The 54,560-nt window shown below is 62.7% G+C and carries 58 protein-coding genes (2 of these 58 running past the window's edge); 35 read left to right on the top strand and 23 right to left on the bottom strand.

Annotated features, from left to right (window positions below; translation table 11 throughout):
• The 6 genes from AC1DWQ_RS18475 to AC1DWQ_RS18450 all read right to left on the bottom strand — a co-directional run.
• Positions 1–1,169, bottom strand: the 5' portion of a protein-coding gene (locus AC1DWQ_RS18475) for a TRAP transporter large permease (protein ID WP_477670929.1). Its footprint begins 130 nt before the window's first position; the window shows 1,169 of its 1,299 coding nt (coding positions 1–1,169); its start codon is at positions 1,167–1,169; its stop codon lies beyond the left edge, outside the window.
• Positions 1,166–1,645, bottom strand: a complete 480-nt coding sequence (locus AC1DWQ_RS18470) for a TRAP transporter small permease (protein ID WP_477670928.1) — start codon at positions 1,643–1,645, stop codon at positions 1,166–1,168. Before AC1DWQ_RS18470 ends, AC1DWQ_RS18475 begins: the two co-directional genes overlap by 4 nt.
• Positions 1,646–1,671: 26 nt before the next feature.
• Positions 1,672–2,688, bottom strand: coding sequence for a sialic acid TRAP transporter substrate-binding protein SiaP (locus AC1DWQ_RS18465; RefSeq protein ID WP_477670927.1), 1,017 nt, complete (start codon positions 2,686–2,688; stop codon positions 1,672–1,674).
• A 78-nt stretch (positions 2,689–2,766) separates the two neighbouring features.
• Positions 2,767–3,699 (bottom strand): dihydrodipicolinate synthase family protein, encoded by a 933-nt coding sequence (locus AC1DWQ_RS18460; RefSeq protein ID WP_477670926.1) that lies wholly within the window; start codon positions 3,697–3,699, stop codon positions 2,767–2,769.
• Positions 3,696–4,409, bottom strand: a complete 714-nt coding sequence (locus AC1DWQ_RS18455; protein WP_477670925.1) for a GntR family transcriptional regulator — start codon at positions 4,407–4,409, stop codon at positions 3,696–3,698. Before AC1DWQ_RS18455 ends, AC1DWQ_RS18460 begins: the two co-directional genes overlap by 4 nt.
• Positions 4,410–4,411: 2 nt before the next feature.
• Positions 4,412–4,858, bottom strand: coding sequence for an RbsD/FucU family protein (locus AC1DWQ_RS18450; protein WP_477670924.1), 447 nt, complete (start codon positions 4,856–4,858; stop codon positions 4,412–4,414).
• A 155-nt stretch (positions 4,859–5,013) separates the two neighbouring features.
• On the opposite strand from AC1DWQ_RS18450, the gene AC1DWQ_RS18445 reads away from it, so the two are divergent.
• The 3 genes from AC1DWQ_RS18445 to AC1DWQ_RS18435 are packed head-to-tail and all read left to right on the top strand — an operon-like array spanning position 5,014 to position 7,429.
• Positions 5,014–6,012 carry an aldo/keto reductase gene (locus AC1DWQ_RS18445; protein ID WP_477670923.1) on the top strand — a complete coding sequence of 333 codons (999 nt, stop codon included), beginning with the start codon at positions 5,014–5,016 and terminating at the stop codon, positions 6,010–6,012.
• Positions 6,009–6,845, top strand: coding sequence for an amidohydrolase family protein (locus AC1DWQ_RS18440; protein ID WP_477670922.1), 837 nt, complete (start codon positions 6,009–6,011; stop codon positions 6,843–6,845). Before AC1DWQ_RS18445 ends, AC1DWQ_RS18440 begins: the two co-directional genes overlap by 4 nt.
• A gap of 56 nt (positions 6,846–6,901) precedes the next feature.
• Complete coding sequence (locus AC1DWQ_RS18435; protein WP_477671219.1) at positions 6,902–7,429, top strand: GNAT family N-acetyltransferase; 528 nt, start codon at positions 6,902–6,904, stop codon at positions 7,427–7,429.
• Between the two features lie 5 nt (positions 7,430–7,434).
• On the opposite strand, the gene AC1DWQ_RS18430 is transcribed toward AC1DWQ_RS18435, so the two are convergent.
• The 5 genes from AC1DWQ_RS18430 to AC1DWQ_RS18410 all read right to left on the bottom strand — a co-directional run bounded on the left by AC1DWQ_RS18430 (position 7,435) and on the right by AC1DWQ_RS18410 (position 10,917).
• The gene (locus AC1DWQ_RS18430) at positions 7,435–8,688 is read right to left on the bottom strand and encodes an MFS transporter (protein ID WP_477671218.1); all 1,254 of its coding nucleotides are present in this window, start codon (positions 8,686–8,688) and stop codon (positions 7,435–7,437) included.
• 52 nt (positions 8,689–8,740) lie between these two features.
• Entirely contained in the window at positions 8,741–9,454 is a 714-nt protein-coding gene (locus tag AC1DWQ_RS18425; RefSeq protein WP_477670921.1) for an aquaporin, read from the bottom strand.
• On the bottom strand, positions 9,451–9,951 hold the full coding sequence (locus AC1DWQ_RS18420; protein WP_477670920.1) for an arsenate reductase ArsC: 501 nt from the start codon (positions 9,949–9,951) through the stop codon (positions 9,451–9,453). The genes AC1DWQ_RS18425 and AC1DWQ_RS18420 overlap by 4 nt, the downstream gene beginning before the upstream one ends.
• A 26-nt stretch (positions 9,952–9,977) precedes the next feature.
• Positions 9,978–10,478: an ArsI/CadI family heavy metal resistance metalloenzyme gene (locus tag AC1DWQ_RS18415; RefSeq protein WP_477670919.1), complete on the bottom strand. Its 501-nt coding sequence runs from the start codon at positions 10,476–10,478 to the stop codon at positions 9,978–9,980.
• 76 nt (positions 10,479–10,554) lie between these two features.
• Positions 10,555–10,917, bottom strand: a complete 363-nt coding sequence (locus tag AC1DWQ_RS18410) for an ArsR/SmtB family transcription factor (RefSeq protein WP_477670918.1) — start codon at positions 10,915–10,917, stop codon at positions 10,555–10,557.
• Positions 10,918–10,978: 61 nt separating this feature from the next.
• Between AC1DWQ_RS18410 and arsC the strand changes: the two genes are divergently transcribed.
• From arsC to AC1DWQ_RS18395, 3 genes are all read left to right on the top strand, one after another.
• Positions 10,979–11,413 (top strand): arsenate reductase (glutaredoxin), encoded by a 435-nt coding sequence (gene arsC / locus AC1DWQ_RS18405; RefSeq protein ID WP_477670917.1) that lies wholly within the window; start codon positions 10,979–10,981, stop codon positions 11,411–11,413.
• Between the two features lie 338 nt (positions 11,414–11,751).
• Positions 11,752–12,117: an RNA recognition motif domain-containing protein gene (locus AC1DWQ_RS18400; protein ID WP_477670916.1), complete on the top strand. Its 366-nt coding sequence runs from the start codon at positions 11,752–11,754 to the stop codon at positions 12,115–12,117.
• Between the two features lie 207 nt (positions 12,118–12,324).
• Positions 12,325–12,555 (top strand): hypothetical protein, encoded by a 231-nt coding sequence (locus tag AC1DWQ_RS18395; RefSeq protein ID WP_457278690.1) that lies wholly within the window; start codon positions 12,325–12,327, stop codon positions 12,553–12,555.
• An 89-nt stretch (positions 12,556–12,644) separates the two neighbouring features.
• Here AC1DWQ_RS18395 and AC1DWQ_RS18390 read toward each other — a convergent pair whose 3' ends face one another.
• Positions 12,645–13,523 carry a LysR family transcriptional regulator gene (locus AC1DWQ_RS18390; RefSeq protein WP_477670915.1) on the bottom strand — a complete coding sequence of 293 codons (879 nt, stop codon included), beginning with the start codon at positions 13,521–13,523 and terminating at the stop codon, positions 12,645–12,647.
• 114 nt (positions 13,524–13,637) lie between these two features.
• On the opposite strand from AC1DWQ_RS18390, the gene AC1DWQ_RS18385 reads away from it, so the two are divergent.
• The 10 genes from AC1DWQ_RS18385 (at position 13,638) to AC1DWQ_RS18340 (ending at position 20,964) form a co-directional block, all read left to right on the top strand.
• Positions 13,638–14,087 (top strand): VOC family protein, encoded by a 450-nt coding sequence (locus tag AC1DWQ_RS18385; protein ID WP_477670914.1) that lies wholly within the window; start codon positions 13,638–13,640, stop codon positions 14,085–14,087.
• Positions 14,088–14,094: 7 nt separating this feature from the next.
• Positions 14,095–15,009, top strand: coding sequence for an amino acid ABC transporter substrate-binding protein (locus AC1DWQ_RS18380; protein ID WP_477670913.1), 915 nt, complete (start codon positions 14,095–14,097; stop codon positions 15,007–15,009).
• Positions 15,010–15,097: 88 nt separating this feature from the next.
• A complete protein-coding gene (locus tag AC1DWQ_RS18375) occupies positions 15,098–15,688 on the top strand; it encodes a flavin reductase family protein (RefSeq protein WP_477670912.1) in 591 nt (196 codons plus the stop codon).
• 86 nt (positions 15,689–15,774) lie between these two features.
• Positions 15,775–15,915: a hypothetical protein gene (locus tag AC1DWQ_RS18370; RefSeq protein WP_477670911.1), complete on the top strand. Its 141-nt coding sequence runs from the start codon at positions 15,775–15,777 to the stop codon at positions 15,913–15,915.
• A 46-nt stretch (positions 15,916–15,961) separates the two neighbouring features.
• Positions 15,962–16,804, top strand: a complete 843-nt coding sequence (locus tag AC1DWQ_RS18365) for a YhjD/YihY/BrkB family envelope integrity protein (protein WP_477670910.1) — start codon at positions 15,962–15,964, stop codon at positions 16,802–16,804.
• A gap of 10 nt (positions 16,805–16,814) precedes the next feature.
• Complete coding sequence (locus AC1DWQ_RS18360) at positions 16,815–18,035, top strand: helix-turn-helix domain-containing protein (RefSeq protein ID WP_477670909.1); 1,221 nt, start codon at positions 16,815–16,817, stop codon at positions 18,033–18,035.
• Positions 18,036–18,079: 44 nt separating this feature from the next.
• Positions 18,080–18,757 (top strand): Vgb family protein, encoded by a 678-nt coding sequence (locus AC1DWQ_RS18355; protein WP_477670908.1) that lies wholly within the window; start codon positions 18,080–18,082, stop codon positions 18,755–18,757.
• A 148-nt stretch (positions 18,758–18,905) separates the two neighbouring features.
• On the top strand, positions 18,906–19,517 hold the full coding sequence (gene gstA, locus AC1DWQ_RS18350) for a glutathione transferase GstA (RefSeq protein ID WP_477670907.1): 612 nt from the start codon (positions 18,906–18,908) through the stop codon (positions 19,515–19,517).
• A 45-nt stretch (positions 19,518–19,562) separates the two neighbouring features.
• Positions 19,563–20,351 (top strand): DUF899 domain-containing protein, encoded by a 789-nt coding sequence (locus AC1DWQ_RS18345; protein ID WP_477670906.1) that lies wholly within the window; start codon positions 19,563–19,565, stop codon positions 20,349–20,351.
• A 25-nt stretch (positions 20,352–20,376) separates the two neighbouring features.
• The gene (locus tag AC1DWQ_RS18340; protein ID WP_477670905.1) at positions 20,377–20,964 is read left to right on the top strand and encodes a hypothetical protein; all 588 of its coding nucleotides are present in this window, start codon (positions 20,377–20,379) and stop codon (positions 20,962–20,964) included.
• Between the two features lie 363 nt (positions 20,965–21,327).
• On the opposite strand, the gene AC1DWQ_RS18335 is transcribed toward AC1DWQ_RS18340, so the two are convergent.
• A complete protein-coding gene (locus tag AC1DWQ_RS18335) occupies positions 21,328–21,636 on the bottom strand; it encodes a plasmid stabilization protein (protein WP_477670904.1) in 309 nt (102 codons plus the stop codon).
• A 149-nt stretch (positions 21,637–21,785) separates the two neighbouring features.
• A complete protein-coding gene (locus tag AC1DWQ_RS18330) occupies positions 21,786–22,676 on the bottom strand; it encodes a LysR substrate-binding domain-containing protein (protein WP_477670903.1) in 891 nt (296 codons plus the stop codon).
• A gap of 75 nt (positions 22,677–22,751) precedes the next feature.
• On the opposite strand from AC1DWQ_RS18330, the gene AC1DWQ_RS18325 reads away from it, so the two are divergent.
• The 10 genes from AC1DWQ_RS18325 to AC1DWQ_RS18280 all read left to right on the top strand — a co-directional run bounded on the left by AC1DWQ_RS18325 (position 22,752) and on the right by AC1DWQ_RS18280 (position 32,314).
• Positions 22,752–23,879 (top strand): MFS transporter, encoded by a 1,128-nt coding sequence (locus tag AC1DWQ_RS18325; protein ID WP_477670902.1) that lies wholly within the window; start codon positions 22,752–22,754, stop codon positions 23,877–23,879.
• Between the two features lie 52 nt (positions 23,880–23,931).
• A complete protein-coding gene (locus AC1DWQ_RS18320) occupies positions 23,932–24,438 on the top strand; it encodes a hypothetical protein (protein ID WP_477670901.1) in 507 nt (168 codons plus the stop codon).
• Between the two features lie 116 nt (positions 24,439–24,554).
• Complete coding sequence (locus tag AC1DWQ_RS18315) at positions 24,555–24,818, top strand: hypothetical protein (protein WP_477667213.1); 264 nt, start codon at positions 24,555–24,557, stop codon at positions 24,816–24,818.
• Positions 24,819–24,905: 87 nt separating this feature from the next.
• Positions 24,906–25,772: a GNAT family N-acetyltransferase gene (locus AC1DWQ_RS18310; protein ID WP_477670900.1), complete on the top strand. Its 867-nt coding sequence runs from the start codon at positions 24,906–24,908 to the stop codon at positions 25,770–25,772.
• Entirely contained in the window at positions 25,772–26,644 is an 873-nt protein-coding gene (locus AC1DWQ_RS18305) for a UDP-2,3-diacylglucosamine diphosphatase (RefSeq protein WP_477670899.1), read from the top strand. The genes AC1DWQ_RS18310 and AC1DWQ_RS18305 overlap by 1 nt, the downstream gene beginning before the upstream one ends.
• Positions 26,641–27,747, top strand: a complete 1,107-nt coding sequence (locus tag AC1DWQ_RS18300) for a glycosyltransferase family 4 protein (RefSeq protein ID WP_477670898.1) — start codon at positions 26,641–26,643, stop codon at positions 27,745–27,747. The genes AC1DWQ_RS18305 and AC1DWQ_RS18300 overlap by 4 nt, the downstream gene beginning before the upstream one ends.
• Before the next feature lie 50 nt (positions 27,748–27,797).
• Positions 27,798–29,891: a polyphosphate kinase 1 gene (gene ppk1 / locus AC1DWQ_RS18295; RefSeq protein WP_477670897.1), complete on the top strand. Its 2,094-nt coding sequence runs from the start codon at positions 27,798–27,800 to the stop codon at positions 29,889–29,891.
• 1 nt (position 29,892) lies between these two features.
• Positions 29,893–30,366: a SixA phosphatase family protein gene (locus AC1DWQ_RS18290; RefSeq protein ID WP_477670896.1), complete on the top strand. Its 474-nt coding sequence runs from the start codon at positions 29,893–29,895 to the stop codon at positions 30,364–30,366.
• A gap of 885 nt (positions 30,367–31,251) precedes the next feature.
• Positions 31,252–31,668 carry a hypothetical protein gene (locus AC1DWQ_RS18285; protein ID WP_477670895.1) on the top strand — a complete coding sequence of 139 codons (417 nt, stop codon included), beginning with the start codon at positions 31,252–31,254 and terminating at the stop codon, positions 31,666–31,668.
• A 100-nt stretch (positions 31,669–31,768) separates the two neighbouring features.
• Positions 31,769–32,314 (top strand): DUF2867 domain-containing protein, encoded by a 546-nt coding sequence (locus AC1DWQ_RS18280; protein ID WP_477670894.1) that lies wholly within the window; start codon positions 31,769–31,771, stop codon positions 32,312–32,314.
• Positions 32,315–32,465: 151 nt separating this feature from the next.
• Here the strand turns inward: AC1DWQ_RS18280 and AC1DWQ_RS18275 are convergent, their stop codons facing one another.
• The 4 genes from AC1DWQ_RS18275 to AC1DWQ_RS18260 all read right to left on the bottom strand — a co-directional run bounded on the left by AC1DWQ_RS18275 (position 32,466) and on the right by AC1DWQ_RS18260 (position 36,382).
• Positions 32,466–32,933: a hypothetical protein gene (locus AC1DWQ_RS18275; RefSeq protein WP_477670893.1), complete on the bottom strand. Its 468-nt coding sequence runs from the start codon at positions 32,931–32,933 to the stop codon at positions 32,466–32,468.
• A 105-nt stretch (positions 32,934–33,038) separates the two neighbouring features.
• Complete coding sequence (gene ppx / locus AC1DWQ_RS18270; RefSeq protein WP_477670892.1) at positions 33,039–34,538, bottom strand: exopolyphosphatase; 1,500 nt, start codon at positions 34,536–34,538, stop codon at positions 33,039–33,041.
• 61 nt (positions 34,539–34,599) lie between these two features.
• Positions 34,600–35,733 carry an ABC transporter substrate-binding protein gene (locus AC1DWQ_RS18265; protein ID WP_477670891.1) on the bottom strand — a complete coding sequence of 378 codons (1,134 nt, stop codon included), beginning with the start codon at positions 35,731–35,733 and terminating at the stop codon, positions 34,600–34,602.
• A gap of 169 nt (positions 35,734–35,902) precedes the next feature.
• A complete protein-coding gene (locus AC1DWQ_RS18260) occupies positions 35,903–36,382 on the bottom strand; it encodes a fasciclin domain-containing protein (RefSeq protein WP_477670890.1) in 480 nt (159 codons plus the stop codon).
• Between the two features lie 228 nt (positions 36,383–36,610).
• Here AC1DWQ_RS18260 and pstS point away from each other — a divergent pair, with 228 nt between their 5' ends.
• The 7 genes from pstS (at position 36,611) to phoR (ending at position 43,227) form a co-directional block, all read left to right on the top strand.
• Positions 36,611–37,654 (top strand): phosphate ABC transporter substrate-binding protein PstS, encoded by a 1,044-nt coding sequence (gene pstS / locus AC1DWQ_RS18255; RefSeq protein ID WP_477670889.1) that lies wholly within the window; start codon positions 36,611–36,613, stop codon positions 37,652–37,654.
• A gap of 117 nt (positions 37,655–37,771) precedes the next feature.
• Positions 37,772–38,737: a phosphate ABC transporter permease subunit PstC gene (pstC, locus tag AC1DWQ_RS18250; RefSeq protein ID WP_477670888.1), complete on the top strand. Its 966-nt coding sequence runs from the start codon at positions 37,772–37,774 to the stop codon at positions 38,735–38,737.
• Positions 38,734–39,594, top strand: coding sequence for a phosphate ABC transporter permease PstA (pstA, locus tag AC1DWQ_RS18245; protein ID WP_477670887.1), 861 nt, complete (start codon positions 38,734–38,736; stop codon positions 39,592–39,594). The genes pstC and pstA overlap by 4 nt, the downstream gene beginning before the upstream one ends.
• 47 nt (positions 39,595–39,641) lie before the next feature.
• Positions 39,642–40,421, top strand: coding sequence for a phosphate ABC transporter ATP-binding protein PstB (gene pstB / locus AC1DWQ_RS18240; RefSeq protein ID WP_477670886.1), 780 nt, complete (start codon positions 39,642–39,644; stop codon positions 40,419–40,421).
• A 19-nt stretch (positions 40,422–40,440) separates the two neighbouring features.
• Positions 40,441–41,142: a phosphate signaling complex protein PhoU gene (phoU, locus tag AC1DWQ_RS18235; RefSeq protein ID WP_411879881.1), complete on the top strand. Its 702-nt coding sequence runs from the start codon at positions 40,441–40,443 to the stop codon at positions 41,140–41,142.
• Between the two features lie 7 nt (positions 41,143–41,149).
• A complete protein-coding gene (phoB, locus tag AC1DWQ_RS18230; protein ID WP_431096707.1) occupies positions 41,150–41,875 on the top strand; it encodes a phosphate regulon transcriptional regulator PhoB in 726 nt (241 codons plus the stop codon).
• Positions 41,872–43,227: a phosphate regulon sensor histidine kinase PhoR gene (gene phoR, locus AC1DWQ_RS18225; protein WP_477670885.1), complete on the top strand. Its 1,356-nt coding sequence runs from the start codon at positions 41,872–41,874 to the stop codon at positions 43,225–43,227. Before phoB ends, phoR begins: the two co-directional genes overlap by 4 nt.
• Here phoR and AC1DWQ_RS18220 read toward each other — a convergent pair.
• The 5 genes from AC1DWQ_RS18220 to trxA all read right to left on the bottom strand — a co-directional run bounded on the left by AC1DWQ_RS18220 (position 43,215) and on the right by trxA (position 48,944).
• A complete protein-coding gene (locus tag AC1DWQ_RS18220; RefSeq protein WP_477670884.1) occupies positions 43,215–44,570 on the bottom strand; it encodes an MATE family efflux transporter in 1,356 nt (451 codons plus the stop codon). The two genes, phoR and AC1DWQ_RS18220, sit on opposite strands and share 13 nt — an antisense overlap.
• Positions 44,567–46,318 (bottom strand): hypothetical protein, encoded by a 1,752-nt coding sequence (locus AC1DWQ_RS18215; protein ID WP_477670883.1) that lies wholly within the window; start codon positions 46,316–46,318, stop codon positions 44,567–44,569. The genes AC1DWQ_RS18220 and AC1DWQ_RS18215 overlap by 4 nt, the downstream gene beginning before the upstream one ends.
• A 205-nt stretch (positions 46,319–46,523) precedes the next feature.
• Positions 46,524–46,805, bottom strand: a complete 282-nt coding sequence (locus tag AC1DWQ_RS18210) for a type B 50S ribosomal protein L31 (RefSeq protein ID WP_457278651.1) — start codon at positions 46,803–46,805, stop codon at positions 46,524–46,526.
• 299 nt (positions 46,806–47,104) lie between these two features.
• The gene (rho, locus tag AC1DWQ_RS18205) at positions 47,105–48,367 is read right to left on the bottom strand and encodes a transcription termination factor Rho (RefSeq protein WP_348050341.1); all 1,263 of its coding nucleotides are present in this window, start codon (positions 48,365–48,367) and stop codon (positions 47,105–47,107) included.
• A 244-nt stretch (positions 48,368–48,611) separates the two neighbouring features.
• Positions 48,612–48,944: a thioredoxin TrxA gene (gene trxA / locus AC1DWQ_RS18200; RefSeq protein WP_077594529.1), complete on the bottom strand. Its 333-nt coding sequence runs from the start codon at positions 48,942–48,944 to the stop codon at positions 48,612–48,614.
• Between the two features lie 179 nt (positions 48,945–49,123).
• On the opposite strand from trxA, the gene AC1DWQ_RS18195 reads away from it, so the two are divergent.
• Together AC1DWQ_RS18195 and AC1DWQ_RS18190 are read left to right on the top strand one after the other, a co-directional pair.
• Positions 49,124–51,721, top strand: coding sequence for a PD-(D/E)XK nuclease family protein (locus tag AC1DWQ_RS18195; RefSeq protein ID WP_477670882.1), 2,598 nt, complete (start codon positions 49,124–49,126; stop codon positions 51,719–51,721).
• Positions 51,718–54,560 carry the 5' portion of a UvrD-helicase domain-containing protein gene (locus AC1DWQ_RS18190; protein WP_477670881.1) on the top strand. It continues 460 nt past the right edge of the window, so the window shows 2,843 of its 3,303 coding nt (coding positions 1–2,843); it begins with the start codon at positions 51,718–51,720; its stop codon lies off the right edge, out of view. The genes AC1DWQ_RS18195 and AC1DWQ_RS18190 overlap by 4 nt, the downstream gene beginning before the upstream one ends.

Here is a 54,560-nt window from a genome sequence, read left to right as displayed (position 1 = left end):
ATGCCGGTAAGGGCTTTCGTCACGAACAGCAGCATGCCGAAGGGCGGGTGGATCAGCCCGATCATCATATTGAGCACGACCAGCACGCCGAAGTGCACCAGGTCCACGCCCAGCAGCTTGGCCGCCGGCAGCAGCATGGGCACAAACACCAGCAGCAGCACTGACACATCGAGGAAGCAGCCGAGCACCAGGAACATGACGTTCACCATCAGCAAAAAGCCGATCTGCGAAAAATGCATGCTGTCGACCCACGCGGCCATGGCCTGCGGCACGCCTTCGGCGGTGAAGGCGTAGTTGAGCATGAAGGAGCCGGCCAGGATCATGGTGATCACCGCGCTGGCGCGTGTGGATTCCATCACCACGACCCAGAAGCTGCGCCACGTCAATGCGCGGAACACCAGCGCCGCCAGGATCAATGCATGCAGCGCGGCCACGGCGGCGGCTTCGGTCGGCGTGAAGATGCCGGAGTAAATGCCGCCCAGCAGCACGATGGGCATCGACAACGGCAGCGCACCACGAAAGATCAGGCCGGCCCATTCCGAGCGTGGCACAGGTTCGTCGCGCGGCATGTTGCGCTTTTTGGCGATGACCGCGACCACGCCCATCATCAGCCCGGCCATCAGGAAGCCCGGCACCACGCCACCCAGAAAGAGGGCACCGACCGAAGCGCCCGACACCAGTGCGTAAATCACCATGGGGATAGACGGCGGGATGATGGGGCCCAGCGTGGCGCTGGCCACCACCACCGCGCCAGCAAAGCCGCGCGTGTATTCCGGTTTTTTCAGCATCTGGCGAATCGTGACCAGGCCGGGACCGGCCGCGTCGGCGATGGCGCTGCCGCTCATGCCCGAGAAAATCACGCTGACCAGAATGTCCACCTGCGCCAGGCCGCCGCGAAAGCGGCCCACCAGGATGCGGCAAAAGTCAAAGATCCGTTCACTGACTGTGCCGGCATTCATGATGTTGGCGGCGAACACAAAAAGCGGCACTGCCAGCAGCACGTAGCTGTTGTAAAGGCCGTTGCCGATCTGCTCGGCCACCAGGCCGATGTCCTGTCCCTTGACTGCAAGGTAGCCGATGCCCGCCGCGATCATCGAAAAACCGATGGGCATGCGCAGCAGCATGCCGCCCGCCAGCACCCCAACCAATACCCAGATAGCGCTTGTCATATCCGCAGCTCCGCTTCAAGACCCTTGCCACGGATCGCGTTCCAGATCGCCCAGGCCGAGCGCACCGCCAGAGCGGCGAGCAGCAGCACAAAAGGCATGAAAACCCATTGGAAAGACACGCCCAGCACGGGCGTTCCTTCGCGGGCCATGAAGTGCACATAGTCCCAGCAGCCCGGAATGCCCCAAGCCGCCAGGCCGCCAACCAGCAGGTTGCCGGTAATCGCCATGGCTTGCCGGCCGCGGTAGGGCATGTTATTCCAGACCAGGTCGAACACCACATGCTCGCGCTCGGGCACCACCACGGCGGCGGCCCACAGAATGACCCAGACATAGAGGATCACGGCTGCCTCGTCCGTCCAGGCCAGCGGTTTGTTGAAGGCAAAACGCGCCGTGATCTGGATCACGAACACGATGAACAGGGTCAGGAAGAGTCCGCCGCCAATCAGGTTGGCGGTTTTTTGGAGCCAGCTTTTCATGGTTGTTTCAGGGTGGTCCGCTCGACTTACTTGGTGGCGTTGATGCGCTCAAGCAGGCCTTTGGGCCAGACCTTGGCGTACTCGGAGTTGAGGTAAGTCGTCTGCACTGTTTTGCGGAAAGCGTCCACATCCGGCGTGGTGACAGTGAGGCCTTCTTTCTTGAAGAACTCGACGAGCTGGCCTTCTTCCTTGATGCGGTTTTCATTGTTGTAGGCGGAAGCGGCCTGTGCGGCGGCTTTGACCTTGGTCTTTTGCGCCGGACTCATCGCGTTGTAAGCCTTGTTCGAAATCGCGATGAAGATCCCGTCCACCAGGTGGCTGGTCAGTACGATCTGCTTGGTCACTTCATAGAACTTCGCAGCGCGCACGGAGGGCAGGGGGTTGTCCTGGCCGTCGATGGTGCCGGTCTTCAGGCCCAGGTAGACCTCGCCAAAGGCCAGCGGCGTCGGCGTGGCGCCCAGTGCCTCACCCAGGAACAGCCATTCCTTGGAGCCTGGCATGCGCAGCTTCACACCCTTGAGGTCGGCGGGAACCTTGACGTTGCGGGCCTCACGCAGGTTGACCTGACGTGTGCCGAGGTACACGGTGGACAGCGGCGTCACTTCCATTTTCTCGGAAACCATCTTGAACATCTCGGTGCCGATGGGGCCGTTGAACACCTTTTGCTGGTGGTCCGGGTCGCGCACGATGTAGCCGGCCGTGAAGATCGAGAACTCGGGAACCAGTTTGGCGATGTCAAAAGCGGAAATCGACGACAGCTCAAGGTTTCCGCGCGCCATGGCGGCGGGCTCTGTGCCCTGCTTGAAGAGCGATGCGTTCAGGTTGATCTGCACGTCGAACTCGCCGGGCGCGCTCTTTTCAAGGTTCTCCTTGAAGACGGTCCACATCTTGGCGTGCCAGTCATCGGGCACGGCCGGCGTGGAAACGCGCAGCACGACCTTGTTCTGTGCCTGTGCGGCGGGCAGCAGGGCGCCCATCAGCAGCACGGCGGAAGCGGTGCCCAGCAGGCTGCGGCGGAAAATACCTTTGAGGGAAGCTGTCATGTTGTCTCCTTTGTCGTTACTTTGTCGTGAAGTCGCGTGAAATTATTGAAACCGTACCGGGACCAGCCCGGCGTGGCGTCACTCGGATTTTGTATTAATCCCGAAGGCGCTGATGGTTTTTTCCAGCGCCGTGTATTCGTCGGTTGTCAAAGCCACCAGCGGTGCGCGCACGCGCAGCCAGGTCTTGTCGCCGCTCAGCATGGCCATGATCCCCTTGAGTGCGGGCATCAGCGAATAGGGGCCCAGCATGCCGATGAGCTCGACAACGCGCTCGCGTTCGGCGGGCGTGCTGGGGGCGTCGGGTTCTGTGACCAGCCGCTTGACCAGTCGCGGCATGAAATTGGCCAGGCCGCTGATGGCGCCGGTGCTGCCGCGGCGGCCCATCTCCGGCAGGTCGGGTTCAAAACCGACGTAGACCGTGATGTCTTTCATGAACGCGTCGGACAGGCCGACCGAGTGCGCGGTGGTGCAGGCGCTGTCCTTGATGCCGACGATGGTGTCCGGGTACTGCTTCTTGAGCGTGCTGATCACATGGTGCGACAGCGGAACGCCCGTGACCTGGGGGATGTGATACAGGTACAGCTTGAAAGGCGTGCCGGCCATGCCGTCGATCACATAGCGGTAGCTGTCGATGACGCCCTGGTCAGACACGCCCTTGAGGAAAAACGGCGGCAGCATCAGGCAGCCGTGCACCCCCGCCTTGACGGCGTGGCGCGTCAGCTCCAGCGTTTCGGGCAGGGCGGCGCAGCTGGTTGACACCATGATCTGCGCGGCCGGAATGCCGTTCTTGATGAGCTGCTCAATGGCTTCCTTGCGCTCGGCCAGAGAGAATGATGGCCCTTCGCCGGTGGTGCCAAAAGCCGTGACACCAGGGCAGCCGTTGGCAATCAGGTGCTTGCAGTGGGCGGCAAATTTGGCGTGGTCAATGCTGAGGTCGGCATTGAGCGGTGTGAGCAGGGCAGGCCAGATGCCGCGGAATGCGGCGTTGGGGGCTGCGGGGGAAATCGTCATTCAGGGTTCTCCAAAGACCACGGCATATCGGGCCGCGGCAGTCCTAGCACACGTCGGTGCGCGCTTTCAATGTGGTGGCTCAGGCGTTCGATCACGGCAGGCGCGTCGCGCCGCTTGAGGGCGTCGATAAACCAGAGGTGCTCTTCCATGGCGGGAATCAGCACGTCGGGTGAAAGGGTCGAGCCTTCGAGCTTGATCAGTCGCACGCGCAGGCTGTTGATGCGGTAGACCTCGGAGATCAGCTCGTTGCCCAGTGCGTCGATCATCAGGTCGTGCAGGCCCCAATCCACCGCGGTGGCGTCCTTGAGCAGGCTGTCGTCAATGGCCTTTTTCCGCGCACGCTTGACGATGTTCAGGTGCGCCTGCTCGATGGCTGCGAGGTCGGCATCGGACACGGTGGTGACAAAACGGATGGCGGCCTCGCGCTCCAGCAGGCGGCGCAGCTGAAAGGCGTTGTTGATCAGTTTCAGATCTACGTGAGCGACCTGCAGGCCGCGCTGCGGCACGGTCTTGAGCAGGCCCTCGGCCTCCAGGCGGGGAATGAGCTCACGCACGGCACCCAGCGGCATACCCAGCAGCTGCATCAGTTCGCGCTGCGAAACAAACTGCCCGGGGCGAATGTTGGCATCGACGATCTGCTGCTGAAAGCTCTCATAGGCCTGCGCACGCAGGCTGATGGGCGGGCTGTGGGGGGCTTGCGCCGCGTTCACGGTCAGCTCGCGTCGCTGGATATGACGCCCTTGCGCAGCAGGATGTTGCCGTACTTGCGCTGCTCGCCCGTCTGCAGGATCAGGAAGGCCGCTTCGGTGCGCGCATAAAACTCAAACCGTTCCAGCGTGGCGGCGGGCCGCTCGGCCGCCTGGGCCAGCAGCGCGGAAAATTCGGCGACAGGGGCGGGCACAGCGCCGGCATCACCGACCACCTGCATCGTCCAGGCAACGTCGCGCACGTAGCTGTCCAGCGGCAGAAGTTGCAGCACGGCCTGCAATGCCTGCGGCGACGTGACACCCGCCAGCTGCACCAGCCGGGCGCCGCCCCGGGCCGCCACGGCAGCGGCAGGAAAGTTGGCGTCCACGATGGCGACGTCATCTCCATGGCCCATGCTGCAAAGTCCATGCAATGCGTCAGGGGTCAACAGTGGCGGAATATTCTTGAGCATGCGTTGGGGACGAGGTAGTGATAGGCAATAGCCCAGATCCGCCCGGCTTTTCAGGCTGCGGGTTTCTCCGGGTTGGATGACTGACATGTTAGCTATAACATTGCTGAACTTTTATTGGTGTTTACCCGGAACTGCGGTTTTACCGGCATGTTGAAATGACTTCCACCTCTTCCAGTCCCACATCCCTTCGGCTCGGGCTCGGCGGCGCGCCGCTGGGGAACCTGTTTTCGGCCGTCAGCAACGAAGAGGCGAAGGCGCTGGTGGATGCCGCCTGGGCTGGCGGCTGCCGCAGTTTTGACACGGCACCGCATTACGGTCATGGGCTGTCGGAGCGGCGGATGGGCGATGCACTGCGTTCCCGGCCACGGGACAGCTTCACCCTGTCCAGCAAGGTCGGCCGCATCCTGACACCCGACGGGCATGCCGCGACCGCCCAGCACGGCTATGTCGACATCCTGCCTTTTAACCAGCATTGGGACTTCAGCGCTGGGGGCACGCGCCGCAGCGTGGAAGACAGCCTCCAGCGGCTGGGCATGTCGCGGCTCGACAGTGTCTACATTCACGATCCGGACGCCCAAACCCATGGCGCCGACGCGGGGGCCGTACTGCGCCAGCTGATTGACGACACGTTACCGGCGCTGCAGCAACTGAAACGCGAAGGCCTTGTGCGTGCCATCGGGCTGGGCACCAATGATGTCGGCGTCGTACTGGACGTGTTGCGCGAAGCCGATCTGGATGTGCTGATGCTGGCCGGCCGCTACAGCCTGCTGGACCACAGTGCGCTGCCTGTTTTGCTGCCGCAGTGCCTGGCGCGCGGCGTGCGGATCGCGCTGGGCGGTGCATTTAACTCGGGCATTCTTGCCACCGGGACGCGCGGCGGTGCTGCAACTTTCAACTACGCGCCGGCCGCGCGCGAATGGCTGGAGCGGACCGCGAAAATTGAAGGAGTTTGTGAGGCGCACGGTGTTCCACTGCGCGCCGCTGCGCTGCAGTTTCCGCTGGCGCACCCGGCCGTGCACAGCCTCATGCTGGGTGCCCGAAAAGTCAGCGAATGGACGGACGCCGTGACCATGATGGCGCACCCCATCCCGCCGGAGTTCTGGACTGCGCTGCGCACGCAGGGCCTGCTGCCCGCCGAGGTGCTGACGCCATGACATCGTTTCCAGTGATCGACGCGCACTTTCATTGCTGGCAGCTGGCGCGCGATGACTACGGCTGGCTGACACCGGAGCTGGCGCCGATCTACCGCGATGTGGCCGTGAAGGACTGGCAGGCGCAGTCTGCGCCATTGGGTGTGCGGGGCGGCGTGCTGGTACAGGCCGCAGCCACTGAAGCCGAAACACATTTTTTGCTGACGCAGGCCGATGCGAGCCCCGGTGTGCTGGGTGTGGTCGGCTGGGTGGACATGCTGTCGCCCGACGCACCTGCCCGCATAGCGGCGCTGGCCCGCCACCCCCGGCTCAAGGGACTGCGCCCGATGCTGCAGGACATTGCCGATACACAATGGATATTGCAGCCAGCGCTGGCGCCGGCCCTGCAGGCGATGGTGGAGTGCGGCCTGGTGTTCGATGCGCTGGTCAAGCCAGTGCACCTGCCGCATATCGTGACACTGGCGCGCCGGCACCCGGATTTGCGCATGGTGATAGACCATGCCGCCAAACCTGACATCGCTGCGGGCCAGTGGCAGCCCTGGGCCAACGACATGCTGCGCATTGCCGGCGAGACACAGGCCTATTGCAAACTGTCGGGCCTGATGACCGAGGCCGGGCCGAAGCCGGCTGCCGGCGCTGTCACGCGCTGGGGCAAGCGCGTGCTCAAAAGTTTTGGTGAGCAGCGTGTGGTGTGGGGCAGTGACTGGCCCGTGCTGGAGCTGGCCGGCAGCTACGCGCAGTGGTGGGGCGAGACGCAACAATTGCTTGCGCCGCTCAACGTGGCGAGCCAGGCGGCCGTCATGGGTGGCAACGCCAGAGAGTTGTACTGGCTTTAAATCCCGGTTTGCGCTCTGCTTTGCGCGCCGTCTTTAGAATCATCCGATTGTCTGCACTGAAAGCGCATCGCGTGACCGAATCCTCCAACCCTTCCGAAAGCCCGCTGCAGGTTTGCCGCGCCGACTACGGCAATCCCGTGCATGCCGCCGCTGTTGTGCAATTGCTCGACGCCTATGCGCAAGACCCGGCCGGCGGCGCCAAGCCGCTCAGCGATTTTGCAAAGAAACATCTCGTCAGTGAACTCGCCAAACGCCCGCATGCCTTCAGCGTGCTGGCCTTTAGCGGCGGCAAGGCTGTCGGCCTCGTCAATTGCATTGAGGGCTTTTCCACCTTCGCCTGCCGCCCGCTCGTCAACATCCATGACGTGGCCGTGCTGCCCGGCCACCGTGGCCAGCGTATCGGCGAGCAGATGCTCGCGCTGGTGGACGAGATTTCACGCGAACGCGGCGCCTGCAAACTGACACTGGAGGTGCTGCAGGGCAACCGCAGCGCCATCAAGCTTTATGAACGCATCGGTTTTGCCGGCTATCAGCTGGATCCGGCCATGGGGCAGGCGCAGTTTCTCCAGAAGTGGCTGGATTGACGATTTCAGGCGCTTTGGCTGGCCGGGCGGGACGGATCCCGCAGCAACATCAACGCCGCGAAAGCCACCAAGCCCAGCGCTGCTGAAAACCACAGCGCGCCGCTGCCAAAACGGTCAATCGCCAGGCCAAACAGCCAGGGCGCTGTGGCCTGCGCAAAGCGGGCTGGCACCATCAACAATCCCTGGCGCGCGCCGTAATCCCGCACGCCAAACAGCACCAGCGGCAGCGTGCCTTTGGCAATTGTCAGTACGCCATTGCCGGCGCCGTGCAGCAGGGTGAACACCGCGCCGGCCGGTACGCCGAAAAACAGGAACGCCATTGCGCCCAGCGTGTGCAGGCAGCCGGCCACCCGTGCTGACACCAGCGGGTGGATGTTGCGCAGCAGGCCGTATTCGAGCAGCCGGCCCGCAACCTGTGCGGGGCCGACGAGTCCGGCAAAGACCAGTGCCGTAGCCAGTGGCACGCCGTGGGCTTGCAACAGCCGCGGCAGGTGTGCGGCCATGGCCGTGCTGATGAACCAGGTGACGGCAAACACCAGCGCCAGCAGGAGTGCGGTGCGGGCGGTGTTGGAGGCGGAAGAGGAGCTGGAAGACGTGGAAGAACTGGAGGAGGGGGACGGTGCGGATGCCGCAGAGTGCGCTGGCACTTCGGGTTGATTCGTATCGGGGTGAGCCCCGGCGGCAATGCCCGCCCTGGGCGAAGCCGGAAGCCGCCAGTTCAGTGGCAGCCCCACCAGCAAGTGCAATGCGGCCCAGGCCAGACAGGCCGCGCGCCAGCCCCATTCAAGCTCCAGCCAGGTCGACAAGGGCCAGCCCACCGTGCTGGCAAAACCAGCAAACAGGGTGATGCCGGTGATGGCGCCGCGCGCGTCTTTCCCGTACAGGTGAACCAGCGCGGCAAAGGCCGCTTCGTACAGGCCCGCGGCCATGGCCACGCCCAGAATCACCCAGCCGGCAAACAGGCCCACCGGCCCCTGCGCCATCGCAAGCACCACCAGCCCAGCGGCAAAAACCAGGCTGTTCGCGGCCAGCACTGGCCTTCCGCCGTGCCGGTCAATGGCCTTGCCCGCAGCCGGACCCAGCACTGCGGAGACCACCAGCGCGGCAGAAAAAGCAGCAAACACGGTGGGTGTGCCGACGCCGAGGTCGCGTGCCATGGGTACCGCCAGAATTGCCGGCAGGTAGTAGCTGGAGGCCCATGCCAGCGTTTGTGCGATGCCCAGCTGGACGACGGTGGCGGAACGGCTTTTCGGTGTCACAGCCACAAGGGTACCAAGGACGGACGCGGTGCCTTGATTCGCCGCCTGCGTTTCAGCCTTGGCCCACGGCCTGCTGCCGGCCGAGCGCATGGTGCAGGGCCACGCCCGCCAACGCACCGGCAGCCTGGGCAGCCACAAAACCTGCCGTGCTGGCGGGCGCAATGCCGGCAAAACTGTCTGACAACATGCGTCCCAGCACGGCGGCCGGGTTGGCAAACGAGGTGCTGGCGGTGAACCAGTACGCTGCGCCGATGTAGCAGGCGACCAGCGCTGGCGCCTTGGCCGCAGGGGCGCGCAGCACGACAAAAATCAATCCGCCCGTGGCCACCGCTTCGGCCAGCCACTGGCCCCAGCCGCTGCGCAGTTTGGTACTGAACTGCAGCACGCTCATGTCAAACATGGCGTGCGCCAGCCAGGCGCCGGCTACAGCACCCAGCAACTGGAGTGCTATGAAAAGAATAGCTGCTTGCGCTCGTCCCTTGTGGGTTACAGGGCCTTTTGACCACATAACAAGGGTGACCAACGGATTGAAGTGCGCGCCACTGACCGGCCCGAGCAGCTCGATCAGCACATACAGCGCCCACACGGTGGCCAGTGTGTTGGCCAGCAGGGCCACACCCATGTTGCCGCCGCTCAAGCGCTCGGCCATGATGCCCGAGCCGATGACGGCGCAGAGCAGGGCAGCGGTGCCGACGAATTCCGCGAGGAGTTGCTGTGCTAAAGGCTTGGGGGCTTCTGCGGGAGTGATGTTTATCGCCTGGCTCATGAGCGGGCCAGATCACGCGCGCTGGTTTGCAGCATCAGCTTGCCAATATGGGCTGGCGGAAGGTTGACCAGCAGATCCAGCCGGCGGCGAATGGCATGCAGGGTCTGGCGGAATGCTTCCAGTTTTTGTGCCTCCGTGCCGTCACCTTCGGACGGATCCGCATAACCCCAATGCGCAGTAGCGGGATGGCCTGGCCAGAAGGGGCAGGCCTCACCCGCCGCGTTGTCGCAAACCGTAATGACCAGATCCATGTGTGGTGCGTCTGGCAAGGCGAATTCGTCCCAGTTTTTGCTGCGCAGGCCTTCGATGGAAATGCCCGCGGTGCGCAGGGTCTGCAGCCCCAACGGATTGGGCTGCTGGTTTTCGCGCGGGCTGCTGCCTGCCGAGTAGCCTTTGAACCTGCCCTGGCCGATATGGTTCAACACGGCTTCGGCCAAGATGCTGCGGGCTGAATTGTGGGTGCACAGGAAAAGGACGTTGATGGGTTGCGTTGTCATGGGGGGCTTCTTCTCTTGGCCGTTGTTTAGCAGCAGGCTTTGGTGCCTTGGGCCGATCGTGGGGCTTCGGAAAGCTGTACGGTTGCTACAGTATTTCTAGCTGCTTGCGCACAGCAGGATTGGGCTGTGGCCTTATTTGGTGTGGGTTTCGACTCGCTGAAAACAGGAATGCTGTCCAGCGTGTGGAACTGCTCCCAGGCGATGCCCTGCGGGTCGGTCAGCCAGTATTTATCGCTGCGGGCATAGCAGCAGGTGGTGGGGCCTTCATCCAGCAGTGTCATGTCGGCGCGGGTGGCGCTGGCTTTCAGGGCCTGCAGCTCTTCGGGCCTGTCGACCTGAATGCCCAGATGGTCCACGCCGGGCGCATTTCCGCGCGTCGAAATGGCAAAGTTGACCGGTGGGTCGCTGAGCATCCACTTGGCGTAGTCGGCTTCGGTGCGGGCCGGCTGCTGGTCAAACATGGCCGAGTAAAAGGCGATGTTCTGCTCGAGATCTTTCACGTGGACGTGGACATGGAAGCGTTTCATGGGGCTCTCCTTGGGTGGTGGTGTTGGATTGGCTCTGTGGGTGATGGAGGTGTGGCGCGTAATCGCGTAGTGGCGTTCAGCAGTTGCTGCAATCGGCCTGGGTGGCTACCTCGCAAGTGCCGCCTTCGCAGCAGTGCTCTGTCAGGTAGCCGAGCAGCGCATTCATTTGCCCGAAGTTGGCGCGGTAGATCAGGTTGCGCCCGCGCGCCTCGCTGTTGACGAGGCCGGCGTGTGAGAGCTCTTTGAGATGGAAAGACAGGGCACTCGGTGCGACGCCCAGTTGTTCGGCCATCGCGCCCGGCGTCAATCCGTCAGGCCCGGCGACGACGAGGGCGCGGAACGCGCGCAGGCGCTGGGCTTGCGCCAGCGCTGCCAGGGCCTTCACGGCAGAACCTTCCTCAAGCGGGGGAAAATCAAGGTTTGGGATTAATGCTTCCATAATTCAAATATAATTGAATTATTGAATCGATGCAACCAATCCCTTTTCAGGAGTGAAACTTATGCCTTCCGCCGTCACGATTTACCACAACCCCCAATGCGGCACGTCGCGCAATGTGCTGGCGCTGATCCGCAATGCCGGCATCGAACCCGAGGTCATCGAATACCTGAAAACCCCGCCAACGCGGGAGGCGCTGCGGGAGCTGGTTGCGCAAATGGCGGTGCCGCTGCGAGAGGTAATCCGGGAAAAGGAATCTGTCTACAAGGATCTTGGCCTGGACGACGCCACGCTGGCCGACGAAGCCCTGATCGACGCGATGCTGGCCCATCCCATCCTGATCAACCGGCCCATCGTCGTTACGCCGTTAGGCACGCGCCTGTGCCGGCCTTCGGAAGCCGTGCTGGACATCCTGCTCACGCCGCAGCGGGGTGCGTTCAGCAAGGAAGACGGTGAACAGGTCGTCAATGACAAAGGGGAGCGTGTGGCGGGCCGTTGAGCTTCCCGTCCTTGGCGCAACGCAGTCCGGGCCGTCCGACTGCTCGGCCGGTTGCACGGGTCTGTCCATGGTCATGCATAGGCGGCAATGTCGTCTTTTCGGTCATTTCCGCTGTTTAACCGAGGGAATGGGCACCTGATTTGACAAATGCTGCGCTTATAGGCCCAAGAATGCTGGTGCCCCCGCGTTTCCTCACGCATAATCGGGAGGTGCGGTTGCCATTGCATTCGCACAGGTTAGGTGATCGGTCAGTTTCGCGCGCTACGGCGGTACTTTTTAGGTTTGTTGTGCTTTCGGGACCCCATCGCTTTTGTTTTATGTATTTTTGAGGAGTCCCCATGGGCAATAAACTTTACGTCGGCAATCTGCCATACACCGTCCGTGACGAAGACCTGCAACAATCTTTCGGCCAATACGGCTCTGTCTCCAGCGCCAAAGTCATGATGGAACGCGACACCGGTCGCTCCAAAGGTTTTGGCTTTGTCGAAATGGGCAACGATGCCGAAGCACAAGCTGCAATTTCCGGCATGAACGGCCAGTCGCTCGGCGGCCGCAGCATCACCGTGAATGAAGCACGTCCAATGGAAGCACGTCCTCCACGTAGCGGCGGCTTCGGCGGCGGCGGTGGTGGCGGCTACGGTGGCGGCGGCGACCGTTCCGGTGGCGGCGGCTACGGCGGCGGCGGTGGTCGCGGCGGCTACTAAGCCCTGCAAACCCCGTCAACGGCAGAGATGCCGTTGCCAACCCGCTCTCTCGGCGTTACGTTGAGAACAGCATAAAAGGCTTCGAAACTTCGGTTTTGAAGCCTTTTTCTTTGGGGCTGGGTAATATTTACCTGCGGGCACTTTGCCGGGTGGTCACAACGTTTGCAGTTCGCGTGCACAGGGTGTTTCGTGGCCTAATGCCCCTCTATGAAGGTTCACAAGGTGCACGACGCGACCATCCTTATGTTGGGTGACAGTCCCCCACCGGGCGACTTCGATCTATGCATCTATGAAGCAGAAGACGGCGACGGATGGCAAGGCTTTGTTGCCGGGCGCGCCGGGTCAGCCAGTGCCGAATTTCGGCTTGCAAGTGCCTCGGCTACCTATGAAGCCGCACTGGCCAGCTGGATGGAGTCCAACCGGGGTCACGGCCGGTGACCATCTGGACGGCATCTGGCACGACGGTGATGAGCCTCCGGCAGCATCCCCGGTGTCACAAGCGCTGCCGATCTTGATGGCAAAAAACTTTATGGAACAGGCGGCGACAGGGCCTCGCGAAGACATCTTTCAAGGGCCTGCGTGATGCGCCGGCGGGCACTCATGCCTTTGCGCAGGATGCCGATCTCGCGGTAAAACGTTTTTTCGCCCAGGGAGATTGCGCGCACTCCCGGCGGCATGGGCAGGTAGGCCTCCACCATCGGCACCAGCGCAACCCCCAGGCCTTCGGCGACAAGGTTCATCAGGCCCGTGATCTCGTCAAGCTCGATGGAGTCCTGCACCGCCAGTTTGTTCTCGCGCAGGAACCGGGTCACCAGACGCCCACCGAAAGACGTGCGCTCGTAGCGCAAAAAAGGCTGCGACTGGAGCAATGCGCGCCAGTCCCGCCCTTTGATTTCCTTGCGCACGAGCAACTTGAAGGGTTCGTACATCAAGGTTTGCCAGGTCATTTCCGGCAGGATGCCGAACGGGGGTCGGATCATCACCGCCGCGTCGATCTCAGCACTGTCGAGCTGGTCCATCAGCTTCATGGACACGCCGGGAGCAATGTGGACGAGCAGTTTCGGGTTTTCCTTCCTCAGTGCCGCCAGTGCTCGGGGAAGCACCGAAGACTGAACAGAGGCAATGGCGCCGATCCGCAGGGTGCTGGCAAGCTCGTCATCGGTGCCCGCATCGCCCAGTTTGGAGAACAGCAGAACAATCTCTTCGGCACGCGCGAGCACCCTGGCGCCCGCTTCGTTGAGCACCGCGGAACGCCGTGTACGGTCAAAGAGCGCCAGCCCGAGGGACTCTTCCAGCCGCTGGATCTGGCTGCTCACGGCGGACTGGGTCAGTCCAATCTGGCCGCCGGCGGCGGAAAAGCCGCCGTAACGCACCACCGCGATCAAGGTTTTCAGCTCGGTAATCACATGGGTTTCCCATTAATTCATCGAAATTATTGATTCTCAGGTTGAATATATATCGTTTTTCAAAGTGCATCAATCGACCTAAAGTGCGGCTTCCACGACTCAAAGAGGCTTTCGATGACCACGCCAAACGCAACCACTCCCGCCAAAGCGCTTCCGCCATTTCATCTGGCGTTCCCTGTCCACGACCTCGCCGTCGCACGCCGGTTTTACGGTGAATTACTGGGCTGCCCCGAAGGCCGCAGCTCCAGCGAATGGGTCGACTTCAACTTCTACGGCCACCAGATCGTGGCGCACCTGGCGCCCGACGAGTGCGGCCACCGCCAGACCAGCGCCGTTGACGGCCACAACGTCCCGGTTCGCCACTTCGGCGCGATCCTGTCCCTCGGCGAGTGGGATGTCCTGGCGGCCCGGTTGAAAGCAGGGGGCACGCAGTTCGTCATCGAACCCTACGTCCGTTTCAAGGGTGAGCCCGGTGAACAGGCCACCATGTTCTTCCTCGACCCGTCCGGAAACGCCATCGAGTTCAAAGCCTTCGCCACGCTCGACAGCCTGTTTGCCAAGTGAAGGAAGCATGATGATGAAATTGGTAGCCTGTTCGGGCATTGCCGCAGCGTTCACCCTGGCGGGAGCTGCGGCCACCGCGCAGCCAATCGACACGCTCAAGAAGATCAAGGAGACGGCAGCCGTCACCATGGGCGTCCGTGAAGCCTCCGGCGCCATGTCCTATACGCTGGGCGCAGGCGAATACACAGGGTTTCATGTGGACATCTGCAAAAGGGTGATCGCGGATATCCAGAAACAGCTGGGCCTGGCGAAGCTGGACGTGCGTTACCAGTCCGTCACCGCGCAGAACCGGATCCCGCTCGTCCAGAACGGCACGGTAGACCTGGAGTGCGGGACAACGACGAACAACGCCGCACGCCAAAAGGATGTTGCCTTCGCACCCACGCTCTATATTGAAGAAGTCCGCGTCGCCACCAAAACCAGGACCGGAATCACCAGCCTGTCCCAGCTTGCCAACAAGACCGTGTCCGCCACATCTGGCGCTACAGCCGTCCAGCTTATCCGCAAGCACGAACGCGCGGCGGGCGTCGACTTCAAGGAGGTTTATGGCAAGGACAACAGCGAAGGTTTCCTGCTTCTTGAAAATGACCGGGCCGAAGCGTTCGTGGCGGACGGCCAGATCCTGGCCACCATGATTTCCCAGTCAAAACAGCCGAAAAACTATGTGGTGCTGAAAGAAGTCCTGAGCGTCGAGCCGATTGCCATCATGCTGCCCAAAGGGGATGCCCCCTTTAAACAGGCGGTGGACGCCAGCATTGCCAGAATGGCGAAAAGCGGCGAGGTCGCAAAGCTCTATGACAAATGGTTTGTCCAGCCGATACCGCCGAACAACACACAGGTAGGCATGCCCGCATCGGAGCTGACCAGGGCGGCATGGGCCAACCTGAGCGACAAGCCGCTGGAAGACTACACGAAGAAGTAGCGAGGAACGGGGCGAGGGGAGCAGCCCGCCCTGAAACGCGTCGGGCCCAACATAATCGGCAGCATGAAATGCACCAGGAAGAAATGACATGACACACTTCAAGGAAGTCGCCCTCGCACACGCCAGCCGCCTGATCAATCACGGCCCAACGGTTTTGGTGACGAGCGCGCACGGCACGGCGCGCAACGTGATGGCCGCCGCCTGGTCGATGCCCGTGGAGTTCACGCCGCCTCGCATTGCCATCGTGATCGACAAGAAAACCTATACGCGTGAACTCATCACCGCCAGCGGCGGCTTCGGCATATGTCTTCCGTGCACGGCCCTGGCCGGCTTGACGCATGCAGTCGGCAGTGAGTCCGGCCGCACGGGCGACAAGTTTGCGCAATACGGCTTGAAGGCCCGCACGGGGCCGGTGCTCGGCATGCCCGTGCTGGAGGAGGGCTGCGCGGCATGGCTGGAGTGCCGCCTGATCCGCGAACGGCATACCGAAGACGCGTACGACACCTGCTTTGCGGAGGTGGTCGCTGCCGCCGCCGATGAGCGTGTGTTCCAGCAGGGGCACTGGCGCTTCGGCGACGACAACCTCGATCTGCAGACGATTCACCATCTGGGAGGCGGAAATTTCGTCAGGCCGGCGGGAATGTTTCATGCCGGTGATGTGACGACAAAAATGCCCTGAGGTCATCGTCAATCAGGAGTTGGTTTCGCCCCACAACCTTCCCCGCACATCATCAAGGGCCAGGCGAAGGCTTTACCATTGCGGGCATGAAAACAACCTACATCCTCGGCGCCATCCTGGCTTGCAGCGTTATCGGCGCATTGGTCGGCGCCCGCTCGGTCAAGACTGGACTTCTGGTGACATCAGGGCTGCTGTCCCTTTATGGCCTGTTCCGCCTGTTGGGTTGAACGTACCGGCATTTCCTGACCGGCGCGACACGAGCCTCCCAATTCCATGGCAACCAGCCGAAACCAGGGCAACCTGATCACCCGCCTCCTGCAGCGTGGCAGGGAAGAGCGCATCGCCCAGGCGGCGGGCGGTCTCACTTTCACGATGGTGATGTCCATGGTGCCGATGCTGGCGGTGAGCTTCGCACTGTTCGCGCGCACGCCAGCGCTGCATGCCACCGGTGACGCGATTCGCGAGCACCTGCTGCGCGGCCTGTTGCCGGAGGGCATCGCCAAGACGGTGCTCAAACACCTGGCGCAGTTCGCGGGCAATGCCAATGGCCTCACGCTGGTGGGTTTTGCGCTGCTGCTGGTGTCGGCCCTGACGCTGCTGCTGAGCATGGAAAACACGCTGAACCGCATATGGCAGGTGAAGAAGCCACGCCCCGTGCTGCGCCGGCTGGCTTTGTACGCAGGCATGCTGCTCACGGGGCCGGTGCTCATCGGCGCCAGCCTGTGGGCCGCGTCTTATCTGGTGGCGGCTTCCAGCGGGCTGATGGGCGCGCGGCCTGCCTGGGTGCCGCATGCCATTAACCTGGGGCCCGCCATTCTGAGCGCCATCGGCTTCACCTGCCTGTTCCGCTTTGTACCGAACACCGTTGTACGGTGGAGTCATGCGATCGCGGGCGGCCTGCTGGCCGGTATTGCCTTTGAGCTGGGCAAGTACGGCTTCGCGATTTACCTGGCCAACGTGCCCACCTACCGCACGATCTACGGCGCCTTCGCGCCGCTGCTGGCTTTTCTGGTGTGGGTGTATTACTCGTGGCTGGTCACGCTGGCCGCGGCGCTGGTCAGCGCCAGCCTGCCGCGTGCCGGGGGGCAACCGGCGCGGCGGCTGTCACGGGCATAACCATGTCAGCATGGATTCACTGATTGCCGCCTCCGCCCGCGCACTGGCCGCCGGCGATGCGCTCGGTGCCCTCAAGCGCGTTGCCCTGCGCGACGACCCGCCGGCTCTGGCTTTGCGCGGCATCGCCATGGCCCAGCTTGGCGAGCACCCGCGCGCCCGCGAGCTCCTGAAACGCGCCGCACGCGGCTTTGGCGTGCATGAAGAATTGGCGCGCGCACGCTGCGTTGTGGCAGAAGCCGAGGTAGCGATGGCCATGCGCGACTTTGGCGGCTCACCACGCGCACTGGCAGCGGCAGCGGCCACGCTGGAGGCGCACGCCGACACAGCCAATACGCTGCAGGCGTGGCTCATCACCGCACGACGGCTGTTGCTGCTGGGTCGGCTTGATGAGGCCTCTGTGGCGCTGACGAAGCTGGATGCGCGCGGCTTGCCGCCTTCGCTGCGGGCCGTGGCTGAACTGACTGCTGCCGAACTAGCGCTGCGCTCGCTGCGCGTCGGCGACGCGCGGATGGCGCTGGCGCGTGCGCATGCAGCGGCCGAACGTGCGCAGGTGCCGGCGCTCATGGCCGAAGTCACCGAAGCGCGCGCTGCGCTTGACCGGCCCGCCGCCCGGCGCCTCACCGCCGGCGGCGAGCAGGCGCTGCGCCTCGATGAGGTTGCGGCACTCCTGGCTTCGGACGCGCTGGTGGTCGACGCCTGCCGCCGTGGGCTGGGGGCCGGAGACCAGTGGCGGCCGCTGGCGCGGCGGCCGGTGTTGTTCTCGCTGGCACGTTCACTCGCCGAAGCATGGCCTGGTGATGTGAGCCGCGAAGCGCTGATCGAATCCGCCTTTCGCACCAGGCGCCCTGACGAGACGCACAGGGCGCGCCTGAGGGTCGAAATCGGCCGCCTGCGAGCGTTGGTCAAAACACTCGCAAGCATCGAAGCCACCGAGCGGGGCTTCATCCTGAAGCCGCGTGGTGAACGCGATGTGGCTGTGCTGGCACCGCCCATTGATGGCGAGCAGGCCTCGCTGGTGGCGCTGCTGTCTGACGGCGCGGCTTGGTCCACTTCGGCACTGGCGCTGGCCGTCGGGGCAAGCCAGCGCACCGTGCAGCGGGCGCTGGCCGATCTGGAAGCCGGTGGGCGGGTGCGCTCCATGGGCCGGGCACGGGCTCAGCGCTGGCTGGCGCCGCCGCTGGCCGGATTCACGACGATCTTGTTACTCCCTGCTTCGCTGCCGATTGGATAGAGTTGTCTCCATGGCGCCGATGGACGGTGCATTAAGGAGCAACGATGAGCAGCAAGACCCTCACGGCAAAACCCGAACCCAAGGCGCGTCCCGCCGAGATCGTGCGCGAATACAGCTTCCCCGGCGTCAACGACGTCGCCGGTGTCACGCATGATGGCCAGCGCGTCTGGGCCGCCACCGGCGCAAAAATCGTTGCTTTCGACCCCGCCAGTGGCGAGCAAACGCGCACGCTGGAATGCGCCGGTGACGCCGGTACCGCCTTCGACGGCAAACACCTCTACCAGATCGCCGAGACGCGTATCGACAAGATCGACCCGGCCACGGGCAAAGTGGTGGCCACCATCCCGGCGCCCGGCAGTGGCAGCGACTCGGGCCTGACCTGGGCCGAAGGCAGCCTGTGGGTGGGCCAGTACCGCGACCGCAAGATCCACCAGGTTGACCCGAAGACTGGCGCCATCCAGCGCACGATTGAATCGAACCGCTTCGTCACTGGCGTGACGTGGGTGGACGGCGAACTCTGGCACGGCACCTGGGAGGGCGATGACAGCGAGATCCGCCGCATCGACCCGAAGAGCGGCGCCGTGCTCGAGCGGCTGGAAATGCCGAAAGGCACCGGCGTCAGCGGACTGGAGTCCGACGGCGCAGACCTCTTCTATGCGGGCGGCGGCAAGAGCGGAAAAGTCCGAGCCGTTCGGCGGCCCAAAGCAGCAAAAGCCGCATAGAACCCAGCGCAGGCCCCCCTGCGCTGACAACCCCATTCGGTCACAAAGACCGATAACGAGCGCACCTGTTACCAGCACGGGTCGGGCAGCGCATTGACCCACGCAACGCAAACCCAAGCAAACGGCTCACCGAGCCAAGGAGAAAACCATGAAGCTTTACTACAGCCCGTCCGCCTGTTCTTTGTCGCCGCACATCGTGGCCAATGAGTTAGGCCTCGCCATCGAACTCGTGAAGGTCGACGTGGTCGCCAAGCGCACCGAGCACGGCGAAGACTTTCTCGCCATCAACCCCAAAGGCCTGGTGCCCGTGCTCCAGCTGGACGACGGCACCGTACTGACGGAAGGCCCCGCCGTTGTGCAGTACCTTGCCGACCTCAAGCCTGAGGCGCAGCTGGCACCCGCCAGCGGCAGCATGGCGCGCTATCGCCTGCAGGAGATGCTGGGGTACATCAATTCAGAACTGCACCAAGGCTACATGCCGCTGTTCAACCCAGCCTGCAGCGATGAGGTTCGCAGCGCGCGCATGGCCCACCTGCACAAACACTATCGCCTGCTGGAAGCCACGCTGGGCCGCACACCGTTCCTGTTGGGCGACCGTTTCACGGTGACCGATGCCTATTTGTTTGTGGTCACGCGCTGGGCGGAGTTCGTCAAGCTGGACCTGTCGGCCTTTCCCAGGCTGCTGGCGTTCCAGGCGCGAATCGCTGCCCGGCCTGCCGTGCAGGCCGCCATGCACCGCGAACAACCGGCAAGCGCCTGAGCGCGGACTACCCATCCACCCACCCGTTTAACCCAGGAGAACACCATGAATACCACCATGACCGAAACATCCGCCATGAAGCACTCCGTTGTGTCCAGAGACAAATGGCTGGCCGAGCGCAAGACGCTGCTGGCCCAGGAGAAAGAACTGACACGCCTGCGCGACCGGATAGCCGGCGAGCGCCGTGCGCTTCCCTGGGTCCGTATCGAGAAAAACTACATCTTCGACACGCCCGAAGGCAAACGCTCGCTTGCCGACCTGTTCGAAGGGCGCCGCCAGCTGATGGTGCAGCACTTCATGTTCGGCCCGGGCTGGGAGCAGGGCTGCCCGAGCTGCTCTTACATGGCAGACCACACCGCCGGCATGCAGATCCACCTGGAGAACCGCGACGTGAGTTTTGTGGCCGTCTCGCGCGCCACGCTGCCCGAGATCGAGCGTTTTCGCCGCCGCATGGGCTGGAACTTCAAGTGGGTTTCTTCGAACAGCAGCGACTTCAACTACGACTTTCACGTGAGCTTCAAGCCCGAGGAAAGGGTCAACGGCACCGTCAACTACAACTACGGCATGACCGAATTCCCGGCCGAGGAAGCGCCCGGCATCAGCCTGTTCTACAAGGATGACGCAGGCCAGGTTTTCCACACCTACTCGACCTACGGGCGCGGTGTGGAGGTAATGATGGGCACCTACAACATGCTGGACCTCACGCCCAAGGGCCGGGACGAGCATGACGGGTTTTACAAGATGGACTGGGTGCGCCACCACGACCGCTACGAAACTGCGTCCGCATTCACGCCCGCGCCCGAAGCCGATTCGTGCTGCAGCACCAAGGCCTGAGCAGTCCGCGACCGGCGCGCACATCATGTCAAGCTTTTGGCCGTGGCTTGTGGTGGCAGGGGTCGGCGCCCTTCATGGGCTGAACCCCGCCACCGGCTGGGCGCTGGCTGCCGCCTGGGGCGTGCGTGCACGCGACCGGTCGCAGGCGCTGCGGGCGCTGGTGCCTATTGCAGCCGGGCACACCGCATCGATCGCGCTGGTGGCCGGCGCGGTGGCAGGGGGCGTGGCGCTGGATCGCTTCACCTTGCAGGTCCTGGCAGGCGGCCTGCTGGCCGCCTTCGCCGTGGTTCACCTGTCGGGCCGCGCACCCAGGGCGGCGCGCGCGCCGGCGGGGCATGCCGGGCTGGCGCTCTGGTCTTTCATGATGTCCACCGCGCACGGCGCCGGCTTGATGCTGGTGCCGGCCCTGATTCCATTGTGCGCAGGGGAGGCATCGGTCGCAGGGTTAACCGGATCAGGACCGCTGGCGCTGGCCCTCGCGGCGGTAAGCGTTCATACCGCCGCGATGCTTGCCGTTGCCGGTCTGGTTGCCACCGGGGTTTGCCATGGTGTTGATGCCGGTGCCCGTGTGATCAACGCTCGCAAGCGGGTACGGCCTCCGGCGCAGCGCTGATGGTGATGTGGCTGCGCGAAGCGCTGGCCAGGATCCGCAGGCTGCCATGGCCGAGGTAGTTGCTGCTTCCACTGTCTGGGTGTTGTTTGATTTTTGCTATCTTTTCTATAGCTGCTCGCGCAGATTCCTATTGGGCTTGAACGCGATTTGATGCCCGAAACAGGCAAAAAAACGGCAGTTTTTGAGCGTTTCGATGTTTTTTCCTCTGCCCAAGCGTCTTTTTGGGTGCCTTGAGAGCCCGTTTTTAAGGGTAATTTAGCTCGTTGAGGCAATGTGGATGGGCGCGAGCAGCTATCAAAACAATAGCGATTTCACGGCGCCTCGTGCAGCCATTGCGCCCGCTGGCAGCTTGATCCGCAGGCGCTATTTCCTGGCCGCATTCCGCTTGCGGGTGGCGGCAGCCTTTTTGGCAGAAGCTGACCGCTCTTGCGCCGTGCGGGAGGCTGCTGCTGCGCCGCCAAGGCGCCCGCCTTTTCGGGACGGTGCATGGTTTTCGGCCTTGCCGCGGCCCGAGCCCGACTTTTTGCCGCCGCCGGTTTCCTTGTTGACGGTGGCCCAGGCGCGGCGCTCGGCTTCTTCCTTGCCGACGCCGCGGTCTTCGTAGCCTTCTTCAATGTGTTCAGCCTTGCGCTTTTGCTTGTCGCTGTAGGCAGATTTGTCGCCTCTGGGCATGTCGGTTCTCCTTGGCTGGGTTTTCTTCGCCGTGATCGCTGTGATGGCGAGAGCTTGAAAATACTGCACCGGGGCAGGGCGCTTCGCGCGCGGCATTCCCGAAAAAAGGTCGGTGATCTCCTACACGGCGCGGCGCTTCGCTGCCGGTCTCAAGAAGGCGCGGCGTTCAGTTCATCCATCAGCCACTGCGCAAACTGCTGCGTCTCCGGGGCGGCATTGGGCGCAAGGCCAAAATAGTGGCGACCCAGCGCCATCCGCAATTCCGGCAAGGGGCTTATCAACCGTCCCGCCGCCATGTCATGGGTAATTTGCGATACCGGCGCCAAGGCAAAACCCAACCCGTCGACGGCGGCCTGAAGCACAAAGTGCAAATGATCAAATTGCAGGCAACTGGCTGGATTCAACTCTGGCGCGTTCACCTGCTTTTTCCAGTTCTCCCAATCGTGGCTGCGCGATTTGGATAACAGCAAGACATGGGACGCCAAAGAGTGCGGGCCGGTGACGGGGCGGCTGGCAAACAATGCGGGCGACCCAACAACAAGAACTTCGTCCTCCAGAAATGGATGAATCTGCATCGCCGGCGGCCACCCCCTGGTGCTCCGCCGGATGGCCAGATCGAACTCATCTACCGCTTTGTCCGGCGGCAAGGTGCTGGTCATCACCTGCGGTTCGATGTCAGGGTGCTTCGCCACGAACGCTGACAACCTTGGAATCAGCCAGCGCACCGCGAACGTGGGCCGGACGTTGATCTTGACGGCGCGCAATGGCGTTCCACCCCTGAGTGATTCGGCGGCTGCGCCAATCTGCTCGAGTGCGGGGCCCACTTGCGTATGGAACTGATGGCCGGCTGCCGTCAGAAGAACTTGCCGTGTTTTTCGCTCGAACAGGTCCACGCCGAGATAGGTTTCTAGCACCTTGATCTGGCGGCTGATGGCGCCGTGCGTTACATGCAATTCCAGGGCAGCCCGGCTGAAACTCTGATGGCGCGCCGCCGCAGCGAAAGCGCGGACCGCGTTCAACGGGGGCAGGCGAGGCAACATGCGTGCAATTTTCTCACACGTGCCGCGCACTAATATCGTTTGTCGGGAGAGGCGGCCCTGCGCACCATACAAGCCATGCAACAGATCACGGCTTCTGCTTCCGACCGCAACTCGCGCCATGCCGCCATGGTGCTCGGGCTCTCACTTCCGGGGGACACGGTGCTCTACCTGCTCCTGCCGATGTTCGCTCCTGCGTTTGGCGTCACCTTGCCCGAAGCGGGCATTCTCCTGGCCGCTAACCGCCTGGTGCGCATTGCGGGCTACGCAGCGGTGGCAAGGTTTTACGCCCGCAACGGTGAACGGCTCACCTGCTCACTGGCGGCGCTGGCGGCCGCGGTGTGCGCATTGGGCTACGCGATGCTGACCGGGTTCGTCGCCCTGTTGTTCTTGCGGCTCTTGTGGGGCCTGGCCTTCGCCGCCCTGAACCTGGCCACCCAGGCATTGGCCACCGCCGAACCGGCGGGCGCTGCGCGTCGGGCAGGGCGGTCCCGCGCATTCACGGCACTGGGGCCCATGCTTGCCCTTCCTTTGGGCGGCGTGTGCGCGCTTTGGTTTGGCCCCAAAGTTATTTTTTTCCTGTTCGCGGCTGTTGCGTTGAGTGCCTTGCTGGTCGCGCGGCAGATGCCAACCGGCGCGCATGCTGAGCCGGCACCACGAAAAACAGGAATCAGGCTTCCGGGCGGGCTGGACATCTTTTCCTTCACGGAAGGCCTGGTGCTGGACGGCCTCTTCATCATCGGCCTGTCTTATCTGGGCCGTGACCTGTTGCCCGGCAACCCGGTCATCGTGGCCGGGCTTCTGCTGTCGGTCCGCTACCTGGCGGAAATTGTCTTGAGTTCTGCCGGCGGACACATGGCTGAAAAGCATGGCGTCGAAGTTCTTCTGGTGACCTTCTCCGTGCTCACTTCTGTTGCCCTGGTGGGCTTTGGTTTCGGCTGGCTGTGGACTTGCGCACTTGCCATTGTGGTTTTGCGTGCCTTGCTGTTGCCGCTGCTGCCGCCGCTGGTTGCACTGCGCACGCCGGGGCCCGGACGCATACAGGCTCTCGCCACACGCTCGGTCTGGCGCGACATGGGCGCCGGCGCAGGCCCGGTGCTGGCCGGCCTGTTGTTGCCCATCGTGCCCTCCGCATGGATTTACGGCGTTGCTGCACTTCTTCTTTCGGTCACCGCCATGGCCTGCCTGAGGCAGCGCAGCAACTGAGCGCGCATCCGATACCACTTTTTTCATTCCCTCTTCTTTTGGAGATTTTCACTTGGACATTCACCACACACTCATCAATTGCGCCGGGGGCACGGTCGCGTTACCAGTCAGCCCGATGAACCATCGAAGCGATGGCGGACATTTGCTGGTCAATCCGCCCCGGCCGGTGTGGGAAAGAAGTGAACTGACCCCCGATGAACTGGCGCTATGGGCCTGCCTGGTCGCAGCCACCGCAAGAGCCATGCTGGAAACACTGCCCCAGCTCGCCGGAGGGTGCCTGAACTACTGGGAGGCCGGTAACAACGCGCTCAACGAACTGGCGCATCCACCCGGACCAAAAACCCCCCAGCTTCACCGGAAAATGCATCTGCATATCTTCGGAAGAAGCCCAAAAGCGAGTCACCCCGATTGGCAATGGGGCGAACCACCGCAGTTTCCAAAATTTGCTTCATCCAAAACCTGGGCGGCTCAGTTCAGCCGTCTGGAGCTGGACGAATGCGAAGCCATAACAATGAGGCTCGAAGTGCTGTTGGCAACCAGGTATGCGGTGGGCTCTTAGCCGCGCTGCGCAGGCGGCCGACGCGTGCCCGCCACACGCCGCGAATTTCTTCCCGTGTCACACAACTGCCATTGAACTGACACGAACGCGTCACCCCCGGCTCCCAGAATCACGCCATGACCAGCATGACGGAGCACCCGATGAATGACGGACAGGCGCAGGGCCCCAGCCGCACCTTGAGCAGCGGCATCCAGGACTTCAACAAGCAGTGCCTGCGCATCCTGCGCTGCACCGCACAAGCCCTGGCGAACAGCCCTGGCGGCTTGCGTTTCAAGGCGGGCACCCGGCCCTGGCTTGAGGGTCTTTCGAATGCGCGGCCGATGCTGGCCGCCGGTTTGGGGCGACGTGACAAGGTGGTTTCGCTGACCGCCGGTGATTGAGAGTCAAAGCCCCTTTTTTGGGGCTTTTTTACAGCGCGATTTGAAGTTGCCGAAGTTGTTGAGACACCAGGAAACAAGGAGTTAGCCATGAAAGAACTGCCCAATCCCACCTTTGCATTGTCGCCAGTCGCAATGCCACGGGGGTCACTTCATCAAAGCGGTCATGCTGTCATTCCCGCCGTTGTTCAAAGGCCTGCCGTGGGGAAAATCACGGTCAGCTGGGCCCGGCACCAGGACGAGGTCCGGCAGGCACAGCGCCTGAGGTACCAGGTCTTTGCGCTCGAAATGGGTGCCAACCTTTCCAAGGTGCTGCCCGGCCACGACGTCGACCTGTTTGACGACTATTGCGAACACCTGCTGGTGCGTGATGCCGACAGCCAGGAAGTCATAGGCACCTACCGCGTGCTGACGCCGACCCAGGCAAAGCGCGTGGGCAGCACCTACAGCGACACGGAATTTGACCTGACCCGCCTGCGCTCCCTGCGCGAGCGCATGGTCGAGCTGGGCCGCAGCTGCGTGCATGCCGACCACCGCCACGGCGGCGTCATCCTGGCGCTGTGGGGTGCGCTAGCTGAATTCATGGCGCGCAACCAGCTGGACACGATGATCGGCTGCGCCAGCATCCCGATGCAGCACAACGGTGTCTCCAGCGGCCACGCCGCCGCCAGCATCTGGCGCCAGGTGCGCCAAACGCATCTGGCACCCATTGAATACCGCGTGACGCCGCGTCTGGCGCTGCCGGTGGAGCGACTGGACGACACGCTGGACGTGGAGCCGCCCGCGCTGATCAAGGGCTATTTGCGCCTGGGTGCCAAGGTGCTGGGCGCACCGGCCTGGGACCCGGACTTCAACTCGGCCGACCTGCCCATGATGATGCGCATCGCCGACCTGCCGCCGCGCTACCTCAAGCATTTCTCCGGTAAGCCTGTGTCGGGCAGCCCTTCGGAGGCCTGATGCGCAGCATGTTTGACGCCATGGGCGCGCTGGCTTCGTCTGGGAACGGCTTCAGCGGGAACGGCGACGACCATGATGACGACGACTCGCTGCGCAAGCGCTACCGCACCATCTTCATTTCAGACATCCACCTGGGCACGCCCGGCTGCCAGGCGGTCGCGCTGCTGGATTTTTTGAAGGCCCACCCGAGCGACAACCTGTACCTCGTGGGCGACATCGTCGACGGCTGGCAGCTGCGCCGCCGCTGGTACTGGCCGCAGTCGCACAACGACGTGGTGCAAAAACTGCTGCGCCGCGCCCGCAAAGGCTGCCGCGTGGTCTATGTGCCGGGCAACCATGATGAGTTTGCGCGTGAATTTATTGGCAACCAGTTCGGCGGCATCGAGGTGATCGATGAAGCCGTGCACACCACCGCCGACGGCCGGCAGCTGTGGATCATCCACGGCGACTACTTCGACGCCGTGGTGCAGTGCGCCAAATGGCTGGCCTACGTGGGCGACAACCTCTATGAATTCACACTCAAACTCAACCGCCACCTCAACAGCCTGCGCGCCCGTTTGGGGCTGCCGTACTGGTCGCTGTCGGCTTACCTGAAGCAAAAGGTCAAGAGCGCGCTCAATTACGTCACCGACTTTGAAGAGGCCGTGGCCAATGAAGCCCGCCGCCGCGGCCACCAGGGCGTGGTCTGCGGGCACATCCACCGCGCCGAGATGCGCGACATCAACGGCGTGCTGTACTGCAACGACGGCGACTGGGTGGAAAGCCGCACCGCGCTCGTGGAAAACTTCGACGGCACCCTCGAGCTGGTGCACTGGGCGCCCGCGCATGAAACGCAGGGCCGCGGGCATGTAGCTTCCACGGTGACCGCATGAGGGTCGCTCTTGTAACGGACGCCTGGCAACCGCAGGTCAATGGCGTGGTCACCACCCTGGTGGAGTTGGTGCGTGAACTGCAGGAGTTGGGGCACCAGGTGGAAGTGATCCAGCCTGGCCTCTTCAAGACGCGGCCTTGCCCGGGTTATGCCGGTATTGACCTGGCGGTGCGCCCCAAGCGCGGCCTGACCGAAAAGCTCGATGCCTTTGCGCCTGAGGCCATCCACATTGCCACCGAAGGCCCGCTGGGCTGGGCTGCGCGCAGCTATTGCCTCAAGCGCGGCCTGAAGTTCACCACCGCATTTCACACCAAGTTCCCCGAGATCCTTCATGCGGCATTGAAGATTCCGCTGTCCTGGGGTTATGCGCTGTTCCGCCATTTCCACAGGCCCTCGTCGGGCGTGATGGTGCCTACCCATGGCGTGCTGCGCATGCTGGAGCAGCGGGGCTTTCAGAACCTGCGCAGCTGGACGCACGGCGTGGACACGGAGCTTTTCGGCTTTGAGCCGCAAGCGCGGCTGTACCCGCCCATGGGGACGGTGGTGCGGCCGGTGTCGTTGTTTGTGGGCCGGGTGTCGTATGAGAAAAACATCGAGGCTTTCCTCAAGCTGGACATTCCGGGGACCAAGGTGGTCTGCGGGGTAGGGCCCCTGGAGGCAACGCTCAAGGAGCGTTATCCGCAGGTCCGCTGGATGGGTGTTCTGCCCCGGGATGAGCTGGCCAAGGTCTACGCGGCGGCCGATGTGTTTGCCTTTCCCAGCCGGTCGGAAACTTTTGGCCTGGTGATGCTCGAAGCCATGGCAGTCGGCACACCGGTAGCCGCCTACCCGGTCGATGGCCCGCTGGAGGTGCTTGGAAAGCCCGATGGAAGCTGTCACGGCGGTGTCATGCATGAAGATTTGCAACAGGCTTGTTACAGCGCATTGGCTGTGCCGCGCCATGAAGCCCGTTTGCGCGCGCTGGACTTCAGCTGGGCCCATGCGGCGCAGCTTTTCGAGTCGTTCCTCGTAACCGCCGGGCACAACAACGCCATGAGCGGTACTTGCCAGCCTTTTCAGGCGGGTGCACCATCAGTCAAAAGTACTGTCACGCCATTGTCATGAAACACGTCAACACTGTGACTTGTTGTTAATGACAAAGACCACTCTTGTTGATGCCCACTTCACCCGCCTCGGTGGCAGCCGCTGCGCCACCCGTCCAGTTCCTGGACCGCGACCACAGCATTCTTGCCTTCAATGAGCGGGTGCTGGACTGGGCCAGGCGCCCGGACGTGCCGCTGCTGGAACGGCTGAGGTTTCTCTGCATTGTCTCGTCCAACCTGGACGAGTTCTTTGAAGTCCGGACCGCGCCCCACCTGACGGCGGCGCAGGCCAATGAACAAAAAGCGCTGTATTCGGTGCAGTCTTTCGCCGCACTTTCTGCGGCAGCCCACGACATGGTGGCGCGCCAGTATTCGCTCTACAACGACGAGCTGCTGCCGGCCTTTGAGCGGCAGGGCATACGCATCGTCTCGCACGGCGAGCGCAATGCGGCCCAGCGGCGCTGGGTGAAAGCATATTTCGAAAGGGAAGTGCGGCCGTTGTTGATTCCAGTCGGGCTGGACCCTTCGCATCCGTTCCCGCAGGTGGCCAACAAGTCGCTCAACTTCATCGTGCGGCTGGGCGGTCATGACGCCTTTGGGCGCGACAACGACATTGCCATCGTCAAGGTGCCGCGCGTGTTGCCGCGGCTGATTCATATGCCTTCGCACGGCAAGGACAAGAGCCGGCTGTTCGTGTCGCTTTCCAGCGTGATCCGGGCACACCTGGCCGAGTTGTTTGCCGGCCGCGAAGTGGGGCAGTTCTCGCAATTCCGCGTCACCCGGCATTCTGACCTGGCCGTGGATGAAGACGACGTCAAGAACCTGCGCACCGCCTTGCGCCAGGGCCTGGAGCAACGCCATTACGGGCAGGCTGTTCGGCTGGAGGTTTCTGCGGGCTGTTCGGAATACCTGGCCAGCTTCCTGCTCAGGCAATTCAACTTGCCGACGCAGTCCCTGTACCGGGTGCACGGCCCCGTCAACCTGGTGCGGCTGACGCAACTGGTGGACCTGGTCAATGACCCCAAACTGCTCTTCCCCGGCTACAGCGCGTGTTACCCCACCCAGTTGCAGCCCGGCCAGTCGTTCTTTGAGCGGCTCAAGGAAGGCGACGTTTCCATTCACCAGCCTTTTGAAAGTTTTGACGGCGTGCTCGTCTTCCTGCGCGAGGCGGTTAACGACCCGCAAGTGCTGGCGATCAAGCAGACCATTTACCGCACAGGCACCGACTCGGAGCTGATGGTGCTGTTGCGCGAAGCGGTGCGCCGCGGCAAGGAAGTGACGGTGGTGGTGGAGCTCAAGGCGCGCTTCGATGAAGAGGCCAACATCAACTGGGCGGAAATGCTGGAGTCGATAGGTGCGCAGGTGGTGTACGGCGTGGTGGGCCTGAAAACCCACGCCAAGATGCTGCTGGTGACGCGGCGCGAAGGCAAACACCTGGTGCGCTATGCCCATCTTTCCACCGGCAACTACAACCCGCGCACGGCCCGCCTTTACACCGACCTGAGCTACCTGACGGCCGACCCCTTGACGACGGCCGACATTGACAACGTGTTCGTGCACCTGGCCAGCCAGAGCCGCCTGCCCAAGCTGCACCATTTGCTGCTGGCGCCGTTCCAGCTGCACCGCAAGCTGATCGAGAAAATCGATTCGCTGGGCGAAGCCGCCCTGCAGGGCAACGACACCCGCATCGTGGCCAAGATGAACGCGCTGACCGACGAAGACCTGATGCAGGCGCTGGTGAGGGCGGGGCAGCGCGGCGTGAAGATCGACCTGATTGTGCGCGGCGCCTGCATGCTGCCGGCCCAAGTACCGGGTGTGACGGACAACATCCGCGTGCGCTCCATCATCGGCCGCTTCCTCGAGCATTCACGGGTGTTTTATTTCCGCTGTGCTGAAGAGGAAACCTTGTTGCTTTCCAGCGCCGACTGGATGAACCGCAACATGTTGCGCCGGGTTGAACTGGCCTGGCCTGTGACCGACCCCGTTCTGCGCCAGCGCATCATCGACGAGTGCCTGGTGGCCTACCTGCATGACGGGCGCGACGCCTGGGATCTGCAGCCTGACGGCACTTACCTGCGCGTGAACCCGCAGGGCGATGCCCCGCGCCACGGTGCGCAAGCGGCCTTGATGGCACGCTATTCGGCTCCCCATCACCAGGAAAAATAACATGGACCTGATCCTGTGGCGCCATGCAGAGGCAGAAGACTGGCCCGAGGGTGACCCGCAGGGCGGAAGCGATCTTGAGCGCTCACTGACGTCAAGGGGCGAGAAGCAGGCGGCCCGCATGGCCAATTGGCTGGACCGTCAGTTGCCCGAAGGCGCGCGCATTTTCGTTAGCCCGGCACGGCGCTGTGAGCAGACCGCGCTGGCGTTGGGACGCAAATACAAAATCCGTAGTGAGCTGGCGCCCGACGCCACGGTTGAACAGCTGCTGGAACTGGTGCAATGGCCGTCGGCCAGGTCGCCGATTCTGGTGGTGGGCCACCAGCCCAACCTGGGGCAGGCCATCGCGCAGCTGCTCAGCTTGCAGGAAAGCGAATGCCCGGTCAAGAAGGGTGCGCTTTGGTGGCTTCGCAGCCGCGACCGGGATGGCCTCAACCAGACCGTCGTGGTGACCGTGCAGTCGCCTGAAGTTCTCTGAAACAGCAGCACACTCAAAGCCTGCCCGCGGACAAAAAACGGACCCAATACAGGTAAGTTTTCCCGGTGCCAAGGCTATAGTGCAAATACCGCCGTTCCAGGGCCTGATCCAGTTTCTATGTCCAGATTAGATCGCAACCGCCAGGTTATGCCGCAGGTTTTGCGGCATACATTACGTTAAGCAATCCTTTTGATTCGCCAGTTCTAAGGAATTCGATGCATGCTCTAGGCGCTATATTGCTGGTCATTGCGGGCGCCATTTGGGTGATAGGGGGCCAAATTGTCGTGGGTCGGTGTCACAAGCGGTACGGGAAAGAGTTGACGTACAGGCAGTACAAATTGCCCTGGTCTATTTTCAATTCAGAAGAGTGGAAATTGACTGCAATTCTTGCAATTGCTTCGCTTTCTTTGGGAGGACTTGGTGCGACATTTGTGCAGTGGTAAAAGGACGAGTTTGTTTAACACAACGCTGGACGCTGTCACGCAAGCGTGCCGGTCAGCTCGGCGTTAAACCATATGTCCTTTTGTTCATCTTGCGGAGAGGTCATTGGAACCAATGCCACAAGCTGCCATCAGTGCGGCGCTGGGGTTGGAACTATTCGGGGATGGATGCCTCTTGGCTCGCCTCCTCCGTCTGAACTCACTTTTAGGCCGTCATTCGTTGGAAGCATTTGCCGTTGGGCTCGTTGGGTTGGCTCTGGTCGCGGCTTTCTTGCTTTTTGGCAGTTGAAACACTATGCATGCTCCTTTCCTGTTGATCACCGTTCGGCATGCAAGTGAAAGCGGTATGGTTGCCTCGGCATGCAGCAGGTTTCCTCCGTCGGCCCAAAGGCGATCGCCTTCGGCGTCACCTGGCCTCCAACGTTAGGCGCCGAAAGGCGGACCCATGCTGCTGCTCAAGTCGCTCGTAGCCTGGGTGCTCATACTGTGCCTGGCAGTGGCAAATGGCGCTTTGCGAGAGGCGGTTCTCATTCCTTCTCTTGGCAGGGCCGGCGGTTTGGTTCTGAGCGGTGTATTGCTTTGCGTGTGCGTGGCGCTGGTCGCCTATGTCCTTGTTCGCATTGAGCAAGGAATCTTGGTCAAGCAAAGTGCGTTTGTAGGCGTTCTTTGGTTGTGCCTGACACTGGCCTTCGAGTTCGGCTTCGGGCGTTACATCCAGCACAAGCCTTGGCCTGAGTTGCTCGCCGCGTATACGTTCAAAGGCGGTAACCTCTGGCCTGTCGTCCTTCTCGTCACTCTTCTGGCGCCATACTGGGCAACGCTCGCTCACGCAAGGTCGAGGCATGCAAAGAGCGGTGCCTAACCCCTCCGTCGAGCGGACGTCTTCCGGCAAGCTTCGCTTGCCTCCAGCCGCCGCTCATAGCAAACGTTAGACCTCAGAACCCAACTACTGGCTCGAACACATGTCAACCCAACAGCACCGCGTAACGCCTGTATCGCTTCCTCCAGAGTCGGCAGTTACCAGAGCCTACGCATCGACGAATCTCGCAGATGCCTACTCGATCGAGCTTCCACCCGGAGCGTCGACCAATCCCGAACTGCTGGCGAGGTTCATCTTTTCCCATCAGGCACCGTGGGTTGGTACCCTCATGTCGGTCCGGGATGCGGTCGTCGGCAGGGTCGGCCTCAAAACCGCCAGGCAACTCACTTCACTTGAAGCGGAGGGCGAAACAGGCCGTCTTGGCATCTTCAAGATCTACGGCACAAGCCCGACCGAAGTTGTCTTTGGAGAAGACGACAAGCACCTGGACTTCAGGCTTTCTGTCCTCTGCTCCAGTCAGCCGTTGCCGGGAGGCAAACGCCACCTGACTTTATCAACCGTGGTCCATTGCCACAACCGCCTGGGTCGTCTCTATATTCTTGTCATCGCCCCGTTCCACCGCTTGGTCGTTCAATCCAGTCTTCGTCGTGCTGCCCGAATCGGCTGGCCGCCGGCAGCGGAGGCGTAAACCAGATTCCCGGTCGCCACGTGTAGCCCGCTGAGGGCCCCCCCTCATCGAGGGGACGTCCGCAAGCAAGCTTCGCATGCTTGCGGCCACCGCTCGTGTCAAACGTTAGTTGGCATGAAAGCTGGGAGCTCCTGCAGTTCCTTTGCGTGGCTTAAGAACCAAGCGTAGGCCGGCCGGTCTTGATGGCGGGGACCTGCTCCAGCGCCGTCAGGAAGGCGGCGTCGGACAGGGTGGCCAGCAGCTTGATGCCCGCGCGCAGCAGTTCGCTTTTCTTGGCGGGGCGGGTCAGTTTGGCGGCGCGTTGCTTCAGGTCGTCAAGCACCACGTATTCGGTTTTCGGAATGGTGAAGCTGTCGCGAACCAGTTTGGGCTTTTTGGTTTTTTCCGGCTTTGCGGTTTTGGCGGGTTTGGCGCTGGCTTGTGGTTTTGCCGCAGGCTTTTTGGCGCCGGCCTTTTTCACGATGGCTTTCTTGACCGTGCCTTTGCCGGCCGGGGCCTTGGCAGGAGGCGATTTTTTCGGGGCGGGCTTGGCGGCGGTTTTCACGGGTGCCTTGGGCGTTGCGGCCGGTTTAGGTGCCGGTGCGGCGGGTTTTGCAGTTGCTTTTTTGCGGGTTGCCATGGATTGATCCTTTTTTGGTGAGCGGTCGAATAAACCGTATATATAGTTTATACGGTTTGTTTAAAAACCGTCAAGGCCTGGTCTGGCGTGGCAGAAGGAGGGTGCTCAGGGGCCGGGCACAACCAGCGTCCACGGCGTTTTTTGCCACGCCAGGACTTCTTCCTGCAGCAGATGGGCCGATTGCGGGAAGGCCTGCGCCCAGCCGGCGCGGCAGTTCAGTACAAAAATCTTTCCGGGCTCGGCGCTGCTTTCGAGCTGGAGGCCTTTGAGGTCAGGGTCGCGCCGGGCGTGGCAGAGGATGACGGCCAGGCGCAGGCACAGCAGTTGCTGGATGAACACGCGGTCTTCGAAATTGACTTCAAGCTTGCGCAGCTTGCCGCGGTGGCCCAGCACCAGAAGGCTCAGGCGATGCAGTTCGGGCAGGGCAAAGCCCGGCGCGTCGGCGTTGTCCAGGATGTAGGCGCCATGCTTGTGATAGTCGCTGTGCGAGATCTGGCTGCCGATCTCGTGCAGCTCTGCGGCCCATTCCAGCTTGCGCTGGAAGCGGGCAGATTCCGCAGCGGGCATGCCCTTGCCGGCCATGACGAACAACTGCCTGGCGACTTTGCTGACGCGTTGGGCCTGTGCGTTGTCGGTATTGAATTTGCTGGCCAGGCGCTGCACGGTGGTAGAGCGCAAATCGGTCAAATCCTGCTCACGGTCCACCAGGTCATAGAGCACACCATGGCGCAAGGCGCCTTGTGCGGCTTCCATTTGCGCGATGCCCAGGAGATCGAACACGGCCCTCAGCACGCTCACACCGCCGCCTATGACGGCGCGCCTGTCGTCTTTCATGCCGTCGAGCTTGAGGCGGTCGGCGCTTTGCGCCTTGAGCAGCCGGTCCAGCAGCCAGTCGAGGCCTTCTTGCGTGACCATGCCCGCGGGCCAGCCCGAGGCTGTCAGTACGTCGCTAACGGCGCCAATCGTGCCGGAAGACCCATAGGCGGTGTCCCACGCATCGGCGCGGTAGATATTGACGGCTTCGTCAAGCACCGCCTTGGCGGCGACCTCTGCCGTCTGGAAGGCGCGCGGGGTGAACTGCCCGTCGGGGAAATACTTCATCGACCATGCCACGCTGCCGACGCGATAAGACTCCATGGTCCTCGCGTCCAGCCCCTTGCCGAGGATCATTTCGGTGGAGCGCCCGCCGATGTCCACCACCAGCCGGCGTTCATCGGACTGGGGCAGGAGGTGGGCAACACCCTGATAAATCAGGCGGGCTTCTTCGCGGCCCGGGATGACGTCAATGGCAAAGCCGAGGATTTTGTGGGCGCGCGCGAGGAACTCTTCGCGATTGCGTGCTTCACGCAGGGTCTGGGTGGCAACGGCGCGAACCTGGTACTTCTTGAAGCCGGCCAACCGTTCACCGAAGCGCGCCAGGCAGTCCCAGCCGCGCTGCATGGCTTCCGGGGTCAGGTTTCGGTCGGCGTCCAGCCCGTTGCCCTGGCGAACGGTTTCCTTGAGGTATTCGGTGCGGTGAATCTGGCCAGCATCAAAGCGGCCGATTTCCAGCCGAAAGCTGTTGGACCCGAGGTCTACAGCGGCGAGCAGCGTTCCATTTTGCATACCTGAGTTTAAGCTCCCAATATAGCCATCGCGCGGGACTCTCATCAGCATTTCTGGGTGCCTAGCCGATCAACCGGCCGTCGACGGTCATCATGCTTTGCGTGACGTAGGTGCCGCTTCTGCGCTGGGGATTGAAGCTGATGCTGAATCCGCCCACATCGAACTTTGTGCGGCGCTGAAAGGCGGCCAGAACGCTCTGGCGGTTCAGGGGGCCGTCGACGTCATTGAGCACTTCGTAGGTGTAGCGTGCTGCAATGAATCCTGCCAGGCTCAGCGGCGTGGGCGGCTCGTCGAAGAGGCGCGAAAGCGTTTCACGGTAGCTTCTGACCACCGGAAGGCTGGCATTGACCAGGGGTACCGGCTGGGTGGCGATGACCGGCGTGTTGCGCGCCGCGCCCATCTGCAGCATGGTTTGCAGGTTCACATCGGCCAACGCCACGACATAGCGCTGGCGGGCCTGCTTTTCCAGGCCCTGGGTGAATTCGGCGAGCTCCGGCGTTCCGCCCACAAAAAGCAGCACTGCGGGTGTACGGGGCGTGAGTTTCTGGCCCAGCGCGCGCAGGTCGTCTGTTGCCTTGAAGGGCTGCAGCTTCAGTTGCATGTCCAGGGCAATGCGCTCGACATCCGAGTGATAGGCCGCGTGATCCTGTGCTGTGGCGTAAATCGCACCCAGCTCCTTGAGGCCCATGGTTGAAAGGCTTTTGAGCGCATAGGCAATCTGTTCCTGGCGCGCGGCGAAGATGGGAAAGGTCTTGTCGTCGATCTCGAGGCTGGAGTTTTGCAGCCACGGGGCGGCGTGGGGGATGCCCAGCCCGCCCTGGCGGGACAGCGCCACGATCTGGCTGGCAACCTGGTCGCCGACACTGCCGGAAAGCACCATGCAGGCGGAGTTGTCCTTGACCGAGTCCAGTGCCGTGCGCAGGCTTGCGGGGGTGCCGTCCGTTTCAAGTGCCAGATGCTGGACCTGCCTGCCGCGGACGCCGCCGCGCAGGTTGATGTCCTGCCAGGCGGCGCGTGAGCCGATCAGGAAGTCCTTGGAGACATCCTGCTGGGCCTGGGAAAAATCAACCGGCTGGGCCACGACGATGCTGCGCGATGAAGCGCCCTTGCCGGGCTGGGCCCAGGCTGGGCTCGCAATTGCTGCGGCAACCAGGCCGGCGCGGCGAAGCAGCCGGCGGCGACTAACTAAAGGCATTTGAGCTGGCATGGATGTTCCCCGGTGCGAGGCGACTTGCCGTGCACGGATTGCTACTAAAACAATAGCTGCTTGCGCAGGCTCGATAAGGTCTGGAGCACGAAATTGCACAAATTCAATAAAAAACGGGTCAAACCTTCCGGCTTGACCCGTTCCAGCACCCGTGGGCTTATTTGGCGGGCGGAATCAGCACGCTGTCCACAATGTGAACAACGCCATTGGTGGCGGAAATGTCGGCGGTCTGGACCATGGCGTCCTCGATGGTGACGAATTCGCCGGCCTTGGAGAGCGCCACATTGGCGCCGTTGACGGTTTTGGCGTTGCCGTTTTTGACGTCAGCTGCCATCACCTTGCCGGGAACGAGGTGGTAGGCCAGAACCGCCTTGAGTTTGGCCGGGTCTTTGGCGAGCTCGTCCATGGTTTTGGCCGGCACTTTGGCGAAAGCCGCGTTGGTGGGCGCGAATACGGTGTAAGGGCCGGTGCCCTTGAGTGTGTCGGTCAGCCCGGCTTTGGCTACCAGGCCATTGAGGGTGCTGAGCTGCGATTGGGTGGCAATCGTGTCTGCCACGGACACCGGGGTGGAGGTGGTGGCGCAGCCGGCGAGGGCGGCAACAGCGGTAGCGAGGACCAGAAAGCGGCGGTTCAACATGAAAGATTCTCCTGATTAATCCTGATTAAGACGAGGCCAAGGGTAGGAGAGCCCGATGACAGATTCGTGACGGTAATTTGAAGGTTTTGTGACGCTATAGAGGGGCGGCAGCCCGCCGGGAGGCTGTCATATTTGTCACATCCTTGTCACACAAGATTTCTACAGTCGACGCATCTTCCCGATCAATCCCAACCAGTTTCGACCAATCCCAACCCAAGAGGTGTTCTGATGAACCTGACTTTCAAAGCTTCCCTGACTACCGTAGTAGGCCTTGCCCTGACGTCGCTTGCCACGCTCGCCGCCGCCCAGGACGTGACCGGCGCCGGTGCGAGCTTCCCGGCCCCCCTGTATTCCAAGTGGGCGGCTGACTACAACAAGGCCACCAGCGTCAAGATCAACTACCAGTCGGTCGGTTCAGGCGCCGGTTTGCGCCAGATTGAAGCCAAAACGGTCGATTTTGGCGCCTCTGATGCCCCCCTGAAAGATGAAGAACTGGCCAAAAAAGGCCTGATGCAATTTCCCACGGTGATCGGCGGCGTCATTCCTGTGGTCAATATCAAGGGCATCACCCCCGGCCAGCTCAAGCTGAGCGGCCAGGTGCTGGGCGACATCTACCTTGGCAAGATCACCAAGTGGACCGACCCGGCCATCAAGGCCCTGAACCCCACGCTGCCCCTGCCTGACGCCGCCATCGCACCGGTGCGCCGCGCCGACGGCTCCGGCACCAGCTTCATCTTCACCAACTACCTGAGCAAGGTCAACGCCGAGTGGAAGTCCAAAGTGGGCGAGGGCACCGCAGTGAACTGGCCCGTAGGCGCTGGCGGCAAGGGCAATGAAGGCGTGGCGGCATTCGTCGGCCGTCTGCCTAATTCGATCGGCTATGTGGAATACGCCTACGTCAAGCAAAACAAGATGACTTTTGCCCAGCTGAAGAACGCCGCTGGCAACTTCGTGTCGCCTGAAGATGGCGCATTCAAGGCCGCCGCCGCAGGTGCCGAGTGGTCCAAGAGCTTCTACCAGATCCTGACCGAGCAGCCTGGCAAGGATTCGTGGCCCATCACCGGCGCTACTTTCATCCTGATGCAGAAAGTCCAGGACAAGCCTGCCCAGGCCGCTGCTTCACTCAAGTTCTTTGAGTGGGCTTACAAAAACGGCGACAAAACTGCCGACGACCTGGACTATGTGCCCATGCCTGCCGCCGTGAAAACCATCATTGAAAAAGCCTGGGGCGACATCAAGGACACCTCGGGCAAGGTTGTCGCTTACAAATAAGCGCAACAAGCTGATTTTCCGCAGTCGTTACATACCATAGGGGTTTCTCACGTGTCCTCTACACTTCCGGCTAGCCGGGCCGCTTTTGACCACCCGGCAAAAGCGACCGGACGCGATATGACCAATCCTCCTCCTGGCGGCACTGTGCGCAGAAGCCCCCTGGCAGATCGGCTTTTCGGCTGGGCTGCGCAGGGCGCGGCCTGGCTGACACTGGCCCTGCTGGCCGGCATCCTGGTTTCCCTCGTCATCGGGGCGTGGCCAGCGATCAGCAAATACGGCCTCGGCTTCCTCACCAGCAGCGTCTGGGACCCTGTCAAGGGCGAGTACGGCGGACTGGTCATGATTTACGGCACCATTGCCACGTCATTGATCGCACTGCTCATCGCGGTGCCGGTGAGCTTCGGCATCGCGCTGTTCCTGACCGAGTTGTCACCCGCATGGCTCAAAAGGCCCCTGGGCACCGCCATCGAACTGCTCGCCGCCGTGCCGTCCATCGTCTACGGCATGTGGGGCCTGCTGGTGTTCGGCCCCATCCTGGCCACCTACGTACAGCAGCCGCTGCAAAGCCTTTTGAGCGGCGTGCCTTATCTGGGCGCGCTGGTGTCTGGCCCCCCCGTCGGTATCGGTATTTTGTCGGCGGGCATCATCCTGGCCATCATGATCATTCCCTTCATCGCCTCGGTGATGCGGGACGTGTTTGAAGTGACACCGGTGCTGCTCAAAGAGTCCGCCTATGGGCTGGGCTCCACCACCTGGGAAGTTGTCTCCAAGGTCGTGCTGCCTTACACCAAAGCCGGTGTGGTGGGCGGCATCATGCTGGGCCTGGGCCGGGCCTTGGGCGAAACCATGGCGGTCACGTTCGTGATCGGCAATTTCAACCAGCTCGATTCGCTGAGTCTCTTCCAGGCCGCCAACAGCATCACGTCGGCGCTGGCCAACGAGTTCGCTGAAGCGGGCGAGGGCCTGCACCAGGCTGCTTTGATTTACCTGGGCCTGGTGCTGTTCTTCATCACGTTTGTCGTGCTGTCGCTGTCCAAGCTGCTGCTGGCCCAACTGCGAAAAAGTGAAGGGGTGAAAACATGAGCGCCGTGATGCACGATGCGCGGTTGGCCAAGTTTGCCCGCCGCAAGCGGGTCAACCGGATTGCGCTGGTTCTCTCCCTCGCAGCCATGTCCTTTGGCCTGTTCTGGCTGGCATGGATTTTGTGGGAAACGATTCGCCTGGGCGTGGGCGGTCTTTCATGGGCAACCCTGACCCAGATGACGCCGGCGCCCAATGAAGAGGGCGGTATCGCCAACGCAATTTACGGCTCCTTCCTGATGGTGCTGCTGGCCACTTTTGTGGGCACGCCGATCGGCATCATGGCGGGCATCTACCTGGCCGAATACAACACCAAGGGCATGCTGGCATCCGTGACGCGCTTCGTCAACGACATTCTGCTGTCTGCACCATCCATCGTGATTGGCCTGTTTGTGTACACGGTCGTCGTGTCGCAGTTCAAATCCTATTCGGGCTGGGCCGGTGTCCTGGCGCTGGCACTGATCGTTATTCCCGTGGTGATTCGCACCACGGAAAACATGCTGCAACTGGTGCCGCCAGGCCTGCGTGAAGCGGCTTACGCCTTGGGCGCGCCGAAGTGGAAGGTCATCACCAGCATCACCTTGCGTGCCGCACGTGCCGGCGTGACGACCGGCATCCTGCTGGCCGTGGCGCGGATTGCCGGGGAAACGGCGCCGCTGCTCTTCACGGCGCTGAACAACCAGTTCTGGACGTCTGACCTAAGCCAGCCCATGGCGAGCCTGCCTGTGACGATCTTCAAGTTTGCGCTGAGCCCTTACGAGAACTGGCAGCAGCTGGCGTGGGCAGGCGTGTTCCTGATCACCATGGCCGTGCTTGGCTTGAACATCCTGGCGCGTGTATTGACACGCGCCAAAAACTGACAGGCTGACGCCTTTCCTTTAGACCACACAACACAACAAGGTCACAGATGGATACCCTTACTGCACCACGTGAGCAATCGAAAATTTCGGTCAAGAACCTCGACTTCTACTACGGCAAGTTCCACGCCCTCAAAAGCATCAACCTGGAAATTCCCGAGAAGAAGGTCACGGCCTTCATCGGCCCTTCGGGCTGCGGCAAGTCGACGTTGTTGCGCATCTTCAACCGCATGTATGAGCTTTATCCCGAGCAGCGCGCAGAAGGTGAAATCATGTTCGACGGTGAGAACCTGCTGACGTCCAAAAAAGACGTGGCGCTGATCCGCTCCAAGGTCGGTATGGTGTTCCAGAAGCCGACGCCGTTCCCGATGTCGATCTACGACAACATCGCCTTTGGCGTGAAACTGTTCGAAAGCCTGAACGCTTCGGACATGGACGAGCGCGTGGAATGGGCGCTACGCAAGGCCGCGCTGTGGACGGAAGTCAAGGACAAGCTGAACCAGAGCGGCTCCAGCCTCTCGGGCGGCCAGCAGCAACGCCTGTGCATTGCCCGCGGCATCGCCATCAAGCCTGAAGTGCTGCTGCTGGACGAGCCCTGTTCGGCGCTGGACCCTATTTCCACCGCCAAGGTGGAAGAGCTGATTGCCGAGCTCAAGAACGAATACACGGTAGTCATCGTGACGCACAACATGCAGCAGGCGGCCCGCTGCAGCGACTACACCGCCTATATGTATCTGGGCGACCTGGTTGAGTTTGGAGCAACCGAAGACTTGTTCTTCAAGCCAAAACGTAAAGAAACCGAAGACTACATCACCGGCCGTTTCGGCTGATACGGATTAGGGAGCACACATGCCTGATAAACACCTATCGACCCAGTTTGACAGCGAACTCAACGGCGTCTCTTCGCGCGTGATGGAGTTGGGCGGCCTCGTCGAGTCGCAGATTCGCCTGGCCATCTATGCGCTGTCCCAGTTCAGCGCCGAAAGCGCCAACCAGGTGATCGAAACCGAATCGCGCGTCAACGCGATGGAAATCGACATCGACCGCGAGCTGTCGTCCATCATTGCGCGGCGCCAGCCTACGGCTCGCGACCTGCGCCTGCTGATTGCGATTTCCAAGACCACAGCCAACCTCGAGCGTGCCGGCGACGAGGCCGAGAAGATTGCCCGCATGGTCAAGTCCATCATAGAAAGCGGATCGGCCCGTGCCCTGCCTTCGTCCGACCTGCGCATCGCGGCGGAGCTTGCTTCCGGCCTGCTGCGCAAGGCACTGGATGCTTTTGCCCGGCTGGACACCGCGGTCGCGGTTTCCATCCTCAAGGAAGACGACCAGATCGACCAGGAATTCGACGGTTTTGTGCGCAAGCTCATCACTTACATGATGGAAGACCCGCGCACGATTTCGCCTAGCCTGGACCTGCTGTTTGTGGCCAAGGCCATCGAGCGCGTGGGCGACCATGCCAAGAACATCGCAGAATTCATCATTTACATCGTCAAGGGCGCCGACGTGCGGCACACGCCGATGGAACAGATTGAATCCGCAGTAAAGTAAAGACGGAATGAAACACCTGCCACGCATACTGATTGTTGAAGACGAGCCAGCCATTGCCGAGTTGATTGCCGTCAACCTGCGGCATGGTGGCTTTGACCCCGTGGTGGCGGAAGACAGTGTGTCGGCCCAGCGCGAACTCGACGCTGTGTTGCCCGATGCCATCCTGCTCGACTGGATGCTGCCGGGGCAAAGCGGCCTGGCGTTGGCGCGTCACTGGCGCAAGCAGGCGCGTACCAAGAGCATTCCCATCCTCATGTTGACGGCACGCGGTGACGAGCCCGACAAGGTGGCCGGGCTGGATGCCGGCGCCGACGACTACATCACCAAGCCGTTTTCTACCCAGGAACTGTTGGCGCGCATACGTGCCGTGCTGCGGCGCCGCGCTCCCGAGTCGGTGAACGACAGCGTGACCGTCGGCGGGCTGGTCCTGGACGCCGCCACGCATCGCATTTCCTACCTGGGCCAGGAGCTCAAGCTGGGCCCGACCGAGTTCAAGCTGCTGCACTACCTGATGAAACACGCCGAGCGCGTCCACAGCCGCAGCTCCCTGCTCGATAAGGTGTGGGGCGACCACGTGTTCATTGAAGAGCGCACCGTCGACGTCCACGTCAAGCGTCTGCGTGAGGCCTTGGGCGCAGCGGGCACCATGGTGGAAACTGTGCGCGGCGCCGGCTACCGGCTGACGGCGATGGCCGCCAACAACCCGGTCGCTGCGGCACAATCCAGCGCATGATCAATCGGTGGATTGTTTTTGCCGCCTGCATGATTGTTGGCGGCGGTTTGGGCTTTTGGGCGCGCACCGCAAACGGCTTGACCTTCGGACTGGGCATAGGCTTGGCTGTGGGGGCGATGGTCTGGCTGGTCATCGACAGCTTCTACATCGGCCGCCTGCTGCGCTGGCTGCGCATCGAACAAAACAACGATACACCGGCCGTGACGGCCGGCAGCGCCCCCAGCCTTCCCGGTGTATGGGGCGAGGTAGCGGACCGGACCCGCCGGCTGCTCAAGAATCGCGATCAACAGTTGCAGGAAAGCCAGGCGCGCCTCGATGAATTCCTGGCGGCCATGCAGGCCTCGCCGAGCGGCGTGGTGCTGCTCGACGCGCAAGGCCGTATCGAGTGGTGCAACCAGATGGCCAGCCAGCACTTCGGGTTTGACGCCCAGCGCGACGTGCTGCAGCACATCGCCAACCTGGTGCGTGACCCGGCCTTCAAGGCTTATATGGCAGCGGGTGATTTCTCGCACGACGTGGTGATCCCGGGCAACTTCAGCACGCCGGCCCGCCCGGTGAAGCTGTCGGTGCATGTGCATTCCTATGGCAAAAACCGCAAGCTGCTACTGTCGCGGGACATCACGGCCGTGGAGCTGGCAGAAGCCATGCGTCGCGACTTTGTGGCCAATGTGTCGCATGAGATCCGCACGCCATTGACAGTCCTGTCGGGTTTTATCGAAACCTTGCAAACGCTGCCGCTCAAGGAGCCGGAGCGTGCCCGCTACCTGGCGCTGATGTCGCAGCAGTCGCAGCGCATGCAGACGCTGGTGAATGACCTGCTGACCCTGTCGCGACTGGAAGGCAGCCCGTTTCCGGGCGCCAGTGACTGGATGACCGTCAGTGCGCTGATGGCCCAATCAGAGCAGGAGGCAAGGGCCTTGTCGTTGGTGATTGCGCCGCAGGGCCACCAGCTGGAATTTGACCAGGGGCCAGGCACCGAAATCGCCGGGGTACAGACCGAGCTTTATAGCGCGATGTCCAATCTGGTAACCAATGCAGTGCGCTACACGCCGGAGGGCGGTTTGGTCCGCGTCAGCTGGGCGCTGCTGGAGGACGGGCGTGGTGAGTTCAAGGTCAAGGACACCGGGCCGGGTATCGCGCCTGAGCACCTGCCACGCCTGACGGAACGTTTTTACCGTATCGACCGCAGCCGATCGCGTGAAACCGGGGGCACCGGCCTGGGCCTTGCCATCGTCAAACATGTCGCCCAGCGTCACGGTGCTGAGCTCAACATTCAAAGTGAACCGGGGCACGGCTCCTGCTTTTCCATCATTTTTCCCGTCGTGCGCGTTCGCCGGACTCAACCAGTTTGAGTCACCTTCAGGCTGCGCCTGACTGCATGCCACAACAGAGCCAGAAAACATGCCGCAACGAGGCCAATGGCGAGCGTGCTGGCCGCCCAGAAACTGCTGGCGGACTGCGTCGCGGCCTGGCCTGCAATGCCGTCGTAAGCCAGACGATAGCCCCCCAGAAGCCCAAGGCCCCATAGCAGCACGCCATAAAGGGCCAGCGGCGCAATGGTGATGCGGTAGCAGCGGAGCAAAAAGGCCGTCAGGGCCTGTGTTGCATCGGCGACGTGATAGAACGCAACCCACACCAGCAAAGCGGAGGCCAGCGCGACGATTTCCGGGTTGCCGGAGTACCAGCCTGCCAGCACGGGGCCGGCCATTGAAACCACGGCCGCGAGTGTCAGCGCCGCGAGCCCTGTGAGCTTCAGCCCCAGCAGCACCACGCGTTTTGCGTAATCCGGGCGTCCTGCGCCTATCCAGAACGAAACGCGGGCACTGCACGCGATGGCCATGGACAGCGGCATCATGTAGAGAACCGCGGCCACGCTGGATGCAATCTGGTGGCTTGCGGAGGCCACGGTGCCGAGGCGGGCGATGAAGAGTGCCATCAGCGTGAACGACGTCACTTCCACCAGATAAGCCAGGCCGCCGGGAATGCCGAGCCTGGCGAAGTGACCTATTTGCAGCCAGTCCGGCCGTTCCATGCGTTGCCAGATGCGATAGGGCAGGTACAGCGTCTGTGTGCGCAGCATCAGGATGGCCAGCGCCAGCAGCAGGTAGTTCACAATCAGCGTGGCCCATGCGCAGCCGACAGCGCCCATGGGTTCTACGCCGGCACCGCCGGCCACCAGCCAGATAGACAGGGGGATCTTGACCAGCAGGGCGCCGACCTGCAGCCAGGTGACCAACAGCGGCTTGCCCAGTGCCTGGTTGAAGGTGCTGTAGATGCGAAACAGCAGGGATGGTGCGAACGCAAAGGCCAGCACCGCAAGGTAACGCTGTACCTCATCGCGCATCAGTTCAGGCACTTGTGCCCAGCGCAGCAGGGGGCCGGGGAAGAGCATAGCTGCCATACCCACCACCACGATAAAACCGCACAGGTACATGCTTTGGCGCAGCGAAGCACCTACCGCCTCATGGCGGCGCGCGCCCATCATTTCGGCCCAGATGGGCAGCAGCGCCTGGACAATGCCGATCAGGCCAACGTAAACACTGATGTAAAGCGCCGATCCTACCGACAGCGCGGCCAGGGCCTCGTCGCTGTAGCGGCCTGCAATCACCGTGTCGGCCACACCGAAGGCCATGACGGCCAGTTGCCCGACGAGCACGGTGCCCGCGTGCTGGCTGATGATCTTGAGTTCGCTCAAGGGCTGGTTCTTGAGTTCGGGCGGGGAAGGCCCACCCGCTTGAACAGCAGGACGTTTTCCGTCTTGTCCGTGGGTCGGCGCACCGTCGCCTGGAAGGCCCAATCGGGCAAATTAACGACGCGGCTGAGCGTTGGCTGCGCCTCGACATCCACAATCAGGTAGGGGCAGCTTGCCTGCGTTCCGGCTTGCCGGAGCTCGAGCCCGCCGTGGTACTGCAGCGCGGCGGCCTGCGCACTGCCTACGCCGTAAATCTCAACGCAGGCGCTTTTGTCGACGAGATTTGCGATCTGGCGCGACAGGGGCGCAAGGCTGCGGGCATAGTCGAGCAGGGGCAGCCAGAGCGTCATCAGCAGCAGCCAGCACAGGGTGGCGCCGCCGGCAGGCAGTACCAGCGATTTCCAGATGGCCGCACGCTGCGCGCCGGCGCGCCATTTGACGAGCCAAGCCCAGGCTAGGGTGGCCAGCAGTGCGGCCAGAAACGCCAGCCACGAGAAGCTGGGTTCAAACCCCGGTGCGAGTTTGGCGACGTTGGCTGCGGGTTGACGCGGAACGCCAGTCTGCATGGCAATCCAGACCACCCAGATGATGATGCCGCAGCCGGTGAAAAACAGCAGTGTGAACCAGTCAATCAGCGAGGCCACGCTGCGTTTGAGTGTGGGGAGCGCGAAGGCAGCCAGCGCTGCCAGCGGCGGCAGGCTCAGCAGCAGGCTGCGGTCCGAGGCTGTGGTCGTCAGCGTGGCGGCCACGGCCATCGCGGCGAACCACAATGGCAAGGCGACATGGCGGCTGGCCAGCTGCCTGCGCCAGCGGTAAAGTGTCCACATCGCCAGCGGCCAGGCCGGCCAGGTAAACCACAGCAGCAGGCGACCCAGGCTGCGCCAGTCTTTCAGGGCGGACTGACCGTCTGCGCCCGGCAGGTGAATTCTCCAGCGCCACAGGTCCAACCCATGGGCCAGCAGCGCTACCAGCAGCGTGATGCCGGTGATCAGCAGCACCCAGTGCCAGGACTGTTGCCTGGCTGCAGGATCGGACTGGCCGGTGCCCCAGCGCATGTGAGTCCATTCCACCAGTGCCCCGCCCATGCCAATCAGCAATGCCAGTGTGGGAGCACCGCTCAGGGCGAGTCCTGCAAGCCCGATCAGCAGACCGAATGCCGGGCCGAGGATTTTGGTGGCCGCACGGTAGGGGCTTGCTGCCATGGCGTAAAAGGCCAGCGCCGTGAACCCGAGCTGGGCCAGGGCCGGCGTGGTTTCATGGGAGAGCTGCGCCAGGCCAAGACTGGCGATCAGCGCCAGCAGGGCGGTATCGGCGATAGCCCGGGCGTAGTCGACCGGACTGGCCTCGCCGCCGAAAGCAAAGGCGACTGGCTGGGCTTGCGGGCTACGCGCCAGGTAGTAAACGGCGTACCACGTCGCCAGCATCGTCAACACGAGCAGTGCCACAAATGGAATGCGCACAGCCCATGCCGGATCCAGAAAGGGGAAAACCTTGATGGCGATGGCACCCAGCCAATACGGTGCCAGTGCATCGAATTCCGTGACCTGGCCGAGCAACTGTGGACGCAGCCAGTTGCCCGCCATGGAGGCGAGTTCACGCATTACGCCAAATGCAGCAATGTCTTCGTTTTTCCAGGGGCCACGCCCCAGAAAACCCGGCAGCGCATAGGCTGCGCAAAACAGCAGCAGTGCGAGTCGCGGCAGGCGGCGCACAGCGGACTGGGCAATGATGGCAGGAGACGGTTTATTCAAAACGTATGGGTCGGATAGATCTGGGAGATCGAAAGGGAGCGCGGCTGCTGTCGGGTCGTTCAGTCCTGGCTACGGGTGATTCTGCGTCAAACCAGCCTGAGGCACATCGCGTAACCTGGCAAATTTTGCCGAAAAAAAAGCAGCCTGAATTTCAGGCTGCTTTTTTGCAGGCTGGCGAAAGTTTTTTCGCAGCTTATCCGGCAGCTTACTTCGCAGCTTCGGGTGCGGCCTCTTTGGCTGCGGTCTTGCCGAAACGGTTGCGGAATTTCTCGACGCGGCCACCCATGTTGTCCACGGATTTTTGTGTGCCGGTGTAGAAAGGGTGCGATTCGCTGGACGTATCGAGCTTGTACAGGGGCAGTTCGCGACCGTCGTCCATCTTCACCATTTCTTTGGTGTTCACGCAGGAGCGGGTGACGAACTTGAAGTTGTTGGACAGGTCCAGGAAACAAACTTCGCGGTAGTTGGGGTGAATGCCTTCTTTCATGATCTTTCCTTATTCGTTGCGGGAGCCACACCAAGCCAGTCCTGGGCACTTTCCGCTAAGCCGCACATTATAGCACCCCCGTCCAAGTTCACTGCGTGTAACTTGTTCCCCCCTCAAGGGGGCGGCGCCTTGGGCCGGCGAAGCCGGACCCTCGGCCCCCGCTGGTAAATACCCCACTGGTTGCGCCCTGGATCTTCAATCCAGTATGAGCCGCGGGACTGGCTTTGCCAGACCGCAGGCGGGCGGCCCCCTCGGGGGGCAGGAAGCTACACGAAGTGAGCGACCGTGGGGGCCACGTTCTAGCCGCCCCGCCTCATCATGTCGAAGAATTCGTGGTTGTTCTTCGTCGCTTTCATGTTCTTGAGCATCAGCTCCATGGATTCGATTTCATCCATGTTGTACATGAATTGACGCAAAATTCGCGACTTTTGGAGAATTTCGGGTGCAAGTAACAGCTCTTCCTTGCGGGTGCCGCTGCGGTTGAGGTGAATTGCCGGGAACACGCGTTTTTCGTACAGGCGGCGGTCCAGGTGGATTTCGCAGTTGCCGGTGCCCTTGAATTCTTCAAAGATCACTTCGTCCATGCGGCTGCCGGTGTCTACCAGCGCGGTGCCGATGATGGTCAGGCTGCCGCCTTCTTCAATATTGCGGGCCGCACCGAAGAAGCGCTTGGGGCGCTGCAGTGCGTTGGCGTCCACACCGCCGGTCAGCACTTTGCCCGATGAAGGCAACACGTTGTTGTAGGCGCGGGCCAGGCGGGTGATGGAGTCCAGCAGGATAACGACGTCCTTGCCGAGTTCAACCAGGCGCTTGGCGCGTTCGATCACCATTTCGGCCACATGCACGTGGCGTGCGGCGGGTTCGTCAAAAGTGGAGGAGATCACTTCGCCGCGCACGCTGCGCTGCATTTCGGTCACTTCTTCAGGGCGCTCGTCCACCAGCAGCACCATCATGACCACTTCAGGGTAGTTGGCGGTAATGGCGTGGGCGATGTTCTGCATCATCACGGTCTTGCCGGACTTGGGCGGTGCGACCAGCAGGGCGCGCTGGCCTTTGCCGATAGGCGCGACGATGTCGATGATGCGGCTGGTCAGGTTCTCTTCGCCCTTGATGTCGCGTTCGAGCTTGAACTGCTCGCGTGGGAACAGCGGGGTCAAGTTCTCGAACATGACCTTGTGCTTGTTGTCTTCAGGCAGGCCGTCGTTGACCTTGTCGAGCTTGTTCAGGGCAAAGTAGCGCTCGCCATCCTTGGGGGTGCGCACTTCGCCTTCAATCATGTCGCCGGTGTGCAGGTTGAAGCGGCGAATCTGGCTGGGGCTGATGTAGATGTCGTCGGTGCTGGCCGTGTAGCTTGAATCCGGAGCACGGAGGAAACCGAAACCGTCGGGCAGCACTTCCAGCACGCCGTCGGCCACGATGGTCTCACCGGTTTTTGCACGTTTTTTGATGATGGCGAACATCAGCTCCTGCTTGCGCATACGGCCGACGTTTTCGATCTCAAGGGCTTCGGCCTGCTTGAGGACTTCAGACACGTGCAGTGCCTTGAGTTCGTTTAAGTGCATGGAGTTACTCCTTGCGGAGTTCATTGATGGAAACGGGGGAGGTTTGAAAAGAAGCCGCAGAAGATGGCTTACAAACCGGGAACTCGAACCAGGCAGCGAGTGCCGTCTGGTGAATAAAGCACATTATGACAGGAAATTCATGCAGGAAATCAAGGCATTTTTCCTGCGTCCGGCCAGCGGCCGGGGGACCTGCGCCGGTCGGGAAGCGGCGGTGCGCCGTGCTTCCCTTCCAGCGCGAAAAACCTCAGGCCAGTTGCTGGTCAATGAAGGCGGTCAGCTGGGCCTTGCTCATGGCGCCGACCTTGGTGGCGGCCAGCTGGCCGTCCTTGAACAGCATCAGGGTGGGGATGCCGCGGATACCGAACTTGGCGGGAATGTCGCGGTTTTCGTCGACGTTCATCTTGGCGATCTGCAGGCGGCCGTCGTAACCGGTGGCCACTTCGTCCAGAATCGGCGCGATCATCTTGCACGGACCGCACCATTCAGCCCAGTAGTCCACCAGCACGGGTTTGGAGGCTTGCAGCACGTCGGCTTCGAAAGTGGCATCGGTGGTATGTTTGATCAGTTCGCTCGCCATGGCGGCTCCTTTGTCTGTTTAGGATGGTTACGATACGGTACGGCTAAAGTTGTAGTCATTGTGGCAGAAAGCAAGTGGCCGGGTCGGGCGCGCGGGGGCTATGGCGCCGATAGAGATTATTCAATTTGCGGCTTCCGGCCCCATTTCTTTCTTGCCAACCTCTTTTCCCCAACCTCTGTATGCCACCCGTTCCAACCTCTGATGCCGCATGGTCCGCGCCTGATGCGCTGTGCTGGCACCAGGCCATGGGCCGGCTTGCAGAAGCGATGCAGGCGCGCGGCGTCCATCCCGCAGAAGCCGTGGTGCTGCTGCCCTATGCCCAGCTGATCCAGCAGGCGCGCCGCGCCTGGGCTGCGCAGGCAGGCGAGACATTTTTTGTTCCCCGCTTTGAAACCACCATGAACTGGGCCAGCGGCCTGGGCGGCACGCTCGGCTTGTATGTGCCTTCAGGCGACGATTTGCGCATGGATGTGGCGGTCGACATGCTCACAGCCGCATCGCTGCTGGGCCGCGCGGGCCTGGGCGCCCAGCAGGATGCGCTGGCGGGCCGGCTGGTTGAAGCGGCGTGGAGCCTGGCCGGTGTGGCCGCAGCCGTCGTGCCGGCCGCTCGCCGCGCCTGGAGCGAGCGCTTGGCGCTAACGCTGGGAGCAGGCCTGGATTCGCCGGTGCTGGCCCTCGAAGCTGCCGTGGGGCGCATTGCGCTGGCCTGGGCGGCGGCGTCCGCCTATCCCACGGACCGCCTTTTCCAGGCGAAACCTCAGCTGCTCGCCGTGCTGGAAGGCTTTCAGGCCGACCCGCTTACCGAGGCCCTCAAGGCGCACTTCGGCGACCGGTCGGTTTCCATCCCGCTGTGCGTCTCACTCGAAGAGCCCTCGGCACCGCCCGCGCTGCACATTGCGCAAGACGCCGAAGACGAAGCGGGCCGCGCCGCCGCCTGCGTGCTGGCGCATCTGGCGCAAGGCCGCAGCCCGGTTGCGCTGATTGCGCAGGACCGGCAACTCACACGCCGTGTCGGCGCCATGCTCGCTGAGCGCGGCATCGCCATGCGCGATGAAACCGGCTGGAAGCTTTCAACCACTCGCGCCGCCGCCGCTCTGATGAGCCTGCTGCGCGCCATGCCCTGGGACGCGTCGACGGATGCCGTGCTGGACTGGCTGAAAAACGCACCGGCGTTTGACGCCGCGCTGGTCACCGCCGCCGAGACTGAGTTGCGCAAGACCGGCGTGCGCGCCTGGCGCGACCTGCCGGACTTTGCGGAAGACGCCATCTTGCCGCCAGCCTTTGCGGCAACAGGCCCGTTGGCGCGCGAGGTGAACGCATTGCGCAGCCCTTTCAGCCGTGCCCGCCCGCTGGCGATGTGGCTGCGCGACCTGCGCACCCTTTTGCAGTCGGCGGGGCAGTGGGACGCACTGGCGCAGGACGAAGCCGGGCAGACGGTGCTGGACGTGCTGCGCCTGCACGAAGGCGCCGAGACCGAATTCGAAGCATCGCCGGTGATGCGGCTGCATGACTTCACGCAGTGGGCCAATCAGGCGCTGGAGGGCGGCAAGTTTTCCCCGGCGCATCCGCCCGCGGAGCAGGTGGTCATACTGCCGCTGCCGCAGCTGCTGGGCCGCCCCATGCAGGCCGTGGTGCTGCCCGGCTGCGATGAAATCCGCCTGCCGGTGTCACCAGAACCTCCCGGTCCCTGGACGCCCGGCCAACGCGAGCTGCTGGGCCTGCCGTCGCGGGAAGTGCTTGCCGCTGCCCAGCGCCAGGCCTGGCACTATGCCCTGCACATGCCGCATCTCGATGTGCTCTGGCGCACCAGTGAATCCGGCGAACACCTGATCCCCAGCGGCTTTGTGCAGGAGCTGCTGCTGGACCAGGACGAGGAAGCAGTACAGCGCATGGCCACCGACCCCCGCAGCCTGCGTGCCGTGGCAACCCAGCCGACGCCGTATCCCTTCCCGACCGGCGAGGCCTTGCCCGTCATCCGGCTTTCAGCCAGCGCCTATGAAGACCTGCGGCGTTGCCCCTACCGCTTTTTTGCGCTGCGTCAGCTTAGGCTGCAGGAGCCCGAAGAGCTCGAAAGCGAGTTGGGCAAGCGCGACTTCGGCAACTGGCTGCACAGCCTGCTGCGGCATTTCCATGAGGCACTCAAAGCGGCACCAACCCCCGATCTATCAGCGCGGGTAGCTATGCTAAACATAGCAGCGGAGCGCGCCACGCAAGAGCTGGCGCTCAGCGACAGCGAGTTTTTGCCTTTTGCCGCGGCCTGGCCCGGCGTGCGCGAGGGCTACCTGAAATGGCTGGCCGACCACGAAGCCACCGGCGCGGTCTTCGACGAAGCCGAAGTCTGGCGCGAAGTGCCTGTCGGCACGCTCACGCTGCTCGGCCAGCTCGACCGCGTTGATCGCCAGCCTGACGGGCACGCCCTGGTGATCGACTACAAGACCGAGCCGCGCACGACCACGGCCGAACGCATCAAGAACGGCCAGGAAGACACCCAGCTTGCCTTTTATGCCGCCCTGATGAGCGACGACACGCTGGCCGCGGCCTACGTCAACCTCGGCGAAAAAGAGCCGACCAAGACCTATGAGCAAGCCGAGATCGTCGGCTTGCGCGACGAGCTCATCGACAGCATCTTGACCGACATGGCGCGCATCTCGCGCGGGGCGGCGCTGCCGGCATTAGGGGAGGGCAAGGCCTGCGACTATTGCGCGGCCCGCGGCCTCTGCCGCAAGGATTTCTGGAGCCTGGACGAGGAAGCCACGGCAGGGGAGGAGGGCGTATGACCCCGCCGGCTAACACCTTGATCGCTCACGCCGCGGCCTACGAATGCAACGGCGAGCCGCTCTCCGCCGATGCCTTCTACGCCATCGCCTGCGACCCGCGGCGCAGCGTGGCGGTGGAAGCCTGTGCCGGCGCCGGCAAAACCTGGATGCTGGTGTCACGCATCGTTCGGGCCTTGCTGGACGGCGCCACGGCCGCACCGGGGCAGCAGGTCTTGCCGCATGAAATCCTGGCCATCACCTTCACCAAAAAAGCCGCCGGCGAAATGCGAGAGCGCCTGGACGACTGGCTCAAGGCCTTTGCCCACGCCGACGATGAGACCCTGCAGCGCGAACTCGAAATGCGCGGCGTCAGGGTCGATTTTTCAAGCCAAAAAGGCCTGAAAGCCGCGCAGAACGTGCGCGAGCAGCTATCAAATTTATACCGCTCCATTCTGGCCAGCGGCCGCTCGGTGCAGATACGCACCTTTCACAGCTGGTTTGCAGCCCTGCTGCGCAGCGCGCCAGTAGCGGTGCTGCAGCGCCTGGAGCTGCCGGTGAACTACGAGCTGCTGGAAGACGATGCGCCGGCACGCGCGCTGGTGTGGCGGCGGTTTTATGCGGCCGTCGCGGTTGACGCGTCACTCAAGGCTGACTTTGAGGCGGTGGTGCTGGCGTATGGGCGTTTCCAGGCCGACAAGGCCTTGCAAGCCGCGCTCGACAAGCGCACCGAGTTCACGCTGGCTGATGAAAAAGGCGTGATCGACGCCTCGGTACAAGCCTTCAGTGCACAGTTCACTGAATTTGGCGGCCTTGATGAACCCGAAGAGCTGCTCAGCACCAACCGTTTTCACCGGCAAACCTTGAGGGACGCCGCCATCGCGCTGGGCCGCGCGAGCGCGCCGACTTTTTCGGCCAAAGGCGTGGAACTGGAGCAGGCGTTGACGGCCGGAGACTTCCCGGCGGCCATTGCGGCCCTATTGACCGAAAAGGGCACGCCGCGCAAGTTCGGCGAAAAAATTGTCGGCATCGAACAGGTGCGCATTGCGCAAGACCTGGTGCTGCGTGTGGTGGCGGCCCGCCAGCAGCATGACGCCTGGCTGTACCAGCAGCGCATGGCGCGCCTGACGCGCGTGCTGATCGCCCAGTTCACCGCCTTGAAGCGTGACCGCGGCTGGGTCGACATGAATGACGTTGAGAGGGCCGCGCTGCTGATGCTGGCCGACCCCGTGCTGTCGGGCTGGGTGCAGGAGCGGCTGGACGCGCGCATCCGGCATCTGATGATTGACGAGTTCCAGGACACCAACCCGCTGCAGTGGCAGGCTCTGTATGCCTGGCTCATCGGCTACTCGGGTGCGGGCACGGCGCCCAGCGTGTTCCTGGTGGGCGACCCCAAACAAAGCATTTACCGCTTCCGCCGCGCCGAGCCGCAGGTGTTTCGTGCCGCGCAGGCTTTTGTGGTGCACGGCCTGGGCGGTGACTTGCTCAGCTGCGACCACACCCGGCGCAACGCCGAGGCGGTGATCGACATCGTCAATTCGGCCATGGCCACGGCGCGCGAAACCGACGGGTACGACGGTTTCCGCGAACACACCACGGCCTCTGGCCGGGCCGGCGCTGTGGGCCGGCTTCCGCCCATTGCACGCAACAAGGACGAAGAAGAGGTCTCGCCGCTGGCCGCCGGCTGGCGCGACAGCCTGACCACGCCGCGCGAATTGCCCGAGGAGACCCTGCGCACGCGCGAGGCCCGGCAGGCCGCCGCATGGATATCCGAACAGGTCGCCGCCGGACTGCGCCCCCAGGACGTGATGGTCCTCTCGCGCAAACGCGCAGGCCTGCTGCCGCTGCAGGACGAGCTACGCGCGCTGCACATTCCCGCGCAGGTGGGCGAGAAAACCGAGCTGATCGACTGCTGCGAAGTGCTGGACGTGGTGGCGCTGCTCGACGTGCTGGTGTCGCCGCAGCACGACCTCTCGCTGGCACGTGCGCTGCGTTCGCCGCTGTTCGGGCTGGCTGACGATTGCCTGGTGCAACTGGCGCTGCTGCAGCGCGAGCACCACCAGCCGTGGTACAGCCTGCTACAAAAAGAGGAGCTGCTTGCGCCTGGCCTGAAAGGGCTGGGGCCTGTTTTGACCAAGTGGAAGAGCTGGCTGGACCGCTTGCCGCCGCATGATGCGCTGCAGGGCATTTACGACGACGGCGACGTGCTGGCGCGTTTTGGCGCTGCCGCCCCGGCGGCCCAGCGCAGCGCGGTGCTGGCCAACCTGCGCGCGCTGCTGGGTGTGTCGCTGGCGCTGGACGGTGGGCGTTATGCCACGCCCTACGGTTTTGTGCGCGCCCTCAAGGCCGGGGGCACGCAGGCGCCGGCAGCCGTCAGCAGCGAGGCCGTTCGGCTGCTGACCATCCACGGCGCCAAAGGCCTTGAAGCCGAAGCCGTGCTGCTGCTGGACACCGACACCGTCGAGCGCAATGCCGACAGCATGGGCGTGCTGGTCGACTGGCCCGGCGAGGCGACGGAGCCGCGCAAGTTCGTCTTCCTGGTTAGCGAAAGCCGCCCGCCCGCCTGCGCTGCCGACACATTGGCGAGCGAGCAGGCGGCCCGCAAGCGCGAAGAACTCAACGCCCTGTATGTAGCGCTGACGCGCGCCCGCCGTACGCTGGTGATTTCCTCCATCGAGCCGCACCGCGTGACGACTGAGAGCTGGTGGCAGCGCCTGCACGCACTGGTGGGCGAACTGCCTGCGCCGGTCGCGGATGAGTCCGCAGCCGCCCATCTCGATGCGGCCGACGCGGGCGTGTTCTACCTGCCCGAGTTGCCTGAACTGCCCGAGGTCATGACGATTTCCGAGCCTGCTGCGGTGCG

Source organism: Polaromonas sp. P2_G11 (assembly GCF_056403595.1).
This window is presented reverse-complemented; position numbering and strand designations above follow the sequence as displayed.

Excerpts from the sequence above, each read along its gene's own strand:
- ppx (WP_477670892.1), bottom strand. The coding sequence starts at position 34,538 with ATGCAAAATGGAACGCTGCTCGCCGCTGTAGACCTCGGGTCCAACAGC.
- pstA (WP_477670887.1), top strand. The coding sequence starts at position 38,734 with ATGAGCGCCGTGATGCACGATGCGCGGTTGGCCAAGTTTGCCCGCCGC.
- AC1DWQ_RS18335 (WP_477670904.1), bottom strand. The coding sequence starts at position 21,636 with ATGCCCAGAGGCGACAAATCTGCCTACAGCGACAAGCAAAAGCGCAAG.
- AC1DWQ_RS18290 (WP_477670896.1), top strand. The coding sequence starts at position 29,893 with ATGGACCTGATCCTGTGGCGCCATGCAGAGGCAGAAGACTGGCCCGAG.
- pstB (WP_477670886.1), top strand. The coding sequence starts at position 39,642 with ATGGATACCCTTACTGCACCACGTGAGCAATCGAAAATTTCGGTCAAG.
- arsC (WP_477670917.1), top strand. The coding sequence starts at position 10,979 with ATGCCTTCCGCCGTCACGATTTACCACAACCCCCAATGCGGCACGTCG.
- AC1DWQ_RS18470 (WP_477670928.1), bottom strand. The coding sequence starts at position 1,645 with ATGAAAAGCTGGCTCCAAAAAACCGCCAACCTGATTGGCGGCGGACTC.
- AC1DWQ_RS18370 (WP_477670911.1), top strand. The coding sequence starts at position 15,775 with ATGAAAACAACCTACATCCTCGGCGCCATCCTGGCTTGCAGCGTTATC.
- AC1DWQ_RS18305 (WP_477670899.1), top strand. The coding sequence starts at position 25,772 with ATGCGCAGCATGTTTGACGCCATGGGCGCGCTGGCTTCGTCTGGGAAC.
- gstA (WP_477670907.1), top strand. The coding sequence starts at position 18,906 with ATGAAGCTTTACTACAGCCCGTCCGCCTGTTCTTTGTCGCCGCACATC.
- AC1DWQ_RS18310 (WP_477670900.1), top strand. The coding sequence starts at position 24,906 with ATGAAAGAACTGCCCAATCCCACCTTTGCATTGTCGCCAGTCGCAATG.
- AC1DWQ_RS18450 (WP_477670924.1), bottom strand. The coding sequence starts at position 4,858 with ATGCTCAAGAATATTCCGCCACTGTTGACCCCTGACGCATTGCATGGA.
- pstC (WP_477670888.1), top strand. The coding sequence starts at position 37,772 with ATGACCAATCCTCCTCCTGGCGGCACTGTGCGCAGAAGCCCCCTGGCA.
- AC1DWQ_RS18410 (WP_477670918.1), bottom strand. The coding sequence starts at position 10,917 with ATGGAAGCATTAATCCCAAACCTTGATTTTCCCCCGCTTGAGGAAGGT.
- phoR (WP_477670885.1), top strand. The coding sequence starts at position 41,872 with ATGATCAATCGGTGGATTGTTTTTGCCGCCTGCATGATTGTTGGCGGC.
- AC1DWQ_RS18375 (WP_477670912.1), top strand. The coding sequence starts at position 15,098 with ATGACACACTTCAAGGAAGTCGCCCTCGCACACGCCAGCCGCCTGATC.
- AC1DWQ_RS18360 (WP_477670909.1), top strand. The coding sequence starts at position 16,815 with ATGGATTCACTGATTGCCGCCTCCGCCCGCGCACTGGCCGCCGGCGAT.
- AC1DWQ_RS18380 (WP_477670913.1), top strand. The coding sequence starts at position 14,095 with ATGATGATGAAATTGGTAGCCTGTTCGGGCATTGCCGCAGCGTTCACC.
- AC1DWQ_RS18195 (WP_477670882.1), top strand. The coding sequence starts at position 49,124 with ATGCCACCCGTTCCAACCTCTGATGCCGCATGGTCCGCGCCTGATGCG.
- trxA (WP_077594529.1), bottom strand. The coding sequence starts at position 48,944 with ATGGCGAGCGAACTGATCAAACATACCACCGATGCCACTTTCGAAGCC.
- AC1DWQ_RS18260 (WP_477670890.1), bottom strand. The coding sequence starts at position 36,382 with ATGTTGAACCGCCGCTTTCTGGTCCTCGCTACCGCTGTTGCCGCCCTC.
- AC1DWQ_RS18280 (WP_477670894.1), top strand. The coding sequence starts at position 31,769 with ATGTCAACCCAACAGCACCGCGTAACGCCTGTATCGCTTCCTCCAGAG.
- rho (WP_348050341.1), bottom strand. The coding sequence starts at position 48,367 with ATGCACTTAAACGAACTCAAGGCACTGCACGTGTCTGAAGTCCTCAAG.
- AC1DWQ_RS18330 (WP_477670903.1), bottom strand. The coding sequence starts at position 22,676 with ATGTTGCCTCGCCTGCCCCCGTTGAACGCGGTCCGCGCTTTCGCTGCG.
- AC1DWQ_RS18300 (WP_477670898.1), top strand. The coding sequence starts at position 26,641 with ATGAGGGTCGCTCTTGTAACGGACGCCTGGCAACCGCAGGTCAATGGC.
- AC1DWQ_RS18440 (WP_477670922.1), top strand. The coding sequence starts at position 6,009 with ATGACATCGTTTCCAGTGATCGACGCGCACTTTCATTGCTGGCAGCTG.
- AC1DWQ_RS18365 (WP_477670910.1), top strand. The coding sequence starts at position 15,962 with ATGGCAACCAGCCGAAACCAGGGCAACCTGATCACCCGCCTCCTGCAG.
- AC1DWQ_RS18210 (WP_457278651.1), bottom strand. The coding sequence starts at position 46,805 with ATGAAAGAAGGCATTCACCCCAACTACCGCGAAGTTTGTTTCCTGGAC.
- AC1DWQ_RS18340 (WP_477670905.1), top strand. The coding sequence starts at position 20,377 with ATGTCAAGCTTTTGGCCGTGGCTTGTGGTGGCAGGGGTCGGCGCCCTT.
- AC1DWQ_RS18415 (WP_477670919.1), bottom strand. The coding sequence starts at position 10,478 with ATGAAACGCTTCCATGTCCACGTCCACGTGAAAGATCTCGAGCAGAAC.
- AC1DWQ_RS18460 (WP_477670926.1), bottom strand. The coding sequence starts at position 3,699 with ATGACGATTTCCCCCGCAGCCCCCAACGCCGCATTCCGCGGCATCTGG.
- AC1DWQ_RS18420 (WP_477670920.1), bottom strand. The coding sequence starts at position 9,951 with ATGACAACGCAACCCATCAACGTCCTTTTCCTGTGCACCCACAATTCA.
- AC1DWQ_RS18285 (WP_477670895.1), top strand. The coding sequence starts at position 31,252 with ATGCTGCTGCTCAAGTCGCTCGTAGCCTGGGTGCTCATACTGTGCCTG.
- AC1DWQ_RS18315 (WP_477667213.1), top strand. The coding sequence starts at position 24,555 with ATGACCAGCATGACGGAGCACCCGATGAATGACGGACAGGCGCAGGGC.
- AC1DWQ_RS18265 (WP_477670891.1), bottom strand. The coding sequence starts at position 35,733 with ATGCCTTTAGTTAGTCGCCGCCGGCTGCTTCGCCGCGCCGGCCTGGTT.
- phoB (WP_431096707.1), top strand. The coding sequence starts at position 41,150 with ATGAAACACCTGCCACGCATACTGATTGTTGAAGACGAGCCAGCCATT.
- AC1DWQ_RS18400 (WP_477670916.1), top strand. The coding sequence starts at position 11,752 with ATGGGCAATAAACTTTACGTCGGCAATCTGCCATACACCGTCCGTGAC.
- AC1DWQ_RS18465 (WP_477670927.1), bottom strand. The coding sequence starts at position 2,688 with ATGACAGCTTCCCTCAAAGGTATTTTCCGCCGCAGCCTGCTGGGCACC.
- AC1DWQ_RS18275 (WP_477670893.1), bottom strand. The coding sequence starts at position 32,933 with ATGGCAACCCGCAAAAAAGCAACTGCAAAACCCGCCGCACCGGCACCT.
- AC1DWQ_RS18425 (WP_477670921.1), bottom strand. The coding sequence starts at position 9,454 with ATGAGCCAGGCGATAAACATCACTCCCGCAGAAGCCCCCAAGCCTTTA.
- AC1DWQ_RS18325 (WP_477670902.1), top strand. The coding sequence starts at position 22,752 with ATGCAACAGATCACGGCTTCTGCTTCCGACCGCAACTCGCGCCATGCC.
- AC1DWQ_RS18445 (WP_477670923.1), top strand. The coding sequence starts at position 5,014 with ATGACTTCCACCTCTTCCAGTCCCACATCCCTTCGGCTCGGGCTCGGC.
- phoU (WP_411879881.1), top strand. The coding sequence starts at position 40,441 with ATGCCTGATAAACACCTATCGACCCAGTTTGACAGCGAACTCAACGGC.
- AC1DWQ_RS18345 (WP_477670906.1), top strand. The coding sequence starts at position 19,563 with ATGAATACCACCATGACCGAAACATCCGCCATGAAGCACTCCGTTGTG.
- pstS (WP_477670889.1), top strand. The coding sequence starts at position 36,611 with ATGAACCTGACTTTCAAAGCTTCCCTGACTACCGTAGTAGGCCTTGCC.
- AC1DWQ_RS18385 (WP_477670914.1), top strand. The coding sequence starts at position 13,638 with ATGACCACGCCAAACGCAACCACTCCCGCCAAAGCGCTTCCGCCATTT.
- AC1DWQ_RS18395 (WP_457278690.1), top strand. The coding sequence starts at position 12,325 with ATGAAGGTTCACAAGGTGCACGACGCGACCATCCTTATGTTGGGTGAC.
- ppk1 (WP_477670897.1), top strand. The coding sequence starts at position 27,798 with ATGCCCACTTCACCCGCCTCGGTGGCAGCCGCTGCGCCACCCGTCCAG.
- AC1DWQ_RS18355 (WP_477670908.1), top strand. The coding sequence starts at position 18,080 with ATGAGCAGCAAGACCCTCACGGCAAAACCCGAACCCAAGGCGCGTCCC.